This is a genomic window from Limnohabitans sp. B9-3, assembly GCF_002778325.1.
In the GTDB taxonomy this organism is placed as follows: domain Bacteria; phylum Pseudomonadota; class Gammaproteobacteria; order Burkholderiales; family Burkholderiaceae_C; genus Limnohabitans; species Limnohabitans kasalickyi.
The window spans coordinates 173,015-229,320 of the sequence record NZ_NESI01000006.1; the positions used below are offsets into that span (position 1 = coordinate 173,015).

Here is a 56,306-nt window from a genome sequence, read left to right on the forward strand (position 1 = left end):
ACATTCCCCATCTCCACAATCCGACCGGCATACATCACCGCAATGCGGTCGGCCACCTCGACGGCGGCACCAATGTCGTGGGTGACAAAAATCACCGACATACCGGTTTCTTTTTGCAGCTCACGCAAGAGCAACAAGATTTGAATCTGCACCGTGGCATCCAACGCCGTGGTGGGCTCGTCGGCCAACAAAAGCTGGGGCTTGCACACCAAGGCCAACGCAATCATGGCGCGTTGACGCATGCCGCCCGACAACTCGTGCGGATACGCATCAAAGCGTCGGCGGGCTTGCGGAATTTGCACGCGCTCCAGCATCTGCAGGGCTTGGTGGTGTGCGGTACGGTTGTCCACGCCATCGTGGGCACGAATGGTCTCCACCATTTGCTGACCGATGGTGTAGACCGGATCGAACGCCAAGCCGGGCTCTTGAAACACCATAGAGGCCACACCGCCACGGTAATGGTCTAAGGCTCGCCCCTGCAAAGACAGCACATCGTGCCCCGCCACCTGAATAGACCCACCCATGCGCGTGGTGCGCTCCGGGTGCAAACGCAGCAAGGTGCGCAAAGTCACACTTTTGCCCGAACCTGATTCACCCAACAACCCCAGCACCTCCCCTTGCGCCAAGTCAAAGCTGACTTGGTTCAGCGCTTTGGCTTTGCGGTTGCCGGTGAACTCAACCGTCAAATCTTGAATCGAAACAAGCGGCGTTGTCATGCGATGACCTCCTCACGCACAGCATGGACATAGCCCGATGTGGCGTCGTTGATATGGCAGGCCACGATGTGCTCGGCCTGCTCGCCCACAGGCATGAGGCGCGGCGTGCTGGCAGCACACACGTCTTGCGCCAAGCTGCAACGGTCGCGAAACCGGCAGCCGCTGGGCGGGTTGATCGGGTTGGGCGGGTCGCCTGTGAGCGGTGAATGCAAGGTGCGTTGGCTCGGGTCCATGGACGGCACTGCCGACAACAAAGCCCGCGTGTAAGGGTGTGCGGCTTGGATGTAGATGCGCTCCACAGGCCCGCGCTCCACCACTTGACCGAGGTACATCACCATCACCTCATCGCTGATGTAGTGCACCACATGCAAGTCGTGCGAGATAAACAAGTACGTCAACTGCCGCTCGGCCTTGAGTTCTTGCAACAGGTTCAGCACCTGCGCCTGCACCGATTTATCCAAGGCCGCCACGGCCTCGTCCAAGATCACCAAGCGCGGGTGAAAGGCCAAAGCCCGTGCAATGTTCACGCGTTGGCGTTGTCCACCCGACAACTCATACGGGTAACGCGACGCAAACTGATCGGGCTCTAAGCCCACACGTGCCAACAAAGCACGCGCCTCTTGCATGGCCGTGGTTTGATCCATGCCGTGCACTTGGGGGCCATAAGCGATGGTCTCGACAATGGTCAATCGTGGGTTGAGCGAGGCAAATGAGTCTTGAAACACCATTTGCAAATTGCGGCGAAATTCTTTCAATTCCAAGCCACCGTACTCAGCGACGCCTTCACCATCAAACACCAAGGTGCCACTGTCTGGCGGCATCAAGCCCGCGATCAGCCGGGCCGTGGTGGACTTGCCGCAGCCCGACTCACCCACAATGCCCAGCGTCTTGCCTTTGGCCACCGAGAAGCTGACGCCGTCGACCGCATGCACAAATTTGCGCTCACGCTCGAACAAGCCAGCACGCACGGGAAAGTGCTTTTTGAGGTCGTTCACCACCAACAAGGGTTGTGCTGGACCACCTCGGTCTTGCACCTCAAGCACGGAAGAAGCAGTGGTTGTCATCGGCGAATGTCCATGGCAGAGCGAACCCCATCAGCCAACAAGTTGAAGGCGATGGAGGTCATGAAAATAAAGGCACCGGGCAAAGCGGCAATCCACGGGTTGTTGTAAATCGCAGAGCGCAAGGTGTTGAGCATCAAGCCCCACTCGGGCTCGGGCGGTTTCACGCCAAGCCCTAAGAACGACAAACCCGACGCCAAGATCATGCTGACGCTCAGCAAGCCGGTGGCATACACAAACACAGGGCCAAGCACATTGCCCAACACATGCACGCGAATGATGGAGAACGAACTCGCACCACTCATGCGGGCCGCTTCGATGTAATCGAGCTTGCGCACTTGGGTGGTCACACTTTCAGCCACCCGCACCACCTGCGGCACAAATACCAAGGTCAAGGCCAGCAAGCTGTTGCTCATGCCGGGGCCCAGAGCACCTGAAATGGCGACCGCCAACAGCACCGAGGGAAAGGCGTAAAACACATCAAGCACACGCATGATGACCATGTTCACGCGGCCGCCCACATAGCCCGCAAACAGGCCAATGCTGGTGCCGATCAAAAACGCGGCGAACACGGGCACCACGCCCATCAGCAGCGACAAGCGACCGCCGTACATGAGGCGCGTCACCATGTCGCGCCCCAACTCATCGGTACCCAGCCAATGGCCAGGGCTGCCAATGGGCAACAAGCGTTTGAGCATGCTGGCTTTGAACGGGTCAGCCGGTGCCAACCACGGTGCAAACACCGCGGCACAAATGATGAGCAAGAGCACCACCGCACTCGCCATGGCCACAGGCTCTTGGCGCAACTGGCGCGCCACCACATGCCAATAGCTGCGGTTAGGAATAGAGGTTATTGAAGGAGTCATGTTGTTCTCTCAACCACGGCCCATGCGTGGGTCGATCAGCGGCTGCACGATGTCCACCAACAAATTCAACACCACAAAGAACATGCACAGCACCAGCAAGGTACCTTGCAGCAAAGGCATATCACGCTGAAAAATGGCGGTATTCAACAAGAAGCCGGTGCCCGGCCACGCAAACACCGTCTCCACCAAGATCGAGCCGCCCATGAGGTAGCCCACTTGCAAGCCCGCAACGGCCAACACCGTCGGTGCCGTGTTTTTAGCCACATGACGAAACACCGCCATGCCGCTCAAACCTCGGGCACGCAAAGCCACCACAAACTCTTGCTCCAACATGTCCGCCACCAAGGCGCGCACGGTGCGGGTGATGATGCCCATTGGAATCACCGACAAGGTGACCGCAGGCAACACCAAGTAACGCATGTGGTCCCAGTCCCACGACCAATCGGCGGAGCCCCCGGGGCCCGCACCCATCGCCGGAAACCAACCCAACCACGTTGAAAAAATGATCGTCAACACCAGGCCCAACCAATAGTGGGGAATGCTCACCCCCACCACAGACAAGGCCGTGGCAGCACGGTCGATGCCGCTGCCATGTTTGTATCCCGCCAGCGCTCCGAGCACACAGCCCACCAACACCCCTAGGCCAGAGGCAATGCCCGCCAGCAACAAGGTGTTGCCAACAGCGCCAAAGACTTCGGTCACCACCGAGCGCCCAGAGGCGATGGAGGTGCCCAGGTCGCCCTGCAGTGCGCGCCACAGCCAAAGGCCGTATTGCACAGGCACAGGACGGTCCAAGCCATAAGCGCTTTTGAGGGCTTCGATCACGTCGGCCGGAGCGTCAGCGGGGGCAATGGCGTTGAGCGGATCGCCCGGTGCCAAGTACACCAACATGAACGACACCACCGTGACGCTGAGTGCGATGGGTAAGGCGTACAAGAGACGCTTGAGGATATAGGTCAGCATTTATTTCATGCGAATGGTGGTGAGGTCTTGGAACCAGTGTTGTGCTTGGACAAACTCTTGCACCTTGGGCGACATGGCGTGTGGGTTCACGTCATGCACAACCCACAGCATCAAAGACTCGTCGACCATGGTTTCGTGAATTTCAGCGAGCAGCTTGTCTTGAATCTTGGTGTCGAAATTCTTGCGGATGGTGTCAATCGCACCGTCCACTTTGGGGTTGTTGTAACCACCCCAGTTCACACCGTTGGGCGCGATGTAACGGCTGTCCACAAAGCGCGTGATGGCATAGAACGGATCGGCGGTGACGTAGCCCAAGTTGATGGCGCTGATGCCCTTGCCAGCGTTCATCTCCGCCTTGGCACCGTTGCGCCAGTGCAGGTACAAGTTTTCCAGCTCAACCACTTCAAACTCCAGCTGAATACCCACCTCGGCCAAGCTTTGCTGGATGAACTCATTCATGGGCAAAGACAACATTTGCCCAGTCCCACCCTGCGCGATGATGACTTTGGCTTTGAGCGGTTTGGCAGGGCTATAGCCGGCTTGCGCCATCAAAGCTTTGGCCGTTTTGACGTCGTAACCAATCTTGAACGATGGCTTGCCAAACCACGGGCTGGTGCTGTCGAGTTGGCCTTTGGCGGGCGTAGCCAAACCATTGAGCAACTTCACAATCGCCTCACGGTCAATCGCCAAGTTGGCGGCTTTGCGCACGCGGATGTCGGTCCAGGGCGAGCCAGGTAAGGTGGAGAAGTGATACGGCCACACATGCGGCGTGACGTTCTGAACCAGCTTAAAACCCGAGCTCTTGAGTTGCGGCAGCACATCAGGCGGTGGCGTTTCAATGATGTCGACCTGGCCATTCAACAAGGCGTTGGCGCGGGTCATGGCGTCTGGGATGGGCATCAAGATGATGCGATCGGTCTTGGCCATGCGGGTTTTGTCCCAATAGGCCACGTTCTTGACCAACTCCGCGCGCTCGCGTGGCACCAACTTATCGAGCTTGAAGGGGCCTGTGCCGGAAGGTTGACTGGCCAACTTGCTCCAATCACGCCCCAGCTTTTCCCACTGCGCTGGGCTCGAAATCAAGAACCAAGGCAGTTGGTACGGAAAGAGCGCATCCACATCTTTGGTGGTGATCTCCACGGTGTACTCATCCACCACGCGGTACGACGCAATCGACGGAATACGGGGGCGTACTTGGGCACTTTGCTTGGCGTCAAATTGGGGCGACTTGTCGGCCAGGACTTTGTCTAAGTTCCACACCACGGCGTCAGCTTTGAGCTCGGAACCATCGTGGAACTTCACACCTTTACGGAGGGTGAACAGCCATTTCTTGTTGTCTTTGGCATCGACCTTCCAAGCACTGGCCAAGCCAGGCACCAACTTGCCAGGACGGGTGCCGATGTTGGCCTCCCACGCGACGAGTGGGTCATACAAGGTGTGGCCCGTGAATTGGTAAGCACCGGCACCACGATCTGGCTGCCCCGTGGTCAGCGGAATGTCGGCCATGGAGATGCCGTAACGCGCCACAGTCTCTGCATGCAAACCGGTGTGCAGAAGCAGGGCCATGGGTAAAGCGACCAGCCATCGAGGAAGTTGCTTGTGAACAGATTGCATGAAGGGCTCCAATGTGAAAAGAACACTTCATGGATTGCATGCAACGTGCCAACACGTGCATTTTTCTGATGTTTTTTGCAGAGCCTTGATTTCAAAACGTTTTTTTAAGATTGCACAGCAACACGCTTCAAAATTAGAAATAGTTGATTGAGGTGCAAGGACCACCTTGCATGCAAGCGCACCAAAAGAGCTCACCATTCGCGTGCATTGCACACAAGTTGTGTGCAATGCACAGCCCCCATCAGTCGGCCGTCAATCGCCGAGCTTGTTGTATTTGGTGCAAGGTGATGTTGCGCACCTGCGACTGACTGGTTTGAATGTGCGCGGTCAGCAAGGCTTTGACGGCATCGGCTTGCTGCGTCAGCACCGCCTGCAAAATTCGCGCATGTTCGACGTACGTAGCTTGGATGCGGTCTTGCAAGGTGAAGTCCAGACGGCGCACGCTGCGAATGCGCTCACTGATCTCACGGTGCACGCGCTGCATTTCTGGGTTGCCACAGGCTTGCACCAAAGCCATATGAAACGCCTCGTCCCATTGCGCCACGCACGCACGGTCGGTGCACCGCGCGTGCTCGTCCACCATCCAAATGCTGGCTTGTTCAGCCAACACCCTCAGATCGACAGCGTGTGCTTCGGGCTGGCACAAGCGTTGTACGGCCGTGGTTTCAATCACGATGCGTAAATCGTAGAGGTGGTCGAACTTTTCAAAGTCAAACGGCTTGACTTCCCAGCCACTGCGAAAGTGCACATCCACAAAGCCTTCTTGCTGCAGACGAAACAGCGCTTGCCGAACCGGCGTGCGCGACACCTGATGTCGATCACACACTTCCATCTCGGTGAAGCGGTCGCCCGGCAACCACCGAAATTCTGAAATGTCGCGCTTGAGTTGCGCGTACACCGCATCCGCGCGCGAAGGGTCACGCACCGGATGCTTGGCACTCATGCCAACAGGCTGACGTGTGCGGCCACCACGCGCCAACCTTCAGGCGTGCGCACCCATGTTTGGCTTTGGCGGCCGGTCCGTTCGCTGCCCACCCTCCGAAATTCGGTGTTGGCCGTGGCGAAGTCTTGGCCATAGGTGGTGATGACGGTGTTCATGCGCTCGCGCTGCAAACCTTGCGAGGGTCGGCTGGCGCGAAACTCTTTGATAGCGTCATAGCCAACCAAATTCTCGGTCGCACCGTAACGCAAGGTGTGCGGGCTGTTGTGAAACAGCTCATCCAACACCTCCACCTCGTTGTGCACCAAGGCATGTTCGTAGCGCTCAAAGGCCGCACTGACCTCAGCGACCACCTCGGGTAAGTTGATGTCCATTTAAAACCCCACTTTCTTCAAACCGGCCGCACCACTTTGCGACAACACGTGAGCCACACGAAATGCAGCCTCTTCACGCCAAGGCGCGGCAATCACTTGCACGCCAATGGGCATACCCTCGGTGCCGTTGGGCCACATCGGTGCCACCACCACTGGGCAGCCTGCGAATGAAATGGGTTGCGTGAGCAAACCCATCGCCGCACGACTGGGCAATTTTTGACCGTTCAGGTCCAGCCATTCGGTGCCAATCGTGGTTGCACTCACGGGTGTGGCGGGTGTCAACAACACATCCCAATCTTCAAACAAGGCATTCACTTTCTCGCGGTACACGCGTCGAAAGCGCTGCGCCTGCACATACCAAGCCGCGGGCTGTAATGCACCCGCAATGAAGCGATCGACCGACAAAGGCTCCATCGCATCCGCCTGTGTGCGCAAATGGTCCAGGTGCAACTGCCCGCCTTCGCTGGCCGTGATGATGAAGGCCGCCGCACGGGCCATGGCGGCTTCGGGCCAAGCCACTGTTTGCGTCACCCCCAGAGCATGGGCGGCGTCTTGCACCACCTGTCGTGCGGGTGCGGTCTCGAAGTCGTGAAAGTAGCCATCCAACACACCGATGCGCAAGCCATGCAGGCCTTGGTGCAAGGTCGAGGACACGGGCTCCACACGTTTGGCGTGGCAGCCTGGGTCAAGCGCATCCACCCCTTGCAAGGCGTCATAAGCCAAGCCCAAGCCTGGCAGCGAATCGGCAAACGGCCCGAGATGGTCAATGCTGTGCACGAACGGATAGGTGCCGCGCCGTGACAAGCGCCCAAACGTGGGCTTCAAGCCCCACACGCCACACAACGAGGCGGGCACGCGAATGGAGCCGTTGGTGTCGGAGCCCAACGACAACGGCACTTGCCGTGCTGCCACCGCCGCGCCCGATCCGCCCGAAGAGCCACCGGCAATGCGAGAGAGGTCGTGAGGGTTGTGACTCGGGCCGTAGTGCGTGTTCTCAGTGGTGAAGCCATAGGCGAACTCGTCCATGTTCAAGGCACCCACCAACACAGCACCCGCGGCTTGCATCTGCTGCACCAAGTAGGCGTCAGCTTCAGCAGGTGGGTTGGTTTGATTCACGGTCGACCCCGCCAAGGTGACCGTGCCTTGGATGTCGTACAGGTTCTTCACCGCATAAGGCACACCCGCCAAAGGCGGCAAGGTCTCACCCCGCGCACGGCGTTGGTCGATGGCTTTGGCATCTTGCGCTGCACGTTCAAAGCACGGCGTAGTGAAGGCATTGACCTGTGCATCGGTTCCTTCAATGCGCTGTATGTAAGCCGCCAACATCTCGCTGGCGGTGAACTGGCCCTTGGCAATGCCTTGGGCCACGGCCTCTGTGGAAAGTTGTTGTGTATCCATGGTCAGTGCGGCTTGGGGCAAAAGATTTCAGCGGGCTCATCGGCAGGCGTGAGGTGCGCACCTTCCAACATCTGAGCCATGGCTACAGTGCGGTGCAGATGGGCAGCCACACGCGCTGCACGCTCAGCCTCTAACGGAATGCCGAGGGCCTTGGCGTTGGTGAGCACAAAGGCCAAGGTGTCTTGCTCTGTCATTTGCGCACCTCACGTTGGAAGATTTCAAGGCTCAGTTTTTTGGCATCGATGAAGCTGGGTTGCGTCAGTGTTTCGATGGTGCGGGGACGCGCATCGTTGTAATCCAAAATTTCCGCCACTTGGGTGGGCCGCTTGGTGAGCAACAAAATCTGGTCTGCCAAATACACGGCCTCTTCCAAGTCATGCGACACCAGCAACATGGTGGTGCCGGTTTGCATGAAGACGTCTTGCAGTTTTTCACGGATGAACAAAGTCATCTCAAAGTCCAACGCAGAAAACGGCTCATCCAAAAACAGCACTTCGGGCTTGGGGGCCAAGGCCCGCATGATGGAGGCCGTTTGCTGCTGGCCGCCCGACAACTCATACGGGTAGCGGTTGAGGTCAAACTTCACATCGAACGAAGCCACCAACTCGTCCATGCGCTGCGCCACTTCGGCTTTGGACTTGCCTTCCAGCTTCAGCGGATAAGCGATGTTGTCGATGGTGCGCATCCACGGGAACATGGCTTCGCGGTAGTTTTGGAACACATAACCAATTTTGGTTTCGCTCAATGATTTGCCATCAAACAAAATCTCACCACTGTCGATCGGAATCAAGCCCGCGATCATGTTGATCAAGGTGCTCTTGCCGCAACCGTTGGGGCCAAATACCGAGACGATCTTGTTCTTGGGAATGTCCAAGTTGAAATTCTCATACAGCGGCCAACCCGCAAAGTACTTGGTCATGTTGCGGATGGTGATGTGGGTGCCCGCAGGACCCGGCACAAAAGGTGCGGGTAATGGATCGGGTGCCATCATGGGGTTGAGGACGACGCTCATAGTTATCTTCCACTCCAATGGACGATGCGTTTTTCAAGCACCAAAAACACAATATTCAGCACATAGCCCAAAGCGCCTGCCGCCAAGATGGAGGCATACATGTCACGCACATTCATCACCTGCTGCGAGTCGATGATGCGGTGGCCCAAGCCACGCTCAGAGCCAATGAACATCTCAGCAACGATGACAATCACCAAGGACATCGACACCGCGCTGCGCAAGCCCACAAACGTGGGTTGCAAGCTTTCCCAAATCAGCACATCTTTGAAGATTTGCCAACGCGTGGCCCCCATCACTTTCGCAGCCATGACGCGTTGCTTGCGCGCATTGATCACGCCATAGGCGCTGTTGAACAACACAATCAGCAGCGCACCGAATGCAGCAATGGCCACCTTGTTGATGTCAGACACACCAAAGATCATCAAGAACAAGGGGATCAACGCCGACGATGGTGTGGAGCGAAAGAAGTCAATCACAAACTCCACGCTGCGGTAAGCCCGCTCATTGCTGCCGAGCAACACCCCGACAGGCACCCCCACCACAGCGGCAATCAAAAAAGCCTCTAAGGTGCGGATCAAGGTGTAGGCGAAGTCGCCCGACAAGCTGCCACCCGCCATGCCCACGAACAGCGTGCTGAGCGTGGTCCATGGTGAGGGCAACAAGATGGGCGGTATCAGCTTGAAGCGCACCACCAGATCCCAAATGATGAACAACACCAAGGGGCCCAGCATCGGCATCAAGCGCCATGGGCTCCATCGGCTGACCGTTGGAACCACGTTTGGCACGGGCGACGCCAAGCCCTTTTGTGCGGCGTTCATGAAGACAGCAGTGGAGGCTTCGTGCATGGTTTAGCCTTTGTAGAGCATGGAGTCGACCAACAGACGCGAGGGGAAGATGCCCTTGTCTGAGAACAAGTCAAAGAACTTCTGGAAGTACGCAATGTCCTTGGCCGTGAACTCGTTGTACATGGTGTAAGCGGCCATGGGCACCTCGGCAGTCAACGCACCTTCGATGGCGGTGTAGCCCTTGAGGTATTGGCGAGACTCCGCACCATTGCTGCGCACATAGGCAATGCCTTTGGCATACGCGGTGACAAACTTCTTCGTTTCAACGGGGTACTTCTTCACAAACTCGGCGGTCAATGACGCAGAGCCACCAAACCAAGGCGCCATCGCATCGCCCAAGATGTATTTAGAAATCACGCCCGCCTCCAACACGCGAGTGGTGTTGTTCAAGCGACCAATCGTGCCCGTGGGCTCCAAGGTGTACACGGCATCAACTTGGCCTGCTGCCAACGCCGCAACGTGTTGGCTGATCGGCAACTCGATGACCGTGGCACCCGTAGCACCCGCACGCTCTAAAACAGTTCGGGCCAAGGTCAAATTTTGAATGCCGGGGCCGGACGCCACTTTTTTGCCTTTGAGCTCCGCCATCGTTTTGACAGGGCTGGCCAAGGGCACCAGGAACTCGTCCAACACATGTGTCGCGTTGCTGGGATTCGAGGCGAAGATTTTAAAGGTGCCGGGCGCGGCCAATTCACCAATGGCCAAGTTGGCCGATCCGGTGCCGTTGGCACTGCCATCACAACGCCCGGCCAACATGGCCTCCATGATCTGTGCGGCACCGGCGAACTTGATGCCCTCCACGTCCAGCCCGGCTTCTTTGAAATAGCCTTTTTCCAACGCGGCATAAAAGGGCAAGCCTGCTGCAATGGGCCAGTAGCCAATGCGAATCTTGGGGGCGCTTTGCGCACGCACGATCGCAGGGGCGCCGAACACGCCCAACGCAGCCGTGGCTGCACCGGCTTGCAACAGCTTGCGTCGAGAGGTGGTGACTTGGGTGTCTGTGGTGTTGAGGTTGGCAGTCATGAAAAGCTCCTAGACGTGGATGAAAAAAAGTGAATGAAAAATCAGGTGGAAGTTTTGGTAAGACTGGTGATGTAAGCGCGCCAACCGCCGAAATCTGTGATGTCTGTGGCGCCGATCAAGGCTTGAGGCTCACACAGAAAGCCCTGAACGGTGGTGCCATCCGCGAGTTGCAAAGTGCCAATGCCCAGCGGCGCTGGAATCAAGGCCACAAACGAGCCGTAATGGGCCACGGGCATTTCCCAAATTTCCAAAGCGATGGGTGCCCCCTGCCCTGCCTGAACACGCAACAAGCCAGGCTTAGGCGGATGTGCGTTGGGCAAGGCAAAGAAACGGTAGTCGGGTGCCGTGTGCGCGGGGCCTACCAATCGCGCACCGCGTTCGGTCAGCTGTGTATTCAAAGGCATGCCACTCAGGTGCGCCCCGACCACGGCCACGCGAACGGTGGCTGGCGTTTGCAACTCGGCCATGGCACGCGGCTCAGGCAATGGCACATCGGTGGCACCTTGCAGCAAGCCGGTCGCGTGGTGGTAGCGCTGGCCTAAGTCGGCCAATTGCCAATCACTGCCTGCACGGCCAATCAAGGTGATGCCAAACGGCAACCCATCAGGGCGAATTTGGCTGGGCACAGACAGCGCGGCGTAGTCAAACAAATTGACGAAGTTGGTGTATTGCCCCAAGTTGCGGTTACACACCACAGGGTCAGCCTGCATTTGGGCGATCGTGTAATGCGTGGGCGCAGTGGGCACGAGCAACACGTCCATGTGTTGCCACATGCGTTCGGCTTGTTTTTCAAGGCGCTTGAGTTCGATCTCTGCGTGGATGTAGTCTGCCGCGCTGTACTGACGACCTTTGGCGATGATGCTGCGCACGGGTTCGACGACTTCTGCTTCGTGCGCATCAAAGAACGTTTGAATCGCGGCGTAACGTTGACTCACCAACGCGCTCTCGTAGAGCATGTTGGCCGCTTGCGACAAAGGTGCGTAATCGATGGTGACGGCTTGGCCACCTAAACGCGTGAGGTTTTGAATGGCTTGCGCGAAGGCAGCTTCGGCCAAAGCATCACCAAAAAAGTTCAACGCATTGGGCACGCCAAATCGAAAGGCGGATGGGAATGGCTGGAACGCCATTGCGACGCGCTGCGAAAACGGGTCAGCCTCGTCATAGCCCATGCAGGCACCCAATACGTGTGCCGCGACAGATACCGTGCGCGCCAAGATCGACACACAGTCCACGTTTTGTGCCGCGGGCACCACACCTCGCGCAGACATCAAACCACGCGATGGCTTCAACCCCACGATGTTGTTCAGCCCTGCTGGCACGCGGCCAGAGCCTGCGGTGTCGGTGCCCAATGCAAAGTCCACCTGACCCGTAGCCACCACATAGGCGGAGCCGGAACTCGAACCACCCGACACATAAGCTGGATTGAACGCATTGGGCACAGCGCCATACGGCGAGCGCGTACCGTTGAGCCCGCAGGCGAATTGATCGAGGTTGGCTTTGCCTTCTAGAACTGCGCCAGCCTCTAGCAAGCGACGCACCACCTGTGCATCTTCAGGCGCTATATAAGCAAATGTGGGACATGCCGCCGTGGTGGTTAAGCCCAACACATCGATGTTGTCTTTGACGGCGAAGCGAAGGCCTTGTAGGGGCCCCCGGCTTGGCGAAGACATCTTGCCCTGTGCGCTCTCCGCGCGTGCCACGCGCGTGATCCATGCAGCATCGCCAACATGTACCAGCGCTTCATCTGCGCGACGTGTGATCCCTGTGAATTGCTGTGACACCATTTTTGTGCATCCCATCTTGTATTCAAGATCGAACGCAAAGGTTGTGCCAAGCGTGTTCTGGCGGGTCCTGCCTATCTAAGCACCAAGTCCGCGCTCATCCGCACCAATACAGGTTGACAAACGCCCCAAACACAAGCGACTAAGAAAAATTCGTACCCACATTGGGCAATAGAAATTTACAGTTCACGAAAAGATTTCAGGGGTTGCAGCGCCGGAAAACTGGCAGGCCGTTTGGTTTGGAATGCGGCAATCGCCTCACCCACATGTGCATTGCTCCAAATCGCGCCTTGTAACCAGCCCATTTGTTTGAGGGCATCGTCAACGCTGTGATCGCGCGCGTAGTTCAACGCTTGTTTGGTGCCCCAAATCGCCACGGGGGGCTTGGCCGCAATCTCTTTGGCGCATTGCATGGCAGCGGCTAAGGTTGCCGCAGCATCGGCAAACACCTCATTCACCAACCCATGCACTTTGGCTTGCTCGGCGCCCAGGCGTCGGCCGGTGTAAGCCAACTCTTTCACCAAGGCCATGGGCATCAACTTAGGCAAGCGCTGCAATGTACCCACATCGGCCACCAAGCCAATGTTGATTTCCTGAATGCAGAAAAACGTGTCGGCGCTCGCATAACGAATGCATGCGGCTGTGACCAAGTCCACCGCACCACCTATGCAGCCGCCGTGCAGTGCCACGACCACAGGAATTCGCAGGGTTTCTAAACGTGTGAACGTGGACTGCAAATCCATCAACTGGTCAAACACAGCGGCACGCCCTTCTGGCGTTTGGTCTTGCAGCGTCAACTCGCCGCCAAAGGCATCCAAGGCCATGCCAGCGCTGAAATGTTTACCGGTGCTGGAAATCACCAACACGCGCGCCTGCGCGTCGCGATGGAGTTGATCGAGCACCCCATCCAACTCACGCCAAAACGTGGGATGCATGGTGTTGAGCGTCTCGGGGCGATTGAGCACCAAGTGTGCGATGTGATCGTCGATGGACAAAGAGAAACAGGTCAAGTTTGTAGATGTCATGGGATAAATAAGTTCAGTTTGAAGGGGTCGTTTGCCTTAAGGTCGTTTGCCTTAAGCAACTCACAAATCTTGCAACGCAATGTTCAGCTGTTGCTGGAATAACTCAGCGTCCCCCAATGCATTGGCATTGAGTAAGGCCAACTTCACGAGGAAGAGTTCTTTTTTGTCTGACCCTACTTGGTCAATGGCCGTGGCCAGTGCGTCATAGACAGTTTCTAAATCCGTGACGCTCAAGGTTTGATTCGTTGTCATTCATGTTCTCCTTATTGCGGCAAGGCAGCTGTCAGAGCATCTTGCAAGCGCGTGGCATCCAAGGTGAGCCAGCGTGCGCAAACGTGTTGATCAGGCCGAAGCAGATAGCCTGCCCCGCTGGCTTGCACGCCATAGCGCTGACGAAAATGACCTTGGTCATCGGCCAAGGTCACATCGGCACCAGCCACATGAGGACAAGCGCCCACAGCAATCACACGGATCGGCACACCTTGGCCTCGCACAGTTGTTACGACATCAAGCAATGCACTGGGAACAGCCTCAGCCTCTGTGAAGTACAGTAAATCGAAACCACCGCCCAAATGGTCTAACAAAAAGTCATCGGGTGCCAAGCGAATGTTCTGTGGTGGTGCCCCGTGTTCAGGGCCTGCAGTGAACAAGGCGTTGTCGTCGCCTACGCTGTTGAGCATGGAATGCGTATAAGCGTGCGGGCGCGAGGTGCGCCAGTGATACAGCGGGCGCACAAACGCCTGCGTCAGCGACAGCGACAGCACCGCATCACGCAGCAACTGAAAGCCACCTTTCGGTGGTGCCATGAAGCGTGTGCTCTTACCCGACTCTTGAATGATTTCTCGCGCTGCACCCACGCGTTCAGCGCTGTGGTTGGCCAACAGCTTTTGACTGGTCAGGCCTTTGACGACAAACGCCAATTGCCATCCCAAAGACTGTGCGTCTTGAAACGCCGTATTCGCACCACGCACGCCAAAAATAGGCAGCAAATGCGCGGCATCGCCCGTAAAAATCACGCTGCCATGCACGAAGTCAGGCAAGGTCAAGGTGCGGGCAGAGTACACAGAGCTCCAATCCATCTCCCATGTCGCACCAGCATGGCCAATCATGGCTAACTGGGCATCAATGCGGGTCTTCAACGACTCCGGCTTTAAGGCCTCTTCGGGCGTCTCACCCTCGGGCAATTGGTAGTCCACACGCCAAATGCCATGCGGCTCGCGGTGCATCAGGATGGTGTTGCCGCGGTTCCAATCGGGGTCGAAATACGCCAAACGCTCGGTTGGCAAAGGTAAATCAATCTTGATGTCCGCAATCACAAAGAAGCCTTCGTAAGAAGCGCCTTCCATTTGTAGATTCATGGCACTGCGTATGCCAGAGCGTCCGCCGTCTGCAGCGATCAACCAATCGGTCTCAAGGGTGTACGGTCCTTCTGGCGTATCCAACTCAACTTTGGCAAACCCTTCCATTTGTTGAACGCGGGTCACCTGATTGCCCCAACGGAAATCAATCAAATCACTGGCGTTACAGGCATCAAGAAGATATTCCTCCATGAATTGCTGCTGGATGTTGAGCATCGGGAAAAAGCGATCGTCTGGGTCATGCGGGGCTTCTAAACGAAACACGCGTTGACCTCGGTAATACGAGTTGCCAAACCGCCAAGGCAAACCGTTGTCGGTCATCCGATCCGCCACGCCCACTTGCTGCAAAATTTCCATCGAGCGACGCGTGAACACAATCGCACGACTGCCTTGAGAGACTTGCAACTCAGAGGTCACGATCACGCTGGCGACGCCATGACGCGCCAGCTCCAGCGCCACCACCATGCCCGCAGGCCCAGACCCCACGATCACCACCTTTTGTCGCGCCTGTGCTCCGTGTTGTGAGGGCAACCAAGGCTGATGAACTTTGTAGTTGTAGTACAGCGAAGGTCGGGATTCTTGGGTGGGTGTGTGCATTGTCTCTGGAAAAATTAAGCGATCAAGATGACAGCCAGGGTCAAAACAAATGTCCCAAGACCCCACGCCCAAATGGGCACAGGTGAGCCAGAGGCAGCAGGGGTCGCAGTGCGTTCACTCTTCACAGAGGACGCACCTTCAACGATGGCTACAGGCTCAACGTCAAACGTGGCCTCAAAGCGTTTGAAAAAATCTTCAGCCAGAGACTTCGCCACACCGTCGATCAAACGCTGACCCAGTTGGGCCAATTTGCCGCCAATGCGTGACTGAACGGTGTAGCTCAATTCACAGCCTTGGGCATTCGGCGTCAAGCTGACATTCGACTCGCCTTTGCCAAACCCCGCCACACCGCCTTGTGCATCAAACACCAAGGCGTAGCCATTGGGTGGATCGATGTCTTGCAAAGTGACGGTGCCTGCAAACTTGGCCGACACGGGTCCGATTTTGATGGCCACGCCCACGGCATAGCGGTGCTCGCCGACCAACTCAAACTTGTCGCAGCCGGGAATGCAGCGCTTTAACACGTCAGGGTTGTTGAGCGCATCCCACGCCTTTTCTCGACTGACCGGCAATTGCCGAGTACCTTGCATTTCCATATCGATGGATCTCCTTAAATTGACACAGGGTCAAGTTTTTAAAAGTTGTTGAAGCCCGTGGGCGAATGATGACAGACGGTCCAAATTATGAATCGCGACTTGCGCGTCGCAACATTCGGACAAGACCTTGGGTCCACGCGCCAAAGGTGCGTAGCCGTCAAAGCGCAGCAAGGGATTGAGCCACAACACATGACGGGCGTGATGCTTGAGCCACTGCATTTCGTGCCGCAACGCATCAGGCTCACCGGTGTCCAAGCCGTCGGTGATGAGCAACACCACCGAACGCCTTGCGGTCAGGGTGCGTGCATAGCGCTGACGCAGCGTCGCCAGTGAGGCGCCCAAACGCGTGCCACCACCAAAGTCAGACACCGCAAGGTTGACCGATTGCAGCATGGCATCGGGATCGCGCAGCGCAAACGCAGAGCGCAGGTCCGTCAAGTCGGTACCGAACGTGAAGACGGTCCTCGAGCCTTGCGAGGTGCGCTGGTGCAAAAAGGCCAGCAACATGCGTGCATAGGGTGCCATGGAGCCGGAGACATCTAGCAGCACCAGCAAAGGCAAGGGCTGTTCTCGCCTCCGCTGACGCGGCACATGCACCACCTCACCGCCGTGACGCGCCGCACTGCGCATGAGCCTTGACCAATCCACACGCGAACCCCGTTCGCTGCGACACCAACGCCGGCTTTTAACCTTTGGCATCTCCAAGCGCATGGCTTTCACGTGGTGTTGCAGTTGCAAAAATTCGTCGGCACTCAAGCTCAAAAAATCCGCCTGTCGCAAGCGCTTAAAGTCACTGGCGTTGAGTGCGAGCATTGGCGCGCGCTCATCGTCGTGAGGCAGCAACGCTGTGTTGCGGCTCTGTTGGGCACGACGGTGCTTTGGCGCTGCGTTGTCATCGGCGAAGCTAGGCAGGCCCTCAGAAGGATTGACGTGCGTCCATCGCTGCCAATGTGCCTCAAGCACCTGAAGAAACACATCTCGGTCTTCTTGACGGCTCACAAACACAGCCTCTAAGGCATCACGCACATCCTCTAACCGATCCAGCGCCACAAGACCCAAAGCCTGAACCGCCATGGCCATGCGCCCCGCATCCACGACCAGGCCTGCACCACGTAAGCTGCGGCCCAACATCACCAGTTGTTCGGTCAGCATGCAGTCGGGGCTCAGGCCAGCAAAGCGTCGAGTGAGTTTTGCAAGTTCAACACATCGTCTTGTTGCTTGAACAACACACCCGCGGTGTCCATCACACACTCGGCATCTAGGTGCTGGGCCTGCAGCATCACCAAGGCCCGCGCCCACTCCACACTTTCAGCAATGCCGGGCAAACGCTCAAAATTCGAGGCAAATGCCGCACTCCGAACTTTGGCCACAAAGGCCGCCACTTGCGCGGCCAAGGCCTCAGTGGCCTGCGGCACTTGGGTACGCACAATGGCGAGCTCGCGGGCTTGGTCTGGGTAATCCATCCAGTGAAACAAGCAACGTCGTTTCACCGCGTCGTGCAAATCTCGGGTCCGGTTGCTGGTCAAAATGGTGATGGGCGGCACCGTCGCTTTGACCGTGCCCAACTCTGGAATGCTGATTTGGTACTCGCCCAAATACTCCAAAAGAAATGCTTCAAACGGTTCGTCCGCGCGGTCTACCTCATCGATCAGCAGCACCGCACCAGGCGCGGGCATGTCTAAGGCTTGCAACAAAGGGCGGCGAATCAAAAAGCGGTCTTGGTAGACCGCCTGCTCCAAGTTGCTCGTGGCATCGGGGCTCTGGATAGCTCGCAAATGCAGCAACTGAGCCGCGTGGTTCCACTCGTACAAAGCCTCACGTTGCTCCATGCCGTCATAGCACTGCAAGCGCAGCATCTGGCGCTGCATCACACGCGCCAAGGCTTTAGCCAACTCGGTCTTGCCCACACCGGGCGCACCCTCGAGCAGCAACGGCCGCTCCAAGCGAAGTGCCAAAAACACAGCGGTGGCCAATCGCCGCTCAGCCAAATACCCTTCTTGGGCCAGCGCGGCCATCAAGGCATCGATGGATGCCAGCGCCCCCGCTGGACTCATGCCAAGGCCTGCTGCACCGCGCGTTGGGTTTGCACTTTGATCAAATGGGCACGGTAATCGGCAGAGGCATGCAAGTCGGCATTGAGCTCGCTGGCATCAAACACCACATCGGCCACAGCTTCTGGCGTGAAGCTCTGGCTTAAAGCGGCTTCTAAACCTGAATGACGAAACACCCCATTGCCAGCGCCCGTCACGGCCACGCGCGCACCGGTCGCGGTTTGCGCCACAAACACCCCCACCAACGCGAAGCGCGAAGCAGGTTGTTTGAACTTGGTATAGGCAGAGCGCGAAGCGGCTGGAAAAGCAACCGCCGTGATGACCTCACCCGGCTCCAAAGCCGTGGCATACATGCCTTGAAAAAACTCATCGGCTGCGATCTGACGGCGGTCGGTGTGCACCGTCGCGCCCAAGGCGAGCAAGGCACTCGGGTAGCAAGCGGCAGGGTCGTTGTTGGCCACAGAACCACCCAAGGTGCCCATGGCACGCACTTGGCGATCGCCAATGCCAGCGGCTAAGGCCGCCAAGCCTGGCAAGGCAGCGCGCAAACCTGCGTGCTGGGCAACATCTTGATGGCGCGCGAACGCGCCCACCACCCAACTGTCGCCACTTTGGCGAATGCCTTGTAGCTCGCTCAGCGCAGACAAATCAACCAACTGCTCAGGACTCAACAACCGTTGCTTCATCGACGCCAAGATGGTTTGCCCGCCTGCAAGCGCTTGACCACCCGCCGCCAACAGCGACAAGGCTTGATCCAAAGACGTTGGGCGCTCGTACGTGAATGCATACATAACGCGTGCTCCTTAAGCCTTCATGTCTGCAGCGCCTTGCTGCACAGCCAACACAATGTTTTGATAACCGGTGCAACGGCACAGATTGCCCTCCAGCGCATGACGCACATCTTGCGCATCCACCGCTGAATTTTTTTGGCAAAAGCCCACCGCCGCCATCACCATGCCTGGCGTACAAAAACCGCACTGCAAGCCGTGGCAGGATTTGAACGCTTCTTGCATGGGGTGCAGCGTGCCATCGGCACTGGCCAAACCTTCAATGGTGGTGATTTCTGCACCCTGCGCTTGCGCGAGCAGCACGTTGCACGACTTGATGGCGTTGCCATTCATCAACACCGTGCAAGCACCGCACTGAGCCGTGTCGCAACCCACATGGGTGCCGGTGAGTTGCAAGTGTTCGCGCAAGGCCTGCACCAGCAAGGTGTTGGGTGCTGCATCTAGGGTGACGGCTTGGCCGTTCACGGTCAAAGTAACTGGCATCAAAGTGTCCATTTTTTTAGCCTTGTTGCATCAAGCGCCAAAGGCGATAAGGGGTCAGCGGCATTTGCAACTGAGAAGATAAATCAGCACGACCATGACGGGCCAAGGCATCGGCCACGGCATTGACCACGGCAGGCGTGGCACCAATGGTGCCAAGTTCGCCCACGCCTTTCACGCCCAACACGTTGTTTTTACAAGGAATGCTTTCGTCCGTGTGGGTGTCAAACAAGCCCGGCATGATGTCTGCGTGTGGCACGGCGTAGTCCATCAAACTGCCGGTCAAGAGCTGGCCCGTTTCAGGGTCATACACCACCTCCTCCAGCAAGGCTTGGCCAATGCCTTGCACGGCACCGCCATCGAGTTGGCCGCGCACAATGATCGGGTTGACCACACGCCCCACGTCGTTCATCGAGGTGTAAGAGACCACCTGCACTTCGCCGGTTTGCGGGTCTAACTCGACCTCACACACATGGCAACCATTGGGCCAGGTCGGGCCACTGGCAGAGGTGGTGGAGTTGAGTTCAATGCGTTGCTCAGGCTGACGCGCCGCCAATTCGGCCAAGCCAATTTTCAGGTCTGTGCCCACCACATGGAAAGCGCCTTGCTCGTAGCGCAAGTCTTGCGATGAGGCTTCCAAAGCCTCCGCCGCCAAGTCTTGGGCTTTGTCTAAGGTTTGCTTGGCGCCCACACTCACGGCCGAGCCGCCGGTGAACAACGAACGCGAGCCCGCGCTGCCAAACCCGTTGCCGCGATCGGTGTCACCCATGACGATGCGCACTTGAGACAACGGCACACCGAACACGTCCACCACCAATTGCGCCAATGACGTGGCAATGCCCTGCCCCATGGCGTTGACGGCGGTAAACACTTCGATCACACCATCGGGCAGCACCTGCACGTGCACGTTTTCTTCCAAGGCGTTGCCGCCCGTCCACTCTAAGAACGTGGCCACACCCAAACCGCGCCAGCGTCCGCGCTGCGCAGACTGCTGGGCGCGCTCTGCAAAGCTGTCCCACTTGGCTTGTGCCAAGCCTTGGTCCATGATGGACGCAAAGTTGCCCGTGTCATAGGTTTGACCCATGGGGTTTTTGTAAGGCATTTGCGAAGGCGCAATCATGTTGCGGCGGCGCAATTCAATGCGGTCGATGCCAGACTGCCGTGCAGCCTCGTCCATCAAACGCTCCATGTTGTAGATCGCTTCTGGACGACCTGCACCTCGGTAAGCGCCAGTCGACGAGGTGTTGGTCAACACGCCCACAAAGTGGAAATCGATCAGCTGTATGTCGTACACGCTGCTTTGCACCCATGGGCCAATCAAGAGTTGAATGGCCACACCCGTCATCGACGGGTAGGCACCCACGTTGGCAAGCGTGTCGATCCGCAAAGCCAAAATCTTGCCTTGTGCATCCAGCGCCATCCCCGCTTTGACGGACACGTCGCGGCCATGCGCACTGCTCAAAAAGTCTTCGCCGCGGTCGGCAATCCATTTGACGGGGCGCTGCAAGGTATGGGCGGCATAGGCCACCACCAAGTCTTCAGGGTAAGCGCCGGTTTTCATGCCAAACCCACCGCCCACATCACCCACCACCACGCGCACTTGCGAGGTGGGAAGCCCCAGCAAGTCACACACCAAAGTGCGCACGCCCGTTGGCATTTGCGTGCTCATGCGCACCACCAAACGACCTTGTTCTGGGGTTACCAACACGCTGCGCGGCTCAATCGTCAAGGCCACCAAGCGTTGGTTGGTGATGTCGAGTTGCACCACATGTGCCGCTTGAGCAAAGGCCTGGGCTGTGGCAGCCGCATCGCCATAACGTGTTTCGGCTACACGGTTGTCGGGCGCATCACACAGCAAAGGTGCATCTGCTTTCAGTGCGTCATCGAAGGTCACCGCACAAGGCAACTCTTCAAATTCCACCATCACGGCTTCAGCGGCAATGCGTGCCTGCTCTTCCGTATCTGCCACCACGGCGGCCACAGCCTCGCCCACGTAGCGCACGCGGTCAGCCGCCAAAATGCGTCGATCGGGCGATGCGGCGGGTGTGCCATCTGCACGGGTGAAATTCACGGGCCTGGGCATGGGTTTCATGCCTGCGTCTTTGAGTTGCGGGCCCGTCACCACCAAGTGCACGCCAGGCATGGCCTCGGCCGCAGAGGTGTCAATAGACACAATGCGTGCGTGCGCATAAGGCGAACGCACAAAGCACAAACGGGTTTGACCGTCTGGCGTGATGTCGTTGGCATAGACGCCAGCGCCCTTGAGCAACTGCGTGTCTTCCAAACGCTGAACAGCTTGTCCGCTGCCAAATTTTGAGGGGTTCACCAAGTTCAATCTCCGTAAAGTTCAAGCCACTGACACACGATCAGTTGGCTTTGATGTTTTTCTCTGTCGCCACTTGACGCCAAGCGTTGATCTCTTGCGTGATCATTTTGTCAAATTGCTCGGGGGTGTTGCTGACAGGCGTGATGGCCAGGCCCGTGATGCGTTTTTTAACATCAGGCAATTCCAACACACGCGCCACTTCCTCTTGAATTCTTTTGACAATCGCAGGCGGTGTGCCAGCGGGGGCAAGTAGACCACTCCAAAACGACACGTTGATGTCAACGCCCAGCTCTGTCATGGTGGGCACATTTGGCAAGTCTTTCAAACGCTCACCGGATGTAACGGCCATGGCCTTGACACGACCACCCTGTAAGGCGGTCAAAGCCGGGCCTGTATCAATCAAGGTCATCGTCACATCTTGGGTCATGACGGCCGTGATGGCGTCAGCGCTTCCTTTGTAGGGGATGTGCTGAAAACGTGTGCCGGTTTTCCCGTTGAACAATTCGGCAATCAACTGAAACGAGGCAGAAGGCGCGCTGTAGTTGACCTTGTCTGGGTTTTGTTTGGCAAAAGCGACCATCTCCGTCACCGACTTGGCGGGGTTGTTGGCCTGCGTGAGCATCACCAACGGGAACGTGCCGACCAAAGAAATGGGGGCGAAGTCTTGCGGCGTGTAGGGCAGCTTGGCGTAAAGCACATGGTTGAAAACGATGGGGCCACTGGCCCCCATCAACAAGGTGTAGCCATCGGGTTTGGCTTTGGCCACATAACTTGCGCCAACAATGGAGGCAACGCCCGGCCGGTTTTCGACAATCACGGACTGACCGAGGCTGAGCGTTAATTTTTCGGCCACGATGCGCGCCAGCACATCATTAGCGCCACCGGGTGAGTAACCCACCACGATGGTGATCGGGCGCGTTGGGAAATCAGCGGCAGCGCTAAAAAGTGGGGTCAGCAAAGCACCCATACAGACCAGCTTGGTCAAAAACGTACGCTTACGAGCAAACACAGACATGGTTAAAAGTTCCTTGAAAACTGGCATCACTGAAGACCGATTTGCACATTCAACACGGCGGCGCGGCCATCATGCAAGGCTTGCAAACAACGGGCGATCGCATCGGGGACATCTGCAGGGTCGCTCACACATTCACCGAAAGCACCAAAGGCTTGCGCCACTTGCTCAAAGTGGCGCTCAGGGCCTTGCAAACGGGCTTGAAATTCATTGGACTGCGCAGCTTCGCCGTCGGGGTACACACGCAGCACCGCTTCTTTGACCGCCTGCCATCCTCCGTTGTCCAACACCACGGTGAAGATGGGCAAGTTGTAACGCTGCGCCGTGGCATACACCGAGGTAGGCGTTGAGAAATGAAAGCCACCATCGCCAACGATGTTCACCACCCGAACGTCAGGCTTGGCGAGTTTCACCCCCAGCGCCATGCCGCCGCTGTAGCCCAAACCACCCCCGGCCCCCCCCAACAAGGTGAGCGGTTGGCTACGCGAAATTTGGTTCAGCACAGCAGGTGTGTTGCGAATGGCCTCGTTGATCACCACATCGTCGGGCGCCAACGCTTGCCCGAGCTGCGCACACAGGTAGGCAGGACTGATCGCACCTGGCTTGCCTGGCTGAATGCCTAATTTTTCGATGTTGGCTTGACGCTGTTCGTGCTCAATTTGTATCTGTGCCATGCGCACAGCGACACGCGTGTGAAATGCAGCATCGGCCAGGGCCTTCACGTCATCGATCACTTGTCGCAACACCGTGGCGCAATCGGCCTGCAAACGCACATCGGTGGCAAAGCCCCACATAGGGAAATCTTTTTTGATGGCATCCACATCCACTTGTGTCCAGTGTGTGTGCGGGTTATCTTGCAAGAATTTGGGCAACCATGGCACGTCTACATCGAGCAACCACCCCACGTCGGTACTCGCCATGGAAACACCGGGATCGAACCCCGCAAAGCAAGGCGAAGCACGCGAGATACACAAATAGCTGGGGCTGAATTCAAACACCCGAATGCCGCACAGCTCGGCCAGGGCTTCCAGCGCCTGAACCGCTTCTGGTTTGCGCCCCAAATACGACGTGACGACGATGGGCCGATCGGCGGCCATCAGTTGCTCGGCCAGGCGACGCGCTGTTGAGGGTTCAACGCCACCGGCTAACACTGGGCCATATCGCTCGGCACTGAAGGCTTTCGCTTGGTCGTCGCCCCACGACTCGGCCAACACCTCACGGGGCAAGGTCAGATACACCGGGCCCGGCGGGTCACTTTGCATCACGGAATGACCACGGCGCAACACCTCTTGGGTGATCACGCCACTGGGCAAGTTGTATTCCCATTTCACATACGGGCGCACCAAGCTGGCGATGTCAAACGGGTCTTGCACAAAGTGCACATAGTTGTCTCGCGAGCCTGGCAACTCACCGCGCAAGGTGTAGGGGGCCTTACCGGCAATGAGCATCACAGGCAATCGTGCTCGGAACATGTTGTGCATGCCCATGGCCGCGTTGGCGGTGCCAGCGTCCACATGCACCATCACCGCCTGCCCTTTGCCTGTCACCGCGGCATAGCCTGCGGCCATGTGCATGGCCACGTTTTCATGCGGACACAGCACCACATTGGGATGCGCCAAGCCCTCGCGGTCCCAACGGGCCAGCTCTTCAATCAAAGAGACATGGTCTGTGCCCAAGTTGGAAAACACATGGTCCACCCCCAAATCTGTCAGCCCCTTCCAAAAATAATGGGAGGTGGTGGCGTGGGTGTCAGAGTGCATATGAAACGGGCTCGGTGTATTTTCGTTAGCATGCTAGCAATCATTCTTCCCGCTTCTCGCTAGGGGATTCCCTAGAAAATACCAGCGCTTACTCGGGCTGAATGCCTGAGCGTTTGATGACTTGCCCCCACGTATTCATTTCTTGCGTCACCCAGCGCTCTAACTCTTGCTGTGTGCTCGGCAATGGCTCAATGTTGAGATCTTTCAAGCGCTGCTTGACATCCGCTGACGCCAAGCTTTGAACCAAGGCTTTCTGCAATTCCCCCGTCACATCCCCAGGCGTGCCGGCGGGTGCAAACAAACCCCACCAAGAACCCACCTTCATCTCAGGCAACGAGGCACCCGCTTCCGCAAAGGTCGGGACGTTGGGCAAACTCGCGGCACGTTTATCCCCTGTGATCGCCAAGGCCCGCAACTTGCCCGATTCGACCAATGCCTTGGCACCACTCAATCCCGTCACCATGATGTGGATGTGGCCTGCCACCAAATCGTTGATGGCGGGGTTGGCGCCTTTGTAGGGAACATGGACCAGGTCAAGCCCAAACTTCGACTTGAACAGCTCCATCGCCAAGTGGGTGGTATTACCGGCACCCGCAGATCCAAACGTCAACTTACCCGGATCAGCCTTGGCGAGCGCCATGAGCTCTTGCAAATTCTTAGCAGGGAAATTTTGATTGACCAGCATCACCAAAGGTGCCGAAGCGATCAAGCCAATAGGTGCAAAATCTTTTTGCGCGTCATAAGCCAAGTTTTTATAAAGAAACGGATTCACAGACAAATTGATGTCGCCTAACAGCAGGGTGTAGCCGTCAGCCGGCGCTTTGGCCACCGCCGTGAAACCGACGGTCGCCCCAGAGCCTGGCCGGTTTTCAATCACCACAGTTTGTTTCAGCAACTCGCCCATCTTTTGGCCAACGATTCGCCCCAAAACATCGGTGGGTCCACCGGCCGCATAGGGGATGATCAGTTTGACAGGACGCTCTGGATAGACGGGACTAGCCGCATGCGCCAAGGCCAGCCCAAAACCCAACACCACCGCCAAGCAGCGCTGGCCCCAAATCAACAGATTGAACATGCCCATCTCCTAGGAATCACGCAGACAAATTCTGCGTGATTGAATCTAGCGGAACCTACCCCGAACCTGGGTCAACTACACGACAGCGTATCGAGAGAACAGGCAGTAAGGTGTGGCGTATATGTGAATGGGCTTTGAAAGGACACCATGAAATTGGTTCGCTTTAACGACGGACGCATTGGCGTCACGGATGGACAGCGCGTGGTCGACGTCACCACACTGGCAGGCGTGGATGCAGCTGCATGGCCACCTGTGGGCATGAATCAGGTCATCCAAAACTTTGCAACACTCGCCCCTGCTTTTGCACAAGCCTTAGCCACGCAAGCTGGCATGCCCATCGCAGACGTTCATTTGCAAACGCCCATCCCGTGGCCCAACAAACTGCTGGCCTACCCGGTCAACTACCACGACCACGCGACCGAAATGGCGACACGCGGGCTGGCCAATGTCCAAGGGTTTTTCTTAAAAGCCAACTCCTCGTTGTCGGGCGCGTCTGAGCCGATTGAACTCCCTGCCCTACCTGGCCGCGAGATTCACCACGAGTGTGAAATCGCCCTCATCATTGGCAAAATAGGTCGCCAAATTCCGGTCGAGAAAGCGCTGGACCATTTGTTTGGGTACGCCTGCTTGCTAGACATGACCATTCGCGGCAAAGAAGAGCGCGTGATGCGCAAGTCTTACGACACCTTCACCCCCGTGGGCCCCTGGATCGTCACCGCTGACGAAGTGCCCGACCCTTGCAACATCGACATGAAGCTGTGGGTCAATGGCGAATTGAAACAACAAGCCAACACACGCGACTTGATTGTGGACATCGCACACATGATTTCAATCGCCTCTTCCGCCGCCACCCTGTACCCGGGCGACATCATTGCCTCTGGCACACCTGCGGGCGTGGGCCCTGTTCATGCAGGCGACCGCGTCAGCATTGAAGTCGCGCACATCGGACGCATGGAAATCCCCGTCGTTCAAGGCACACGCGGCGCCAACATCGTGTTTGAAAAACCCTATGAATTTGTTCGGGCCAGTTGAATCATGCGCACCACCTTGCAAAGCGTTCAATCCGCCCAAAGCCTCGACGACCTTTACCCTTTACTGGCCGCTAACCATTTAACGGCAGGCTGGCATAAAAAGCGGGCTTCTCTTTGGAAAACGCCCAACACGGCGTTCCTGCCACGCCATTGGTCTTATGAACTCGGACGATTGGCTTTGGATCAAGCGGGTCGTTGGATTGGCACCGAATTGGCCGAGCGGCGCAACCTACTGCTGTTCAACCCCGTCGGAGACAACGACTACGACACCGTGCGCACGATGGTTGCTGCCTACCAAATGATCAAGCCTGGCGAATACGCGCGCCCCCACCGACATACACCCAACGCCTTGCGCTTTGTGCTGGATGCCAAGCCCGGCGTCTTCAGTGTGGTCGATGGCGTGCAATTGCCCATGTTGCCCGGCGACGTCTTGCTCACGCCGAGTGGTTGCTGGCACAGCCATTTCAATGACAGCGACAGCAATGCGTATTGGATTGATATCTTGGATGTGCCATTGGTGCATTTGCTAGAGCCCATGTTCTTTGAAGAATTTGGCCAAGCGCACCAGCCCGTCGAGCAGCAGCCCCTGAGTCACCCCTTCTGGTTTCAAAGCGCGCAGGTGCAGTCTGAACTTAACCAGGCACCACAAACAGGAGGCGTCAGACGTGTGCCCCTCCACACCGCGGACCACTTTTTGACGCAAGCGTTGAACTTCATCCAGCTGCAACCCCAAGCCAGTACCCAAAAACACCGCAGCACTGCCAGCCGTATTTTTTCTGTGGCCCAAGGCTCAGGGCACGCCACCGTCGGCGAGCTGCAAGTGACGTGGCAGCCCGGCGATGTGCTGGCTGTTCCTTCGTGGACCGAATTTGAAATCAGGGCACATGAGACGTCCCTGCTCTTTGAAGTCAACGACGAACCAACACTCAAAAAACTTGGTTTTTACAAAGAATCTGCATGACACACCCGAGAATCTTGATTGCCGGAGGCGGCATTGGCGGCCTCGCCACGGCACTCACCTTGCTACAAAACAACATCGATGTTGAGGTTTACGAACAGGCCAGCGAATTGCGGGAAGTCGGTGCGGGCATCCAAATCAGCCCCAACGGCAACCGGGTGCTAGACCACATGGGCGTGTTCGAAGCCTTAAAGGCCCTCTCCAGCCCCACCCAGGGCAAAGAAATTCGGCTCTGGAACACAGGTCAAACTTGGCCCTTGTTTGACCTTGGGAAGGCAGCCATTGACAAATATGGTTTCCCCTACATGACGGTCTTTCGCCCGCACCTGCTTCAGGTCTTAGCAGACGCGGTGCAGGCCCTCAAACCCGATGCGATTCATTTGAATGCGCGCTGCAACGGCTTTGAGCAATCCGAGGCGGGTGTCACCCTGCACTTTGACGGTGCAGCCTCGGTCAGCGGCGATGCCTTGATTGGTGCCGATGGCTTGCACTCCAAAATACGCGCCGCCTTGTTTGGCGCAGCGCCCCCAGACTTCACGGGCATGGTGTCTTGGCGCGCTTTGATTCCCATGGAGGTGTTGCCCGAGCACTTGGCACGGCCTGTGGCCACCAACTGGGTGGGCCCCGGCGGACATGTGGTGCATTACCCACTGCATGCCGGCAAGGTCATGAACTTTGTGGGCACGTTGGAAGGCAACACCTGGTCTGGCCCGCCTTGGGTTAGCCCTGCGACTGTGGACGCTGCCTTGACCGCCTTTGAAGGTTGGCACGAGGACGTCCAAACCATGATTCGCCATGCCCCCTCGTTTTTGAAATGGGCTTTGTGTGGCCGTCCCTTTTTAGACCACTGGTCGCAAGGACGAGTCACTTTGATGGGCGACGCTTGTCACCCCACCCTGCCCTTTTTGGCGCAAGGCGCCGTCTTTACCTTGGAAGATGCGGTCGTCTTACAGCGCTGCATCCGTCAAGATGCCCAGGATCTGCCAACGGCCCTGAAACGCTACGAAGCAGCACGCCAAGAACGTGCTTACCGCATGGTGCGTGGCGCCAGCGACAACACCTCGCGTTTTCACAACCCCATCTTGGCGAATGCCGAACAGGGTGTGGCCTTCATTGAACGCGAGTGGCAACAAACCGCCATCGGGAGCCGCTACGACTGGATCTTCAATTACAACGCCATCACTGCCGAGATTTAGGAGTTTTCATGACCACAACGCCACGCACCATGCGCGCTATCTTGGCACGCACCCCGGTGATGCCGATCTTGACTCTCCATGACGCCAGCACGGCGGGGGATTTGGCACAAGCCTTGGTCAAAGGCGGCATCCATGTGTTTGAGGTGGTGATGCGAACACCACAAGCGGTTGCTGCGGTGCAAGCCATGCGCGAAGCCACGCCCGAGGCAGACATCGGCATGGGCACCTTGATGACGCCTGAAGACGTGGTGCGCGCCCAACAAGCCGGTGCCCAATTTGGGGTGTCGCCGGGCCTCACACCCGAACTCGCGCAAGCCATTCAAGCGCATCACATGCCCTTTTTACCGGGTGTGGCCACAGCCAGCGAGGTCATGCAGGCGCGCGCGTTTGGCCTGAAAGAACTCAAATACTTCCCAGCACAAGGCCCTGTGGGGGCCGCTTGGCTCAAAGACATGAGTCAAGTATTTCCAGACGTGCTGTTTTGCCCCACTGGCGGCATACGTCCAGCCCATATTCCCGATTATTTGGCCTTGCCCAACTGTTGCACCGTAGGCGGATCGTGGGTGGTGCCCACTGATTTGTTGAACGACCGCGACTGGGCGGGCATCACGGCTTTGGCGCAACAAGCCAGTCGTTTTCAAACACCTTAAGGATCACGCACGATGAAGCACCCCAAACGCATGGTTGCTCTGGGTGCCATCTGCACCACGGCGATTTTTCAAGTCCCCGAAATCCCACCTCCACCTGCCAAAGTTTTAGCCACCCAGCGTTGCACGGTGGTGGATGGCATGGCCATCTCTGCCGCCTGCGCGTTTCAAAAACTAGGCGGTCAAGCGCAGGTGTGGGCTCGTGTGGGGGATGACGCGGACGCTCAGGCAATGCGACTCGCGCTCGCCTCCGAAGGTATAGACCCCAAGGGCCTGTTCACCGTCAAAGGCACACAGTCCTCCCACGCCAGCGTGATCGTGGATGCAAAGGGTCAGCGATTGGTGGTGCCATTTCATGACCCACAGGTGGACACGTCGCCAAGTTGGCTGCCACTGCAAGACTTGTCAAACGTCGATCTGTTGCACTGCGATGTTCGATGGCCCGAGGGTGCTGAAACTGCCCTAAGGGCCGCACGCGAACAAGGCGTGTCCACCATGGTGGATGGCGATGTCGCGCCGCGACCTGTGCTCCAGCGCTTGATGCCGCTGGCAGATTACGCGGTGTTCTCAGACGCGGGTCTGTTGGCCTACACCGGTCTTCACAACGTCCAAGAAGCTTTACTGACCGTGGCAGCCCAGCACAGTCAACACGTGGGTGCCAGCTGCGGCGAAGACGGGTATTACTGGGTAGAAAACGGTCACATCGCGCATGTGTCTGCGCTGCAAGTTGACGTGGTGGACACCTTGTCAGCGGGTGATGTGTTTCATGGCGCATTCGCTCTAGCAGTTTTAGAAGGCCAAGGCATCGCGGCCGCAGCTCGCTTTGCCTGCGTCGCAGCCTCCTTGAAGTGCACCCGCTTTGGCGGAAGGCTGGGCTGCCCCAGCCGCGCTGAGGTATTGGCAGCCTTGGATCAGCGTTCGTAATTTTTCAACTGTCAATAGTGGCCTCGGGTAATCCCGATTCGCAGCTGTCGCACGCATTACCGATGTTTAAGCAGGCAGAGGATTTAAATGCAAACAGGTGCTGTGCCAGCTGCGCAGCGACCTTTCACCACTTGAACAATCTAAGGAGACACGCATGATGATTCGCCGAACCCTGATGAAGTCATTGGCCTGCGCTGCAGCCGCCCTGTCCTTGTGCGGCACAGCCATCGCACAAAGCTATCCAAGCCGACCTTTGACCCTGATCGTGCCTTGGGGTGCGGGGGGTGGCACGGATGCTACGGCGCGCATCGTGGCTGCCTTGCTCGAAAAAGAAATGGGTCAACCGGTGAACGTGGTCAACCGCACCGGTGGCAATGGTGTGGTGGGTCACTCGGCCATCGCCACAGCGCCCGCAGATGGCTACACCATCGGCATGATCACCGTCGAAATTTCCATGATGCATTGGGCGGGTTTGACACAGCTGTCGCCCACAGATTACACCCCCTTGGCCTTGATGAACATCGATCCCGCAGGTGTCACGGTGCGCGCGGATTCGCCCTACAAGAACCTGAACGATTTGGTCACTGCCATCAAAGCCAACCCCGGTAAATTCAAAGCATCGGGCACGGGTCAAGGCGGCATTTGGCACTTGGCCTTGGCGGGCATGCTCAACGACATGAAGATCCCCACCACAGCCGTGCCTTGGGTTCCTTCGAACGGCGCAGCGCCAGCCATGAACGATTTGGCTGCTGGTGGTATTGAGTTTGTGACCTGCTCACTGCCTGAAGCACGTGCGCTGATCGATGCAGGCAAAGCGCGACCTTTGGCCTTGATGGCCGCTCAGCCATCCGCCCTGTATCCCAACGTGCCAATTCTGAAATCTGCCGCAGGCAGTAACTGGGCCATTGGTGCATGGCGCGGGCTGGCTGCGCCCAAAGGCATCCCTGCAGACATCCAAGCCAAACTCGGTGCCGCCCTTAAAAAGATTTATGACGGCCAAGAATTCCAAGGCTTCATGCAACAACGCGGCTTTGGCACGATTTACGCTGACAGCAAAGGCTTTGAGCAATTCATGGCCAAAGGTGATGCTGACATGGGCGTTGTGATGAAGTCGTTGGGCTTGGCGAAGTAACTCACTTATGAAACTCAACGACACGATCATGGGGGTAGCGCTGTTGGCACTGGCGCTGGCCATCTTGCAAACGGTTCAACAGTACCCCGTCATTCCAGGACAAAACATTGGCCCTGGGGCCTTTCCTGGGTTGCTGGCGACGCTGCTTGCGGTCTGTGCGGTGCTCTTGATCATCAAGGGCTTGAAAGCCAAACAGCACCAGGCGTGGATTGAGGTGGGAGGCTGGGTGAAATCATGGTTTCATTTGCGAAACTTTGTGATCACCATTGGCTGCCTGCTTTTCTACATCTACTTTTCGGACCGCTTGGGATTTTTGATCTGTGCAACCGCCATCGTGTCGTTGATGTTTTGGGCGTTAGAAGTTCGCGCCAAATTGATCTTGCCCATCGCAGCCACGGTGGCCTTGATCATTCACACCATCTTTTACAAAGGACTTCGTGTTCCTTTGCCATGGGGCCTCTTAACCCCTTTCCAATGGTAATCAAGGACACCCCATGACGACTGCTGTTTTGCTTCAAGCCTTTTGGCTGGTGTTTGACCCCTACGTGTTGCTGGTGATTTTGTGCTCGGCCATGTTTGGCCTTTTTGTCGGGTGTATTCCGGGCTTGAGCGCCACCATGGCCACAGCCTTGTTGGTGCCCATCACCTTTTTCATGCCACCCGTTCCCGCCATCGCGGCCATCGTGACCGCCACCGCCATGGCCATTTTTTCGGGGGATATTCCGGGTGCCTTGCTCCGCATACCTGGCACGCCAGCATCAGCCGCCTACACAGATGAAGCGTATCAAATGACCCTCAAAGGTCAAGCTGAGGTTGCTTTGGGCGCGGGCTTGGTGTTCTCGGCCATTGGTGGTTTGTTTGGCACTTTGGTTATGGTGATGTTCTCGCCGGGTTTGGCGGAAATTGCCTTGAAGTTCTCCTCCTTCGAGTACTTTTGGCTGGTGGTTTTGGGCCTCGCCGGTGCTGTCTTTATTGGCAACACCAGCGTCTTGAAGGCCTGCGTGTCTTTGCTACTGGGCTTGCTGATTGCTTGTATTGGTTTAGAGAACCCTGCGGCTCTGCCTCGCTTCACATTTGGCATGAACGAGCTCATGAGCGGGGTTGAACTCATTCCCATGATGGTGGGCATGTTTGCCGTCTCGGAGCTGCTGCGCTACATCACCAACACCGATCCAACACCGGTCATCGCGACTGAAAAGATTGGCAATATTTTTGCGGGCATGTGGGGCTTGTTGAAGAAATACCGCTGGCCCTTGGTACGTGGCAGTGCGTTGGGCACAGTCATCGGTATTCAACCCGGTTCTGGGGCCGACATGGCGTCTTGGCTCAGTTATGCCATGAGCAAAAAATTCTCCAAAGAGCCTGAAAAATTTGGCACAGGTCACATTGAAGGCATTGTGGAGTCTGGTGCCGCCAACAACTCATCGCTGGCAGGCGCTTGGATTCCCGCCATCGTATTTGGCATTCCTGGTGACTCCATCACAGCGATTGCGATTGGCGTTTTGTATTTGAAAAATATGAACCCAGGCCCAATGATTTTTGTGAACAACCCCGAAAACATTTACGCCATTTTCTTGGTCTTCATTTTGGCCAACATCATCATGGTGCCCCTGGGTTGGCTGACGGTTCGAATCGCCACCAAGATCTTGAAAGTACCGCGCAACATCTTGATGCCCATCATTTTGTTATTCTGTATCGTGGGTTCTTTCTCCATCAACAACTCGGTCTGGGGCGTCACTTTGATTTTGTTCTTTGGCTTGGTGTCTTTCTTTCTGGAGGAAAACGGTTTCCCTGTTGCACCGGCAATTTTGGGCGTCGTATTGGGCACGATGATGGAAGAAAACTTTGTCACCTCCATGATCAAGTCCGATGGTGACCCGTTGGTGTTCTTCACACGCCCCATCGCCATGTGGTTGGCAGCGAGCACCTTCATCATTTTGTTGTGGCCCGTAGGCACGTGGTTGTTCCAAAAATTGCGAACACCCAAACTGGCATGACCACGCAAAACCCGCTGCTTAACGCCCCGATCTTTGCCACCATTTGGAGACTCAGCCTCCCTAACATGATCGCTATGGTGGGGACGGCCTTGGTCACCATCGCCGAAACTGCCTACATCGGGCAACTGGGCACCTTTCCCTTGGCAGGGATTGCCTTGGTGTTTCCCATGATCATGCTGCAACAGATGTTGTCTGCAGGGTCAATGGGCGGTGGCATTTCGTCAGCCATCAGCCGCGCCATTGGCGCTGGCGATGACCACAAAGCCAACGCCTTGGTGTGGCACGCCACGCTTATCAGCTTGGCGCTGGGCCTGTTTTTCAGTGCTTTGTTTTTGATCTGGGGTCGTGACATTTTTGCGCTGGTGGGTGGCACCGACCAAGCCCTCGATCAGGCGGTGATTTATGCCAATGTGGCCTTCACGGGGGCACTCAGCATTTGGCTCACCAACGCCTTTGCCTCTGCCATTCGTGGCTCAGGCAATATGAAAACGCCTTCGGTCACCTTGATGTGGGTAGCCGCTGGGCAAGTCATTTTGGGCGGTGCCTTGGGATTGGGATGGGGTCCCATTCCTAGGCTGGGCATTGGCGGGGTTGCGGCGGGTCAAGTGATCGCGTTCAGCTTGGGGGCGTTGTCTTTGTACCGCTATCTGCGCTCAGACCAAAGTCGGGTGCGCTTGCAATTCTCAAGTGAGCTGAATGGGCTCTTTTTCAAGGACATCCTCAAAGTCGGGGCAGTGGCCAGCATCTCGTCCTTGCAAACCGTGCTGACCATTTTGATTCTCACCAAAATCGTTTCTGGCTTTGGCGCAGAGGCATTGGCAGGTTACGGCATTGGCACGCGCTTGGAGTTTTTGTTGATCCCCATCACGTTTGCCATTGGCGTGGCGTGTGTGCCCATGGTGGGCATGGCCTTAGGCGCGGGGCAAGTCACACGCGCACGGCAGGTGGCGTGGACGGGCTCAGGGCTTTCAGCCGTGATCGTGGGGGTCATCGGTGCCATCGTGGCTGTCTTTCCAAACGCTTGGTCGAGCCTCTTCACCACCAACGTCGCTGTTTTAGCCAATGCCAACAGCTATTTCTCTTGGGCTGGCCCGTGCTACGGTTTTTTTGGCTTTGGCTTGTGCCTTTACTTCGCTTCGCAAGGCGCGGGCAAGCTCATGGGACCTGTGCTGGCAGGCACGCTGCGATTGGTGATGGTCACCGCGGGCGGGCTCATGCTGGTGACGCAAGGTGCACCGGTGGAAGACATGTTTGCCCTCATTGGCTTGGCCATGCTGGCCTACGGCATAGCGACGGGCTTAGGCGTCTACCTGGTGTCTTGGAAAGAAAACTAAATTGACAGTCATTCACGCCAAAGCGTCGAACTGGTGACAGCTCAGCGCCCCACGTCCATCCATACTTCACACATCATGAAACTTTACTTCTCCCCCACCTCCCCTTACGTCCGCAAATGCATGGTCACCGCGTTTGAGCTCAACTTGGCCGACCAAATTGCGTTCTTGCCCGCCAGTGCGCACCCCATCAACCGCGATGCCACCATCGTCGCCAACAACCCGCTGGGCAAAGTGCCCACCCTGCTGACTGACGACGGCCAAGCGCTGTACGACAGCCGGGTGATTTGCGAATACCTCAACGCCATCGGCCATGGCAGCTTGTTGCCCGCCAACGGCCCCGAACGTTGGGAAGCGCAAACCCTGCAGGCTTTGGGTGATGGGATCTTGGATGCCGCTTTGTTGGCCCGCTACGAAACCGCGGTCCGGCCCGAAGCCCTGCGCTGGCCCGAGTGGGTGGCAGGCAAGCTGGACGCCATTCGCACCTCGCTGGCTTACTTAGAGCAGCACCCCGAAGTGTTTGAGCGCCCCTTTCATTTGGGCTTGCTGACCATTGGCTGCGCACTTTGGTATTTGGATTTGCGCTACCCAGACTTGGCGTGGCGTGAGAACTACCCCACCGTGGCCAAGTGCGCTCAATCGCTGATGACGCGACCCTCAATGACCCAAACCTGGGCGATGCCATGAAGGCCGTCTGGTACAGCCAAAACGGCGAAGCGCGTGACGTTTTGGTCTTCGGCGAACTGCCCACGCCCGAGCCAAAAGCAGGGGAAGTTCGGGTCAAGCTGCACACCTCAGGCGTCAATCCGTCCGATGTGAAATCTCGTAAAGCGCGGCCAGTGCAAGACCCTGAAATCATTCCGAACAGCGATGGTGCAGGCGTGATTGATGCCATAGGCGACGGCGTGTCGTCAGCCCGCCTAGGCGAGCGCGTTTGGGTGTGGAATGGCCAATGGCAACGCCCTTGGGGCACGACCTGTGAGTTCATCACCCTGCCGGAAGCGCAAGCTGTGCGTCTGCCCGATCACATCGACGACGCAGCAGGTGCTTGCATGGGCATTCCCGGACTGACCGCGATGCAGGCCGTCTTGTTAGCGGGCGATCTGGCGGGTGACTTGACCGGTAAAACCGTGTTGGTCACTGGGGCCTCCTCGGCCGTGGGGCACTACATCGCGCAAATGGCCACGCTCGCCGGTGCACATGTCATCGGCACCGTGGGCTCGCAAGCCAAAGCCCTGCACGCCAAAGAAGCTGGCGTGCGTGACATTATTTTTTACAAAACCGAGTCGGTGCCTCAGCGTATTCAAGCCATCACCCAAGGCCGAGGTGTGGACTGCATCATCGATATGGACTTCTCCACCACCACCGACTACATCGCGCAAGGCGTCTTGAAAGCGCACGGTACGGTGGTGTGCTACGGCTCCAACAACGCTGGTGTTGTTCCTGTCACCTTCCGGCCTTTGCTGTGGGGCTCGATCAACCTGAAATTCTTCTTGGTCTACGACTTGCTGCCGAAAGACCGCGAACGCTGCGTTGCACGTTTGACGGAGTTGCTGGAGCGCCAACAACTGCGCCACTCCATTGGCCAGCGCTTCAGCTTGGCCCAAACAGTGCAAGCGCATGAGTGCGTTGAAGCCGGACAAACCATTGGTCAAGTCGTCATTGATCTTTCTTAAACGAGGCCTCGCATGGACCTGCAACTTGCCCACAAACACATCCTCATCACCGGCGGCAGCAAAGGCATTGGCCTGGCCTGCGCGGACGTTTTTTTGCAAGAAGGCGCGCGCGTCACCTTGGTCTCGCGTGACTTGACCAATTTGCAAAATGGCAAAGCCTACTTGATAGCCCGCCATGCGTCAGCGCATGTGCACACCATCGCTGCTGATTTGCGTTTGGCCGAGTCGGGCACTTGGGTGCTTGATGAAGCTGAAGCGACGCTGGGCCCCGTCGATGTGTTGGTCAATTCAGCGGGTGCGGCCAAGCGAACCCCCGCTGCCGAGCTCACGCCGCAAGACTGGCACGACGCCATGCAAGCCAAGTATTTTTCATACATCCACATGATCAACCCAACCATCCAGCGCATGGGTGAGCGCGGCGAAGGTGCGGTGGTCAACGTGATTGGTGCGGGTGGCAAAGTGCCCAGCGCCATCCACATGCCAGGCGGTGCGGCCAATGCCGCGTTGATGCTGGCCACTGCGGGCATGGCCAACGCCTATGCAGGCAAGAATATCCGTGTGAACGCCGTCAACCCCGGCTTGACGGTCACCGATCGGCTCAAAGAGGGCTTCGCGGCAGACGCACGCGCCAACGGCATCTCCGAAGACCAAGCCCTAGAACGCGCCAGCGCACGCATTCCCCTTGGGCGCATGGCTGACCCCGTCGAAATTGCCAACGCCGTGGTCTTCTTGGCCTCGCCACGGGCCAGTTACATCACGGGCATCAGCTTGACCATGGATGGGGGCATGAACCCCATGGTGGTTTAAACGGAGCTGTTGTGCTCCTGCCACCACACCAGATGTTCCGACGAGTCTGCCGGACCGAGACCCATCTGCTCAGCGCATGAAAAAACGTCCAAGGCTTGGGACGTCAAGGGCAACGACACCCCTAATTTCTGGGCATGCGCCAGCATCGAGCGAATGTCTTTGACCACCGTGTCAATGGGCACATTGACGGTGCCTGAGCGACCATCGATCATGGTTTGCGCGATCAAGGGGCCACGGTTTTTCAGCACGTTCGGGCCACCCGAGGAGTCTGAAAAAATATCGATCACGCGCTTCGGCTCTAAACCCAGCGGCTGAATCAAGGACAAAGCCTCGGCCAGGGTTTGCCAGTACACCATCAGCGGCAAATTGATGGCCAGCTTCATCATCGACCCCGACCCATGCGCGCCCACATGCTCCACGCGGCGGCACATTTGGTCTAGCAAGGGTTTGATCTTTTGCACCTCGGCGGCATCGCCGCCCACAAAGGCCATCAGCTTGCCCTCTTTGGCGGGACCAATGCTGCCCCCGACCGGCGACTCGATGTAGATGCCCCCAACGGCCTCCACTCGCTTGGCCATTTCTTGCTGCTTCAAGGGCGACACGGTGCTCATCTCTAAGAACACCTTGCCCTGCGTGGCGCCGGACAACAAACCATGGGCAGACAAATACACCTCGTCCAAGGCCTGTTCGTCGGTCAGCAAACCAATGACCACCTCCGAGCACGCCACCAAGGCTTGCGGCGTAACAGCCCAGCTTGCACCTAATTTGCGCGCGCCCTCTGCACGGGCTTCGGTGCGGTTCCACACCGCCACCTCATGACCTAGCGACAACAAGCGCCCCGCAATCGCGGTGCCCATCTTTCCCGTTCCAGCGATACCAATTTTCATACAGGCTTTCAATCTAATTTCATGTCGCGAATGATGCCGCGAAATTGGTCCATCTGACGGCGCAGCATCGCATCTTGCTCAGCGGGTGTTGAGCCCACGGGCTCTGCTGCCATGTCGGCCAAACGCTTCACCACATCGGGGTGCCGCACAGCAGCCACCACTTCTTTGTGCAAACGCTCAATGATGTCTTTGGGTGTTTTTGCGGGGGCAAACACACCATTCCAACCTTCGAGCTCCAAGTTTGGATAACCCAGTTCTCGCACTGTGGGGACATCCGGCAAGCCGGCCACACGCTTGGAGGCGGTGGTGGCAATGGCACGCAAGGTGCCAGATTTGATCTCGGCCAGTGACGACGACAACTGGTCGCCCCCCACTTGAATGCGACCCGACAACAACTCTTGCTTCAGCGGCGCGGCGCCTTTGAAGGGCACATGCTCCATCTCCACCTTGGCTTCTTTCTTGAAGGCTTCGCCCAACACATGCACGGCAGAGCCAGGGCCTGTAGAGCCATAGTTGTATTGCAGGCTCTTGTTGGTGCGCAGCAAATTGGCCAATTCACGCAAATCTTTGACGGGCACGCTGGGATTAGCTGTCAGCATGAAGGGCACATACACCGCAATGGACACACCTGCAAAGTCGGTGTCCACGTTGAAAGGCGAGCGATTGGCCAAAGTCTGCGCCACAGTGGCGAGGGGAAAGGTGAGGTTGTGCATCATGATGGTGTAACCATCGGGCGCGGCCTTGGCCACCAAGTCAGCACCAATGGCGCCCCCTGCCCCACCCCGGTTATCCACCACCACGGGCTGGCCCATGGACTCGGTCATACGCTGCGCCACGATGCGCGCCACGATGTCCGTGGTGCCGCCCGCAGGAAACGGCACGATCATTTTGATGGGCTTGGATGGGTAACTTTGTGCCAACGCGTGAGGCACGGCAGCCAACGCAAAAAAGCCACCGAGAAGCGCGGCGAGCCATTGACGGCGAGGGGTCAGATGTTTTGTCATGTGTGTCTCCTGATTTTTTATAAAGTCGAACGTAGAACTTTCAAGGCTGTGGGCCCCAAGGCGCGTTCAACATAAGTTTGTTTTCTTGGGACAGCATCAGCGGCCGGATTTGCTTGGCAAAGGCCATGAACTCGGGGTCGTTGTACACCCCTGCCCAAAACGCGCGACGGTCAGCATCGTCGTCAAACTTCCAGATGTGAATCAACTGATTGATCGCGCCAATGTCACCCGTGAAATAACCCACCAACTTCTTGGGGTGCTTTTCTAAAACGGGCCATCCTTGGGTTTTGTACAACTCAACCAACTCCGACAATTTGCCCACAATGGCGGTGTAGGTTCGTAATTCATAGATAGCCATGCTGTCACTCCTTGTGTTGAACAAAATCAATGTAAATAAGGATCGCATGGCATGGCACATTGCGATGTCGCGCGTCGGACATAATTCAATGCAAAGGAACACACCCATGGGCGCTCAATGGAAAGCCAAACACAAAGACTTGGCTGCAAATGCAAAAGGCCGAGTCTTCGGCAAACTGTCTAAGGACATCATGATTGCGGCGCGCAGTGGTGCCGACCCCGCCGCCAACGCGCGACTGCGCTTGGTGATGGAACAAGCGCGCAAAGTCTCCATGCCCAAAGACACGCTGGACCGCGCCATCAAAAAAGGCGCGGGTCTGACCGGCGAAACCGTGAACTTTGAGCACGTCATTTACGAAGGCTTTGCCCCGCATCGCGTGGCCGTGATGGTCGAGTGCTTGACCGACAACGTGAACCGTACCGCTCCCGAAATGCGCGTTCTGTTTCGCAAAGGCCAGCTGGGCACCTCGGGCTCGGTGTCTTGGGACTTTGACCACCTTGGCATGATTGAGGCGGAACCTGCCAATGCAGATTCAGATGCCGAGCTGGCCGCCATCGAAGCCGGTGCACAAGATTTTGAAGCGGGCGAAGAAGAAGGCACTACGCTGTTTTTGACCGACCCCGCCGACCTCGATGTGGTCAGCAAAGCGTTGCCCGAACACGGCTTCACCGTGTTGTCTGCCAAGCTGGGCTACAAGCCCAAAAACCCCATCGATCCAGCCACCTTGAGCGCTACTGATCTAGAAGAGGTTGAAACCTTTTTGGCTGCCATCGATGCCAACGACGACGTGCAGCATGTCTACGTCGGCTTAGCGGGCTAAGTCATGACTCAAATTCCAGCTTGCCCCCAATGTGCCCAAGAAAACACCTACGAAGACGGCACCAACTTCGTCTGCGCGGACTGCGGTCACGAATGGCCCCAAGCGGCAACCGCTGCTGAAGAAGACGACGAGGCGGTGGTCAAAGACGCCAACGGCACTGTGCTGCAAACAGGTGACGCCGTGGTGTTGATCAAAGATCTCAAGGTCAAAGGCTCATCCACCACGCTCAAAATGGGCACGAAGGTCAAAAGCATCCGCTTGGTCGGCGGCGACCATGAAGTGGACTGCAAGATGGACGCAGGCAACTTCGTGCTGAAAGCCTGCTTTTTGCGCAAGGCCTAACACCCCTTTTTTAACCCGCTTTAAATCGTCACCCCGCCATCCACCACGATGCTTTGGCCGGTGACGAAAGAGCCCGCTCTAGAGGCTAAAAACACAGCAGTGCCCGCAATCTCATCAGGCTCGCCAATCCGGCGCAATGGTGTGGTGCGCGTACGTTCGGTGAGCATGGCCTCGTCTTCCCACAGCGCACGCGCAAAGTCGGTTTTGATCAAGCCTGGGGCAATGCAGTTCACGCGCACGTTATGCGGCCCATATTCCACCGCCAAGTTGCGCGCCAGCTGCATGTCGGCGGCTTTGCTGATGCAATACGCGCCAATCACGGGCGAGCCACGCAAGCCACCAATCGATGACACGATGATGATGGAACCCGATTTTTGAGCCGTCATCTGCGGTGCCACCATAGTGATGAGCCAATGGTTGGCCACGATGTTGTTGTCTAAGATTTTGCGGAACTGCGCGTCAGCAATACCAGCTTGCGGCCCGTAATACGGGTTGCTCGCAGCGTTGCACACCAGCACGTCAATGCGTCCAAACTGGCGGTTGGTCTCGGCCACCAAATGCTCTAAATCTTCTTTGGACGAGATGTTGGCAGCCACGGCCATCGCACGACCCGCGCCATGTTTGGCGTTGATGGCGGCCACCACCTCGGCGCAAGCATCGACCTTGCGTGACGAAATGACCACACGCGCGCCATGCTCCGCCATGCGCTCGGCAATGGCGCGACCAATGCCGCGTGACGATCCCGTGATGATGGCGACTTGGCCTTCTAAATTGAACAAATTCATGGCTTGAACCCTTACTCGGCTTTCACGCCAGCGGCGTTGATCACCTTGGCCCATTTGACAATTTCTTCGTCCAAGAACTTACCCGCTTGCTCAGGGCTGCTGCCCACGGACTCAATGCCTAAAGCCTCAAATTTGGCACGCAACTCTGGCGAGTTGATGGCCTTGGCGGTTTCGGCAGACATGCGGTTCACGATGTCTTTAGGCGTGGCGCTGGGCGCTAAGAAAAGCACCCAGGTCGAGCCCTCGATGGCAGGACCGCCAGCTTCAGCAATGGTGGGCACCTCGGCCGCACCCGGCACGCGTTTGTTAGAAAACACGGCCAAGGGTTTGATCTTGCCGCTGCGCACATGCGGCATCATGGCGCTGGCTGTGTCGGTCAAGACTTGCAAATTACCACCCATCAAATCAGCCAATGCAGGTGCGGTGCCTTTGTAGGGCACATGCACCATGTCGGCACCCGAGACTTGCTTCAACAACTCTTGCGTCAAATGCGCGGCAGCACCCACGCCAGACGAACCAAACGCCACCTTGCCGGGGTTGGCCTTCGAGTAGGCAATGAGCTCTTTCACGTCCTTAACAGGCAAGCTGTTGGTCACCGTCATCACCAGCGGGGCAATACCAACCAGCGAAACGGGGGCAAAGCTTTTCACCACGTCATAGGGCAAACGGCCTGCGTACAAGGTGGCGTTGGCGGCATGGGCGCCAATCACCGTTACAAACGTGTGGCCATCAGGCGCTGAACGTGCGGCGAGGTCAGCGCCCAGAATCGAATTGGCACCCGGTTTGTTCTCGATCACGATGGTCCAGCCCGTTTGCTCTTGCACCTTTTGCACCACCATGCGGGTGGCGTTGTCGGTGATGCCGCCGGGTGTGTACGGAATGATCCACTTGATGGGCTTGCTCGGCCACGCGGGGGCTTGCGCTTGCGCCCACGCAGGCATTGTCAACAGCAAGGCCAGTGCGGCACGTTTGGCGAAATTCACAGTTTGCATGATGTCTCCTCTTGAAGTGAAAGGCCTCGCTGGGCCACTGGATTGATTATGGGGAGCGCACTTTGGCTTCGTGCGTCTGCTAGGCGACAGTCACACACTAGGACAAACCTCAGGGAGGTAGCGTGTGGCGCGCGATTACAGTGCATCGCACCATGACACCACCGCGCATTGCCCTCATCCACGCCACGGCCTTGGCCATGACGCCCATCACCGAAGCCTTCGCCCGACACTGGCCCAGCGCCCGTTGCCAACACCTGCTAGACGACACGCTGTCACGCGACCGCGCCAGCGCAGGCGAGCTCACCGAGGCCATGGTGCAGCGCTTTGTCGATTTGGCGCTGTACACACAACGCGCTGGCGCTCAAGGCATTTTGTTCACCTGCTCCGCCTTTGGGCCCGCCATTGAACGGGCCGCGCAAGCGACCGGCTTGCCCACCCTCAAACCCAATGAAGCCATGTTCGAAGACGCACTCGCGATGGCGCAACCGGGCCGCGTGCTGCGCATTGGCTTGTTGGCCACCTTCGCCGCCTCCATAGCCGCCATGTCAGAAGAACTGCTTGCGCTGGCTCAATCACGCGGCATCACCATTGAGCTGGCCACCGGTTTTGTGCCCGAAGCCATGCAAGATTTGGCAGAAGGCCGCGCTGACATGCACCACCAAAAAATTGCAGCGGCTGCGCCCCAGTTGCCGCCCTGCGATGTGGTGATGCTGGCTCAGTTCTCGATGGCCGCCGCCCAACCCCTCGCCCAACAGCACAGCACTGCACCTGTGTTGTCCAGCCCCGATTGCGCCGTCTTGGCCCTCATGAAACGCATGCATCATGTCTGACACCCGCGTCACCTTTGACCAACTGAACCACTTCATCCGCCAGACCATGCTGGCCTTGGGACTGCCCCCCGAGGACGCCGCCACCGTCGCCCGACTGATGGCCCAAGCCGACTTGCAAGGCTCGGATGGGCACGGCGTCATTCGCATTCCGCAATACGCTCGCCGCATCTTGGCGGGCGGTGTGAACACCACGCCCACCATCCGCGTCAAAGAAGAACGCCTCGCCACCGCCTTGCTCGACGGCGACAACGGCATGGGCCACTTGGTGATGCAACGCGCCGCCGACATGGCCATCGAGAAAGCGCGTCGCTGTGGCATGGCTTGGGTGGGCAGCCAATTTAGCAACCACGCAGGACCGGCGTCTTTGTACGCACGCATGCCCTTGGCGCACGACATGATTGGCCTGTACTTTGCCGTGGGTAACGCCAACCACTTGCCGCCTTGGGGCGGTCTAGACATGCTGCTGTCGACCAACCCAATTGCCGTGGCCATTCCGACCCAAGACGAAACGCCCATCGTGCTCGACATGGCCACCACCGTGGCCGCTTATGGCAAGGTCAAAGCCAAAGCACAGCGCGGCGAAATGATGCCCGAGGGCTGGATGATCGACCGCCAAGGCCAGCCCCTGCTCGACCCCAAGCGCAGCGAAGAAGGCTTCTTGATGCCCATCGGCGGCTACAAGGGCTATGGCCTGTCGCTGATCGTGGGCTTGCTGGCCGGCACGCTCAACGGTGCGGCCATGGGCAAAGCCGTGATCGACTTCAACAAAGACGACACCAGCGTAACCAACACCGGCCAAGCCATCGCCGTCATCGACCCCTCAGCGTTTGGCGACATCGGCGAATTCAAAGCGCGTGTGGACACCTTGGTGCGCGAGTTACGCGCCAGCGACCGTATGCCCGGTGTGGACCGCATTTGGCTGCCCGGCGAGCAAAGCGAAGCCAAACGCCAAGACTACACGGCGCACGGCATTCCCATCGCCTCCGCCTTGACGCAGCAACTCAACCAAGTGGCTGACCGCTTGACCGTTCCGCGATTGAGCGACACACCCACTTCATTTTTATAACGCGCTAGTAACGCAGGAGTTTGACCATGCAAAGACGACAAGCCTTACAACACGGCGTGATAGGTTTAGCCACACTGGCCAGTTTGGGCACTGCCCCTGCTTGGGCACAACAGGCCTACCCCAACAAGCCCATCAAACTCATCGTGCCCTTGGCTGCAGGCAGCGCCGTCGACAACGCCGCACGCATCGTGATGCAAAAAATGGCCGTCAGCATGGGCCAAGGCATTGCCATCGAAAACCAAGCTGGAGCGGCGGGTTTGATTGGGGCCGACCGCGTGGCCAAATCTGCGCCGGACGGCTACACGCTGGGCGGCTTCAACGACAGCATCATGACCATGCTGCCCAATCTGCAAAGCAAGATGCCTTGGGACATCCTGCGCGACTTTGAGCCCATCTCCTTGGTCGCCACCGTCGAATGGGGCTTGGTCGTGCCAGTTGACTCGCCCATCAAAACAGCGGCCGATTTGATCGCCGCAGCGCGCCAAGCGCCGGGCAAGGTCAACTACGGCTCGGGCGGCAACGGCAGCCCACAACACATGGCGATGGCTTTGTTTGCCTCGCAAGCGGGCGTGCAACTCACCCATGTGCCCTACAAAGGCGCCACCCAAGCGGCAGTGGGTGTGGCAGGCAAAGAAGTCGATGTGGCGTTTCAAGGCATTGCCACCGTCAGTTCGTTGGTGAAAGCAGGCAAGTTGCGTTTGATTGCGGTGACGACGCCCAAGCGCTTGGCGCAGTTTCCCGATGTGCCCACCGTGGGCGAGTCGGGCTTGAGCGGTTTTGAATTTAACTCGTGGTTCGCCTTGATGGCACCCGCCCACACACCCAAACCCATCGTCAAGCAACTGCACCAAGAGGTGAGCAAAGCACTGGGCGATGCCGCCGTGCGCGAGCAACTCATGGGCCTAGGCCTCACCCCACGCGGCACCAGCCCTGAAGACTTAGCAACGGCACTGCGCGCGCAACTGGCACGCTACGAAGCCTTGATCAAGCAGGCCAACATCAGCGCGGATTGAGCCTAAAGCACCTTGCTGCGGCTGGACTTGATCTCGGACACCTTCTTCTTGCCCTCTAAGCGCCGCTTCTTGGAGGCGTAAGTGGGCTTGGTGGCTCGGCGGGTTTTGGGCGCGTGCTCGACGCTTTGCACCAACTCCAGCAAACGCGCAAAAGCCTCGATGCGGTTCATGTCTTGGCTGCGATGCTCTTGCGACTTGATGACCACCACCCCATCACGCGTGATGCGGTTGTCCCGCAAACACAGCAAGCGCTCTTTCACATCGTCAGGCAGTGAAGAGGCCCAAATATCGAAGCGCAGGTGAATGGCGCTGGACACCTTGTTCACGTTTTGCCCGCCCGCGCCTTGGGCACGGACTGCGGTGACTTCGATTTCGGATTCTTGGATTTCCAGCACGGCTTAAATATGCCAACCCGGCACAAAACTCATACCCCACAAAATGAGGCTGATGGTGAAAAACGACGCGACGGTGGTGACCAATAAGGCCGAGGCGCAAAACCCCGCCAGCCCGTGGCGTTGCGCCAGCAGCGGGTAAATGCCCAGCATCGGCATACCGGCCAACAAAATAGCCGACACCTGCAGCGACGACTCCATGGGCCCCACCACCCACAGCATCAAACCGACCATCAAGGGGTGAAGCACCAGTTTGCCCAAGGCAATCCAACGCACTTGGCGCAACAAGCCTTCCATGCGCATGCCCACCAGAGTGCCGCCGTTCACAAACAAGGCCAAGGCCGCACAAGCAGCGGCAAACATATTGGTGGTTTTGGCGAACACGGGGGACAACTCAAGGTCGAACAGTGAAAAGCAAAAGCCCAGCACGATGCCCCACATCATGGGTAGCTTGCACATGCGCCACAAACTCTCTTTGACGGTGTGTTGCCATGAGGCATGCTCGGACTCGCCACTGTCGGCAATGGCCAGGGCCAAAGGAATGATCAGTAGGTTTTCAATCAACACCGTCAACGCCAAAGCCACACCCGCAGCCGGCCCCAACACTTGCAACAAGATGGGGTAGCCCACGTAGCCACTGTTGGACGAGCTGAAACCCATGGCCACCAAGCCGCTTTCGGTCAACCCTTTGTGGCGCAACCTGCGCCACAACACCAAACCACACGCAAAGGTCAACAACGATCCCACACCATAGGCCACCAAATACCGAGGATGCAACACATCTGAAAAATTGCGGTTGGCCAAGGCGTTGAACAACATGGCGGGCAGGCCAAAGTTCAACACAAAACGCCCCATCACCTGCCCATCTGCCTTGCTGAACATGCCGCGGTGTGTCGCGACAAAGCCCATGCCAATCGACAGATAAATCGGGCCGGTGATGGTGAGGATGTTGAGCATTTAAACCGCTGTTTTGTCCAAGCCCAGCAAACGCACCGCGTTGTCTTTCAAGATGCCAGGCATCACCTCGGGTTTGAAACCGGCGACTTCAAAGTCTTTCATCCAGCGCTCGGGCGTGATCAGGGGGTAATCACTGCCAAACAACACGCGGTCTTTGAGCAGCGTGTTGGCGTATTGCACCAACTGTTTCGGAAAGTACTTGGGGCTCCAGCCCGACAGGTCAATCCACACGTTGGGCTTGTGCGTGGCCACACTCAAGGCCTCGTCTTGCCAAGGAAAGCTGGGGTGGGCCATGACGATTTGCATGTCGGGCCAGTCAATCGCCACGTCGTCCAAATGCATGGGGTTGCTGTAGGCCAAACGCAAGCCGCCACCGCAGCGCATGCCGCTGCCAATGCCGCTGTGGCCGGTGTGAAAAATGGCGGGTAATTTGTAATGGTTGATCACTTCGTAGATGGGCCAGGCCATCTTGTCGTAAGGGTGGTAGCCCTGTACGGTGGGGTGAAATTTGAACCCTTTGATGCCGTCTTCTGTGATCAAACGCTCGGCTTCGCGCGCACCCATCTTGCCCTTGTGCGGGTCGATGCTGCCAAAGGCAATCATCATGTCGCTGTTCTTTTTGGCAGCGTCGGCGATCTCTTCGTTGGGGATGCGACGGCGTCCCAGTTGCGATTCACTGTCGACGGTGAACATGACCAAACCGATTTTCTTTTCGCGGTAATACGCCACCGTTTCGTCGATGGTGGGGCGCAGGCTGGAGCCAAAGAACTTGTCAGCGGCGCGGTCGTACTCTTCGCCGTAGCTGTCAAACGGGTTGCGGCAACTCACCTCGGCGTGGGTGTGAATGTCGATGGCAATGAGGTTTTTGTAATCCATGGGCTTGTCTCCTTGGGGGTGGATGCTAAGGGTGGGTTGAGGGACGAAGGTTCAAACAGTCTGGACTAGGGTAAGTCCGGATTATTTAGTTATCTTCCATAACCATAATTCAACCACAAAACAAAAGCAAGCTGACACAAACCCGAACGCGACACACAGGCCCCACCATGAACTCCAACCCAGACATCCACTTTGAAATGCAAGATACCGTTGCCGTGGTGCGCTTGACACGCCCCACCAAGCGCAACGCGTTGAACGACAAGTTGATCGCCTCGCTGCGTCACATCTTCGAGAACCTGCCCGCGACGGCCAAAGCTGCCGTGATTGCCGGTGACGGAGACCACTTCTGCGCAGGCCTCGACCTCAGCGACTTGCAAGAGCGCGACGCCGGCCAAGGCATGCACCACTCGCGTTCGTGGCACCACGCCTTAGAGCGTGTGCAATACGGCCCCGTGCCTGTAGTGGCGGCCTTGCACGGCGCGGTGGTGGGTGGCGGTTTGGAGTTGGCCAGCGCCTGCCACATTCGTGTGGCGGACGAGAGCACGTTTTACGCGCTGCCTGAGGGCACACGCGGTATTTTTGTGGGCGGCGGCGGCTCGGTGCGCATCCCCCGCTTGATCGGCGTGGCCCGCATGACCGACATGATGTTGACCGGCCGTGTCTACAACGCCGCAGACGGCGAGCGCGTGGGTTTGGCCCAATACTTGGAGCCCAAAGGCACGGCGTTCGCCAAAGCCATGGAGCTGGCCAAGCGCATTGGCGAAAACGCCCCGCTCACGAACTATGCCCTGATGAACGTGCTGCCACGCATTGCCGAGCAGCCTGCGGACCAAGGCTTCATCACCGAATCCATGATTTCGGCCATCGCCCAATCGGCGCCCGAAGCCAAACAACGCGTGCGTGACTTCTTGGAGGGTCGTGCAGCCAAGGTGCAGCAAGCATGAGCGCCCCCAAATTCCGCGACATGACCTTTGGGGTCACCCGCGTCACGATGCGGGAGGGCGAACAAGGCATCCGTTACATGGCGGCTGACCAAGAGATCGCGCCTTACGCACACCGTTTGACCGACCGTTTGGTGCATTGGAGCCAAGAGGCCCCCACCCGCACTTTGTTTGCACGCCGTCAAAAACAAGCCGATGGCAGCACCGGTGACTGGCGTCACGTCAGCTACGCCGAGGCACTACAGGCCGCACGTCGTATTGGCCAAGGCTTGCTCAACCGTGGTTTGAACGCCGAGCGCCCCGTGGTCATCCTGTCTGAAAACAGCTTGGAACACGCGCTGTTGGCGCTGGGCTGTATTTACGCGGGCGTGCCTTTCTGCCCCGCATCGCCGGCCTATTCGACCATCAGCCAAGACTACGACAAGCTGCGCCACATCTTGACCACGCTCACACCGGGCTTGGTGTTCGCCTCAGACGCCGCGCGGTATGGCAAAGCCATTCAAGCGACGGTCGGTTCAGACGTGGAAGTGGTGTTGCACGAAGGCCAGCTTGACGGCCGCGCCGTGACGATGTTTGACGACTTAGCCGCCACCGAAGCCACACCCGCCGTGGACGCGGCCATGGAAGCCACAGGCCCCGACACCATCGCCAAGTTTTTGTTCACCTCGGGCTCCACCAAAATGCCCAAGGCCGTCATCAACACGCAACGCATGTGGTGCGCCAACCAGCAACAAATGGCGCAATCCATGCCCGTGCTGGCCGACGCCCCGCCCGTGCTGGTGGACTGGCTGCCTTGGAACCACACCTTTGGTGGCAACCACAACTTTGGCTTGACCATTTACAACGGCGGCACGCTCTACATCGACGACGGCAAACCCACGCCCGCCATGATGGCCGAGACCTTGCGTAACTTGCGCGAAATCTCGCCCACCGTGTACTTCAACGTGCCCACGGGCTTTGAAGCCATTGCCCACGCCATGAAGACCGACGACGCCTTGCGCGCCAGCTTGCTCAAACGCGTGCGCATGTTCTTCTACGCCGGTGCGGCTTTGGCGCAACCCATTTGGGACAGCCTGTTCGAGAGCCAAGAACGCGAAGTCGGCGAACGCATCGTGATGAGCACGGGCCTTGGCATGACCGAGTCGGGCCCCTTTGCCATCTTCGTCACCAGCCCCAACGTGAAAGCGGGCGACTTGGGCGTGCCTACCCCTGGCATGGAGCTCAAACTTGTGCCCAACAGCGACAAGGTGGAGGTGCGCTACAAAGGCCCCAACATCACCCCCGGCTACTGGCGCGCCCCCGAAGAAACCCAAGAAGCGTTTGACGAAGAAGGCTTCTTCTGCACCGGCGACGCCGTGAAATGGATTGACGAAACCGATGTGCACCAAGGCCTGAAGTTTGACGGCCGCATTGCCGAAGACTTCAAACTCGCCACCGGCACGTTTGTGAGCGTGGGTCCCTTGCGCGGCAAGATCATTGCGGCAGGTGCGCCCTATATCCAAGACGCGGTCATCACCGGCTTGAACCGCAAAGAAGTGGGCGCGATGATTTTCCCCACCGCTGCCGTGCGTGGCTTGAGCGGCTTAGGCCCCGAGGCCTCGCTGGCCGAGGTGTTGGCCAGCGCCCCCGTGGTGGCGCATTTTCAAGCCGTGCTCAACCATTTGAGCGAGACGGCCACGGGCAGCGCCTCGCGCATTGCGCGCGCCGTGTTGCTGAGCGAGCCGCCATCGATTGACAAAGGCGAAGTCACCGACAAAGGCTCCATCAACCAACGCGCCGTGCTCAAACACCGCGATGCGCTGGTGCAAGCCCTGCACGACGGCGTTGCGCCCCACACCTTGCTGCCTCATTGAACTCGCCGCTTTGAACTCACCACTTTTAGGACACCCCCATGCAAATTCAAGGACAAACCGCCCTCGTCACCGGCGCTGCTTCAGGCCTCGGTGAAGCCACCGCACGCGAACTGGCACGTTTAGGTGCCAAAGTGGCCGTGCTCGACGTGAACGCTGCCTTGGCCCAAACCGTGGCCGACAGCCTCAACGCGCAACATGGCGCGGGCACAGCCGTGGCCTGCGCGTGCGACATCACCAACACCGACAGCGTGCAAGCCGCCTTAGATGCAGCCCAAGCCGCCTTGGGCCCCGCTCGCATTTTGATGAACATTGCCGGCATCGGCACCGCCAAGCGCGTGGTCGGCAAAGACGGCAATGCCGCTCCCTTGGAAGACTTCGCCCGCGTGGTCAACGTCAACTTGATTGGGTCCTACAACATCAGCCGCTTGTTTGCCGCCGAATGCGCCAAACTCGCCCCCGGTGAAGACGGCGCGCGCGGCGTGATGATGTTCACCGCCTCGGTCGCCGCCTTTGATGGCCAAGTGGGGCAACAGGCTTACAGCGCCTCCAAAGGCGGCTTGGTCGGCATGACGCTGCCCATGGCGCGTGACTTGGCACAACACGGCATTCGCGTGTGCACCGTGGCACCCGGCTTGTTTGCCACGCCCTTGATGCGAACCCTGCCTGAGCCCGTGCAGCAGTCTTTGGCCGCATCCATTCCATTCCCATCGCGTTTGGGCAAGCCCGAAGAGTTTGCCGAACTGGCCTGCCACATCGTCACCAACAACCACCTGAACGGCGAAGTCATTCGCTTGGATGGTGCGTTGCGCATGGCCCCACGCTAAAGCGAACACGACATCACATGACACCGATCTCAGTGCCTCGCGCCAGCCACATCACCTTGGCCTGCACCTTGAGTGCCACGCTGATCGCGGGCTGTAGTGGCCTGCCTTGGCAAGCCGCTAGCCCCATGCAACAGCTCACGCCCGCGGTCGGCGCCAGCTTGCAAAACTGCGACGCTTTGCCGCAGCAATTCAACTTCGCGCGCACTCAGATCGACAGCAGCGCTCGCGTGGCAGCCGGTGTGATGAAGCAAGGCAACCAACCCCTGCCCGAACACTGCCGCGTAGCTGGCCAAATGAACAAGCGCAAAGGCAGCGATGGCCGCGACTACGCCATTGGCTTTGAAATGCGTTTGCCTCAACAGTGGAATGGTCGTTTTTATTACCAAGGCAACGGCGGGCTCGACGGCTCGGTGCAACCCGCTTTGGGTGCATTGGGCGGCGGGCCCATCACGGGCGCGCTGATGCAAGGATTTGCCGTGATCAGCTCGGACGCTGGTCACACGGGCCCCCAAACACCCTACTTTGGCATGGAACCCCAAGCTCGACTCGACTACGGCTACCAAGCCGTCGCCAGCCTCACGCCCATGGCCAAAGCGTTGATTCAAACCGCCTATGGCAAAGCGCCCGACCGTTCCTACATCGGCGGTTGCTCCAACGGTGGACGCCACACTTTGGTGGCAGCCTCTCGTTTGGGCGACCAGTACGACGGCTACTTGGCCGGTGCCCCTGGTTACCGCTTGCCCAATGCCGCCTTGGCCCAACTCTGGGGCGCACAGCAATGGCAAACCCTGGCCACGCCAGGCGCCACCGTCAAACACCCCATGAACCCGAATGGCAGCTTGGTCGATTTAGAGAGCGCCTTCACGGCGACCGAACGTCAAATGGTGGGCCGCCGCATCTTGGACGTGTGTGATGCCCTCGACGGCGCGCATGACGGTTTGGTGCAAAACACCCAAGCCTGCCAAAGCAGCTTTGATTTGCAACGTGACGTCAAAACCTGCACCGCCACTCGCGACGGCAGTTGCTTGACGGCCGAACAAAAACAAGTGGTGGCCCGTGTGTTTGCGGGCGGCACCACCGCTGACGGTCAGCCCATTTACGCCAGCTTCCCCTACGACACAGGCGTCGCAGGTGGGAATTGGGCGATGTGGAAATTTGTCAATGCGTTGGCGCTCGACCCGCTGGCCGTGGGCGCAGTTTTCAGCAGCCCGCCTGATCGCGTGGACCCGTTGAAGATCGACATCAACGCACGCCCAGCGCTGTTCAACGCGACCAACGCCACCTACACCGAATCGGGTATGAGTTTGATGACGCCCCCCGGTCACAACAACCCCTCTAACCTCACGCCGCTGCGTGAGCGCGGCGCGAAGATGATGATCTACCACGGCGTGAGCGACCCGATTTTCTCGGCCGACGACTCGCGTCAGTGGTGGTTGCGCGTCAACCAGACACAAGACGGCAAAGCGGCTGACTTTGCACGCTACTTCCCCGTGCCAGGCATGCTCCACTGCAGCGGTGGTGCAGCCACTGACCAATTTGATTTGCTGACGCCCTTGGTCCAATGGGTGGAACAAGGTATTGCGCCACAAGCCACCATCGCCCAAGTCCGCAACGAAGCGGCCGGCAACTCCGAACTGCCCAAGTCATGGGCCGCCAAGCGCTCACGCCCGTTGTGCGCTTACCCCACCACCGCGCGCTACAAAGGCTCGGGCTCTCTCGAAGAAGCCTCGAACTTTGCGTGCCACTGATTTTTTCAACCGTTTCATTCCACGATTTTTAACAGGAGACAAACCATGAGCAATCGCCGTCAATTCATCCAAACCGCCCTCGCCCCTGTGGCACTGGGTGCCCTCGCACCGTTCAGCGCCTTTGCGCAAAGCGGTGCCTTGCCGCTTGAACTGGTCAAAATCGTCAACGGCTTCCCCGCCGGTGGCAGCGCCGACGTGACCAGCCGCCGAATTGGCGACAAACTGGGCAACAGCAGCTACACCAAGAACGGTGCCGTGGTTGAAAACAAAACCGGTGCTGCCGGCCGCATCGCCGTGGAAACGGTGAAAGCCGCCCCTGCCGACGGCTCCGTGCTGTTGTTGACGCCCTACTCCATGATGGCGATTTACCCGCACATCTACAGCAAGCTGAGCTACGACCCCTTCAAAGACCTCGTGCCTGTGGCCATGGGCTCCATGTTGTCACACGGTTTGGCCGTGGGCCCCATGGTGCCCGCCAGCGTGAAAAACGTGAAAGACTACTTGGCTTGGGCCAAAGCCAACCCCAACGACGCCAGCTACGGCTCACCCGCTGCCGGTTCGACCCCTCACTTCTTGGGTGCGTTGCTCGGCTTGAACAACAACGTCGACCTCAAACACATCCCTTACCGTGGCTCGGTGCCCGGCATTGCCGACGTGATTGGCGGTCAATTGGCCTCCATGATCACGCCCCACGGCGACTTCATCGCCAACCACAAAGCGGGCAAGCTGCGCATCATCGCCACGTCGGGCCGCACACGCTCACCGTTTGTGCCTGAAGTGGCGACCTTCGCAGAACAAGGCTTCACGGACTTGGTCGTCGAAGAATGGTTCGGCTTCTACGCTCCCGCCAAAACTCCCGCCAACGTGATCGCAGCGGCCAACGCTGCCATCAACGTGGCCCTGAAGGACAAAGTGGTCATCGACAGCTTGGCCTTGTCTGGCATGGTGCCCGTAGGCGGCTCGGCCGAAGACATGGCGCGCGACATGAAGAAGCAGTACGACGTGTGGGGCCCCATCGTCAAACGCATCGGCTTCACGGCTGAATCCTGATCGACCCTGCGGAGCTGAGCACATGACTTACCAACCCCGTCTTGAAGACATCCAATTCATCTTGGAGAAGGTGCTTCATGTGCCGCAACGCATCGCAGAAATGCCTGCGTTCGCCGAGGTCGATGCCGACCTTATGAACCAGGTGCTGGAAGAAGCCGGCAAATTTGTGGGCGAGCAAATCGCCCCCCTCAACCGCGTCGGCGATGAAGTCGGCGCACATATTCAAGACGGGGTGGTCACCATGCCACCCGGTTTCAAAGCGGCGTACCAAGCGTTTTGGCAGTCCGGCTGGGCCTCGCTGAGCACCGCCACCGAAGACGGCGGCCAAGCCTTGCCTGCCGTGCTGGAAAGCGTGTTGTACGAATGGCTGTCCGCCGCCAACCAAGGTTGGAGCATGGCCCCTGGCTTGCTGCACGGTGCCTATGAATGCATCAAGCACCATGCCAGCGCTGAGCTTAAAGCGCAATATTTGACGAAGGTGGGCACCGGCGAATGGCTGGCCACCATGTGTTTGACCGAGCCCCACGCGGGCAGCGATTTAGGCCTGGCCAACACGCGCGCCACGCCACAAGCAGACGGCAGCTTTGCCATCCGCGGCACCAAAATTTTCATCTCGGGCGGCGAGCACGACTTGACCGACAACATCGTGCATTTGGTGTTGGCCCGCCTGCCCGACGCACCCGCTGGCCCCAAAGGCTTGTCGCTGTTTTTGGTGCCCAAGTTTTACGCCGACGGCACGCGCAGTGCGGTGCATTGCGAGCGCATCGAAGAAAAGATGGGCATCCATGGCAGCCCCACTTGCGTGATGCGCTTTGACGAAGCCCAAGGCTGGCTGATCGGCGAGGTCGGGCGCGGCCTCAACGCCATGTTCGTGATGATGAATGCGGCCCGCTTGCACGTTGCCCTGCAAGGCGTGGGTTTGCTCGACGCCGCGTGGCAAAAAGCCGACGCCTACGCCCACGAGCGCCGCCAGATGCGTGCGCCCAAACCAGCGGGTGTCAAAGGCACAGCTGCGGCTGACTTGATCATCGAACACCCCGCCATGCGCCGCATTTTGGATACACAACGCGCCTGGGTCGATGGCTCGCGCGTGCTGGCCTACAAAACAGGCTTGGCGTTGGACCAAGCCAAACATCACCCGGACGCCGCGCAGCGTGAATCAGCACAGCGCTGGTGCGCCTTGATCACACCCATCTTGAAATCGGCCTGTACAGACCAAGGCTTTCATGGCGCGAGCGACTGCTTGCAAGTCTTTGGCGGCCACGGCTATGTCAGCGAATGGGGCATTGAGCAAAACGTGCGCGACGCCCGCATCGCCATGATTTACGAGGGCACCAACGAAATTCAAGCCATTGACTTGCTGATGCGTAAAGTCTTGAGCGACGGCGGCAGCGCCCTGAACGCGTTGCTGGACGAATTGGCCCAGCCCCTGTCGGCTGCCCAACCGCACGAAGCCCAAGTGCTCGATTTGTTTGCGCAGTTGCGGGCCATCACCGCAGAGGCGGTGAAGGTCAACGGCCAGTCAGAAGGTGCCATCGCTTTAAGTTGGATCGCGGGCGACTACCTGCGTTTGGCTGCGTTGGCGTTGCTAGCTTGGAGTTGGACCCAAATTGACCAAGCCGCCACCGCACACGCCTCAGACGCTGCACGGTGGCAAGCCCCTTCCACCGCGTTGCGCGCGTGGGTGCTGCCCGAGTTCGGCATGCGCGCGGCCATGATTCGCGGACAATTCACCGCGACATGAACGACGACATCGACACCCGCTATCTCGAAACGCTGCTGGGCTACAACACCCGACGAGCCTCTCTGACCATCATCAGCCGCTTCATGGAGCGCATGGCGGTGTTCGAGTTGCGACCCGTTGATTTTTCGGTGCTGTCGCTGATTGGGCACAACCCCGGCATCACGTCTCGCCAACTGTGCAGCGTGCTCAATATCTTGCCGCCCAACTTGGTGGGGTTTCTCAAAGCCTTTGAAAAACGTCAGCTGATTGAGCGCAAACCCCACCCGACCGATGGCCGTGCGGTGGGTTTGTTCTTGACGGAATCTGGCAGTGCACTGATGCGTGAAGCCGAAGCCACAGCCGAAGTGTCTGATTTGAGTACCGCCACGAACCTGACCGCGACTGAGCGTAAGACCCTCACCCGCTTGCTCCAAAAGATTTACTTGCCCAACTGAGCCAGCGGGGCTCGTTACACTCTAAAGCTT

Annotated in this window: 57 protein-coding genes (1 of these 57 cut by a window edge); 24 read left to right on the plus strand and 33 right to left on the minus strand. The window is 58.1% G+C overall.

Going from position 1 to position 56,306, the window contains the following annotated elements; translation table 11 throughout:
* The 25 genes from B9Z42_RS11005 to B9Z42_RS11125 form a co-directional block, all read right to left on the minus strand.
* Positions 1-716 carry the 5' portion of an ABC transporter ATP-binding protein gene (locus B9Z42_RS11005; RefSeq protein WP_100133440.1) on the minus strand. 262 nt of this gene lie to the left of the window's left edge, so only the first 716 of its 978 coding nucleotides appear in the window; the start codon lies at positions 714-716; the stop codon falls past the left edge of the window.
* Positions 713-1,780, minus strand: a complete 1,068-nt coding sequence (locus B9Z42_RS11010; RefSeq protein WP_100133441.1) for an ABC transporter ATP-binding protein — start codon at positions 1,778-1,780, stop codon at positions 713-715. The genes B9Z42_RS11005 and B9Z42_RS11010 overlap by 4 nt, the downstream gene beginning before the upstream one ends.
* Positions 1,777-2,643 (minus strand): ABC transporter permease, encoded by an 867-nt coding sequence (locus B9Z42_RS11015; protein ID WP_100133442.1) that lies wholly within the window; start codon positions 2,641-2,643, stop codon positions 1,777-1,779. The genes B9Z42_RS11010 and B9Z42_RS11015 overlap by 4 nt, the downstream gene beginning before the upstream one ends.
* A 9-nt stretch (positions 2,644-2,652) precedes the next feature.
* Positions 2,653-3,606, minus strand: a complete 954-nt coding sequence (locus tag B9Z42_RS11020; RefSeq protein ID WP_100133443.1) for an ABC transporter permease — start codon at positions 3,604-3,606, stop codon at positions 2,653-2,655.
* Positions 3,607-5,220, minus strand: a complete 1,614-nt coding sequence (locus B9Z42_RS11025; RefSeq protein WP_100133444.1) for an ABC transporter substrate-binding protein — start codon at positions 5,218-5,220, stop codon at positions 3,607-3,609.
* 241 nt (positions 5,221-5,461) lie between these two features.
* Complete coding sequence (locus B9Z42_RS11030; RefSeq protein WP_100133445.1) at positions 5,462-6,163, minus strand: GntR family transcriptional regulator; 702 nt, start codon at positions 6,161-6,163, stop codon at positions 5,462-5,464.
* Positions 6,160-6,534 carry an oxalurate catabolism protein HpxZ gene (gene hpxZ, locus B9Z42_RS11035; protein ID WP_100133446.1) on the minus strand — a complete coding sequence of 125 codons (375 nt, stop codon included), beginning with the start codon at positions 6,532-6,534 and terminating at the stop codon, positions 6,160-6,162. Before hpxZ ends, B9Z42_RS11030 begins: the two co-directional genes overlap by 4 nt.
* Positions 6,535-7,932 (minus strand): AtzE family amidohydrolase, encoded by a 1,398-nt coding sequence (locus tag B9Z42_RS11040; RefSeq protein WP_100133447.1) that lies wholly within the window; start codon positions 7,930-7,932, stop codon positions 6,535-6,537. It lies immediately after the preceding gene.
* Positions 7,933-7,934: 2 nt separating this feature from the next.
* Positions 7,935-8,126: an AtzG-like protein gene (locus B9Z42_RS11045; protein WP_100133448.1), complete on the minus strand. Its 192-nt coding sequence runs from the start codon at positions 8,124-8,126 to the stop codon at positions 7,935-7,937.
* Positions 8,123-8,944 carry an ABC transporter ATP-binding protein gene (locus tag B9Z42_RS11050; RefSeq protein WP_100133449.1) on the minus strand — a complete coding sequence of 274 codons (822 nt, stop codon included), beginning with the start codon at positions 8,942-8,944 and terminating at the stop codon, positions 8,123-8,125. The genes B9Z42_RS11045 and B9Z42_RS11050 overlap by 4 nt, the downstream gene beginning before the upstream one ends.
* A gap of 2 nt (positions 8,945-8,946) precedes the next feature.
* Positions 8,947-9,681, minus strand: a complete 735-nt coding sequence (locus B9Z42_RS11055; protein WP_369806871.1) for an ABC transporter permease — start codon at positions 9,679-9,681, stop codon at positions 8,947-8,949.
* A 111-nt stretch (positions 9,682-9,792) separates the two neighbouring features.
* Positions 9,793-10,812 (minus strand): ABC transporter substrate-binding protein, encoded by a 1,020-nt coding sequence (locus B9Z42_RS11060; protein ID WP_100133450.1) that lies wholly within the window; start codon positions 10,810-10,812, stop codon positions 9,793-9,795.
* A gap of 41 nt (positions 10,813-10,853) precedes the next feature.
* Positions 10,854-12,611, minus strand: coding sequence for an allophanate hydrolase (gene atzF / locus B9Z42_RS11065; RefSeq protein WP_255408002.1), 1,758 nt, complete (start codon positions 12,609-12,611; stop codon positions 10,854-10,856).
* 161 nt (positions 12,612-12,772) lie between these two features.
* A complete protein-coding gene (locus B9Z42_RS11070) occupies positions 12,773-13,618 on the minus strand; it encodes an enoyl-CoA hydratase-related protein (protein WP_100133452.1) in 846 nt (281 codons plus the stop codon).
* Positions 13,619-13,678: 60 nt separating this feature from the next.
* The gene (locus B9Z42_RS11075; RefSeq protein ID WP_100133453.1) at positions 13,679-13,870 is read right to left on the minus strand and encodes a DUF2783 domain-containing protein; all 192 of its coding nucleotides are present in this window, start codon (positions 13,868-13,870) and stop codon (positions 13,679-13,681) included.
* A gap of 11 nt (positions 13,871-13,881) precedes the next feature.
* Positions 13,882-15,573 (minus strand): FAD-dependent monooxygenase, encoded by a 1,692-nt coding sequence (locus B9Z42_RS11080; RefSeq protein ID WP_100133454.1) that lies wholly within the window; start codon positions 15,571-15,573, stop codon positions 13,882-13,884.
* 14 nt (positions 15,574-15,587) lie between these two features.
* On the minus strand, positions 15,588-16,169 hold the full coding sequence (locus tag B9Z42_RS11085) for a CoxG family protein (protein WP_100133455.1): 582 nt from the start codon (positions 16,167-16,169) through the stop codon (positions 15,588-15,590).
* Between the two features lie 30 nt (positions 16,170-16,199).
* A complete protein-coding gene (locus tag B9Z42_RS11090) occupies positions 16,200-17,321 on the minus strand; it encodes a VWA domain-containing protein (protein ID WP_100133456.1) in 1,122 nt (373 codons plus the stop codon).
* An 11-nt stretch (positions 17,322-17,332) separates the two neighbouring features.
* Entirely contained in the window at positions 17,333-18,223 is an 891-nt protein-coding gene (locus B9Z42_RS11095) for a MoxR family ATPase (protein WP_100133457.1), read from the minus strand.
* Positions 18,220-19,011, minus strand: a complete 792-nt coding sequence (locus B9Z42_RS11100) for a xanthine dehydrogenase family protein subunit M (RefSeq protein WP_100133458.1) — start codon at positions 19,009-19,011, stop codon at positions 18,220-18,222. The genes B9Z42_RS11095 and B9Z42_RS11100 overlap by 4 nt, the downstream gene beginning before the upstream one ends.
* Before the next feature lie 12 nt (positions 19,012-19,023).
* Complete coding sequence (locus tag B9Z42_RS11105; RefSeq protein WP_100133512.1) at positions 19,024-19,491, minus strand: (2Fe-2S)-binding protein; 468 nt, start codon at positions 19,489-19,491, stop codon at positions 19,024-19,026.
* A gap of 16 nt (positions 19,492-19,507) precedes the next feature.
* On the minus strand, positions 19,508-21,814 hold the full coding sequence (locus B9Z42_RS11110) for a xanthine dehydrogenase family protein molybdopterin-binding subunit (RefSeq protein ID WP_233203615.1): 2,307 nt from the start codon (positions 21,812-21,814) through the stop codon (positions 19,508-19,510).
* Positions 21,815-21,854: 40 nt separating this feature from the next.
* Entirely contained in the window at positions 21,855-22,829 is a 975-nt protein-coding gene (locus tag B9Z42_RS11115; protein ID WP_158235944.1) for a tripartite tricarboxylate transporter substrate binding protein, read from the minus strand.
* Between the two features lie 26 nt (positions 22,830-22,855).
* Positions 22,856-24,586 (minus strand): thiamine pyrophosphate-requiring protein, encoded by a 1,731-nt coding sequence (locus B9Z42_RS11120; protein ID WP_100133461.1) that lies wholly within the window; start codon positions 24,584-24,586, stop codon positions 22,856-22,858.
* An 88-nt stretch (positions 24,587-24,674) separates the two neighbouring features.
* The gene (locus tag B9Z42_RS11125) at positions 24,675-25,661 is read right to left on the minus strand and encodes a tripartite tricarboxylate transporter substrate binding protein (RefSeq protein WP_158235945.1); all 987 of its coding nucleotides are present in this window, start codon (positions 25,659-25,661) and stop codon (positions 24,675-24,677) included.
* A 147-nt stretch (positions 25,662-25,808) separates the two neighbouring features.
* Between B9Z42_RS11125 and B9Z42_RS11130 the strand changes: the two genes are divergently transcribed.
* The 12 genes from B9Z42_RS11130 (at position 25,809) to B9Z42_RS11185 (ending at position 37,360) form a co-directional block, all read left to right on the plus strand.
* Positions 25,809-26,693, plus strand: coding sequence for a fumarylacetoacetate hydrolase family protein (locus B9Z42_RS11130; protein WP_100133463.1), 885 nt, complete (start codon positions 25,809-25,811; stop codon positions 26,691-26,693).
* 3 nt (positions 26,694-26,696) lie between these two features.
* Complete coding sequence (locus tag B9Z42_RS11135; protein WP_100133464.1) at positions 26,697-27,653, plus strand: cupin domain-containing protein; 957 nt, start codon at positions 26,697-26,699, stop codon at positions 27,651-27,653.
* Entirely contained in the window at positions 27,650-28,846 is a 1,197-nt protein-coding gene (locus tag B9Z42_RS11140; protein ID WP_100133465.1) for an FAD-dependent monooxygenase, read from the plus strand. The genes B9Z42_RS11135 and B9Z42_RS11140 overlap by 4 nt, the downstream gene beginning before the upstream one ends.
* Before the next feature lie 8 nt (positions 28,847-28,854).
* On the plus strand, positions 28,855-29,496 hold the full coding sequence (locus B9Z42_RS11145) for a bifunctional 4-hydroxy-2-oxoglutarate aldolase/2-dehydro-3-deoxy-phosphogluconate aldolase (RefSeq protein ID WP_233203616.1): 642 nt from the start codon (positions 28,855-28,857) through the stop codon (positions 29,494-29,496).
* Between the two features lie 12 nt (positions 29,497-29,508).
* Entirely contained in the window at positions 29,509-30,417 is a 909-nt protein-coding gene (locus B9Z42_RS11150; RefSeq protein ID WP_100133466.1) for a PfkB family carbohydrate kinase, read from the plus strand.
* Between the two features lie 154 nt (positions 30,418-30,571).
* A complete protein-coding gene (locus tag B9Z42_RS11155) occupies positions 30,572-31,549 on the plus strand; it encodes a tripartite tricarboxylate transporter substrate binding protein (protein ID WP_233203617.1) in 978 nt (325 codons plus the stop codon).
* A gap of 7 nt (positions 31,550-31,556) precedes the next feature.
* Positions 31,557-32,030, plus strand: a complete 474-nt coding sequence (locus B9Z42_RS11160; protein ID WP_100133467.1) for a tripartite tricarboxylate transporter TctB family protein — start codon at positions 31,557-31,559, stop codon at positions 32,028-32,030.
* Between the two features lie 13 nt (positions 32,031-32,043).
* The gene (locus tag B9Z42_RS11165; RefSeq protein WP_100133468.1) at positions 32,044-33,546 is read left to right on the plus strand and encodes a tripartite tricarboxylate transporter permease; all 1,503 of its coding nucleotides are present in this window, start codon (positions 32,044-32,046) and stop codon (positions 33,544-33,546) included.
* Entirely contained in the window at positions 33,543-34,880 is a 1,338-nt protein-coding gene (locus B9Z42_RS11170; protein WP_100133469.1) for an MATE family efflux transporter, read from the plus strand. The genes B9Z42_RS11165 and B9Z42_RS11170 overlap by 4 nt, the downstream gene beginning before the upstream one ends.
* 75 nt (positions 34,881-34,955) lie before the next feature.
* Positions 34,956-35,564 carry a glutathione S-transferase gene (locus B9Z42_RS11175; protein ID WP_100133470.1) on the plus strand — a complete coding sequence of 203 codons (609 nt, stop codon included), beginning with the start codon at positions 34,956-34,958 and terminating at the stop codon, positions 35,562-35,564.
* Positions 35,561-36,553 carry an NADPH:quinone reductase gene (locus tag B9Z42_RS11180; protein ID WP_100133471.1) on the plus strand — a complete coding sequence of 331 codons (993 nt, stop codon included), beginning with the start codon at positions 35,561-35,563 and terminating at the stop codon, positions 36,551-36,553. Before B9Z42_RS11175 ends, B9Z42_RS11180 begins: the two co-directional genes overlap by 4 nt.
* A gap of 12 nt (positions 36,554-36,565) precedes the next feature.
* On the plus strand, positions 36,566-37,360 hold the full coding sequence (locus B9Z42_RS11185) for an SDR family oxidoreductase (RefSeq protein WP_100133472.1): 795 nt from the start codon (positions 36,566-36,568) through the stop codon (positions 37,358-37,360).
* On the opposite strand, the gene B9Z42_RS11190 is transcribed toward B9Z42_RS11185, so the two are convergent.
* Genes B9Z42_RS11190 through B9Z42_RS11200 form a run of 3 tightly spaced genes read right to left on the minus strand, consistent with a single transcriptional unit; the run spans position 37,357 to position 39,609 of the window.
* Positions 37,357-38,247 (minus strand): NAD(P)-dependent oxidoreductase, encoded by an 891-nt coding sequence (locus tag B9Z42_RS11190; protein ID WP_100133473.1) that lies wholly within the window; start codon positions 38,245-38,247, stop codon positions 37,357-37,359. The genes B9Z42_RS11185 and B9Z42_RS11190 overlap by 4 nt on opposite strands.
* A gap of 8 nt (positions 38,248-38,255) precedes the next feature.
* Complete coding sequence (locus tag B9Z42_RS11195) at positions 38,256-39,251, minus strand: tripartite tricarboxylate transporter substrate binding protein (protein ID WP_100133474.1); 996 nt, start codon at positions 39,249-39,251, stop codon at positions 38,256-38,258.
* A 40-nt stretch (positions 39,252-39,291) separates the two neighbouring features.
* Positions 39,292-39,609: an NIPSNAP family protein gene (locus B9Z42_RS11200; protein WP_100133475.1), complete on the minus strand. Its 318-nt coding sequence runs from the start codon at positions 39,607-39,609 to the stop codon at positions 39,292-39,294.
* Positions 39,610-39,715: 106 nt separating this feature from the next.
* Here B9Z42_RS11200 and B9Z42_RS11205 point away from each other — a divergent pair, with 106 nt between their 5' ends.
* Together B9Z42_RS11205 and B9Z42_RS11210 are read left to right on the plus strand one after the other, a co-directional pair.
* Positions 39,716-40,429: a YebC/PmpR family DNA-binding transcriptional regulator gene (locus B9Z42_RS11205; RefSeq protein WP_100133476.1), complete on the plus strand. Its 714-nt coding sequence runs from the start codon at positions 39,716-39,718 to the stop codon at positions 40,427-40,429.
* A gap of 3 nt (positions 40,430-40,432) precedes the next feature.
* Positions 40,433-40,771 carry a zinc ribbon domain-containing protein YjdM gene (locus B9Z42_RS11210; protein ID WP_100133477.1) on the plus strand — a complete coding sequence of 113 codons (339 nt, stop codon included), beginning with the start codon at positions 40,433-40,435 and terminating at the stop codon, positions 40,769-40,771.
* A 20-nt stretch (positions 40,772-40,791) separates the two neighbouring features.
* Here the strand turns inward: B9Z42_RS11210 and B9Z42_RS11215 are convergent, their stop codons facing one another.
* The gene (locus B9Z42_RS11215) at positions 40,792-41,556 is read right to left on the minus strand and encodes an SDR family oxidoreductase (protein ID WP_100133478.1); all 765 of its coding nucleotides are present in this window, start codon (positions 41,554-41,556) and stop codon (positions 40,792-40,794) included.
* 11 nt (positions 41,557-41,567) lie between these two features.
* Positions 41,568-42,548, minus strand: coding sequence for a tripartite tricarboxylate transporter substrate binding protein (locus B9Z42_RS11220; RefSeq protein WP_100133479.1), 981 nt, complete (start codon positions 42,546-42,548; stop codon positions 41,568-41,570).
* A gap of 152 nt (positions 42,549-42,700) precedes the next feature.
* On the opposite strand from B9Z42_RS11220, the gene B9Z42_RS11225 reads away from it, so the two are divergent.
* The 3 genes from B9Z42_RS11225 to B9Z42_RS11235 are packed head-to-tail and all read left to right on the plus strand — an operon-like array spanning position 42,701 to position 45,457.
* Complete coding sequence (locus B9Z42_RS11225) at positions 42,701-43,378, plus strand: aspartate/glutamate racemase family protein (protein ID WP_100133480.1); 678 nt, start codon at positions 42,701-42,703, stop codon at positions 43,376-43,378.
* Positions 43,371-44,444 carry an Ldh family oxidoreductase gene (locus tag B9Z42_RS11230; RefSeq protein WP_100133481.1) on the plus strand — a complete coding sequence of 358 codons (1,074 nt, stop codon included), beginning with the start codon at positions 43,371-43,373 and terminating at the stop codon, positions 44,442-44,444. The genes B9Z42_RS11225 and B9Z42_RS11230 overlap by 8 nt, the downstream gene beginning before the upstream one ends.
* Positions 44,445-44,470: 26 nt before the next feature.
* A complete protein-coding gene (locus tag B9Z42_RS11235; RefSeq protein ID WP_100133482.1) occupies positions 44,471-45,457 on the plus strand; it encodes a tripartite tricarboxylate transporter substrate binding protein in 987 nt (328 codons plus the stop codon).
* A 2-nt stretch (positions 45,458-45,459) separates the two neighbouring features.
* Here B9Z42_RS11235 and arfB read toward each other — a convergent pair whose 3' ends face one another.
* Genes arfB through B9Z42_RS11250 form a run of 3 tightly spaced genes read right to left on the minus strand, consistent with a single transcriptional unit; the run spans position 45,460 to position 47,682 of the window.
* Positions 45,460-45,852: an alternative ribosome rescue aminoacyl-tRNA hydrolase ArfB gene (gene arfB, locus B9Z42_RS11240; protein WP_100133483.1), complete on the minus strand. Its 393-nt coding sequence runs from the start codon at positions 45,850-45,852 to the stop codon at positions 45,460-45,462.
* A 3-nt stretch (positions 45,853-45,855) separates the two neighbouring features.
* Positions 45,856-46,806: an AEC family transporter gene (locus B9Z42_RS11245; protein ID WP_100133484.1), complete on the minus strand. Its 951-nt coding sequence runs from the start codon at positions 46,804-46,806 to the stop codon at positions 45,856-45,858.
* Positions 46,807-47,682 (minus strand): amidohydrolase family protein, encoded by an 876-nt coding sequence (locus B9Z42_RS11250; protein ID WP_100133485.1) that lies wholly within the window; start codon positions 47,680-47,682, stop codon positions 46,807-46,809.
* Between the two features lie 167 nt (positions 47,683-47,849).
* Here B9Z42_RS11250 and B9Z42_RS11255 point away from each other — a divergent pair, with 167 nt between their 5' ends.
* The 7 genes from B9Z42_RS11255 to B9Z42_RS11285 are packed head-to-tail and all read left to right on the plus strand — an operon-like array spanning position 47,850 to position 56,276.
* On the plus strand, positions 47,850-48,626 hold the full coding sequence (locus B9Z42_RS11255) for a crotonase/enoyl-CoA hydratase family protein (protein WP_100133486.1): 777 nt from the start codon (positions 47,850-47,852) through the stop codon (positions 48,624-48,626).
* Entirely contained in the window at positions 48,623-50,476 is a 1,854-nt protein-coding gene (locus B9Z42_RS11260; protein ID WP_100133487.1) for a feruloyl-CoA synthase, read from the plus strand. Before B9Z42_RS11255 ends, B9Z42_RS11260 begins: the two co-directional genes overlap by 4 nt.
* Before the next feature lie 38 nt (positions 50,477-50,514).
* Complete coding sequence (locus B9Z42_RS11265; RefSeq protein ID WP_100133488.1) at positions 50,515-51,300, plus strand: SDR family NAD(P)-dependent oxidoreductase; 786 nt, start codon at positions 50,515-50,517, stop codon at positions 51,298-51,300.
* Between the two features lie 17 nt (positions 51,301-51,317).
* A complete protein-coding gene (locus B9Z42_RS11270; RefSeq protein WP_100133489.1) occupies positions 51,318-53,048 on the plus strand; it encodes a tannase/feruloyl esterase family alpha/beta hydrolase in 1,731 nt (576 codons plus the stop codon).
* A gap of 45 nt (positions 53,049-53,093) precedes the next feature.
* Positions 53,094-54,098 carry a Bug family tripartite tricarboxylate transporter substrate binding protein gene (locus tag B9Z42_RS11275; RefSeq protein WP_100133490.1) on the plus strand — a complete coding sequence of 335 codons (1,005 nt, stop codon included), beginning with the start codon at positions 53,094-53,096 and terminating at the stop codon, positions 54,096-54,098.
* Positions 54,099-54,120: 22 nt separating this feature from the next.
* The gene (locus B9Z42_RS11280) at positions 54,121-55,842 is read left to right on the plus strand and encodes an acyl-CoA dehydrogenase family protein (RefSeq protein WP_100133491.1); all 1,722 of its coding nucleotides are present in this window, start codon (positions 54,121-54,123) and stop codon (positions 55,840-55,842) included.
* Entirely contained in the window at positions 55,839-56,276 is a 438-nt protein-coding gene (locus tag B9Z42_RS11285) for a MarR family winged helix-turn-helix transcriptional regulator (protein WP_100133492.1), read from the plus strand. The genes B9Z42_RS11280 and B9Z42_RS11285 overlap by 4 nt, the downstream gene beginning before the upstream one ends.
* Positions 56,277-56,306: the final 30 nt, after the last annotated feature.

Bases quoted from the DNA above. Each gene is read 5' to 3' on its own strand.
- B9Z42_RS11285 (WP_100133492.1), top strand. From the start codon at position 55,839: ATGAACGACGACATCGACACCCGCTATCTCGAAACGCTGCTGGGCTAC.
- B9Z42_RS11185 (WP_100133472.1), top strand. From the start codon at position 36,566: ATGGACCTGCAACTTGCCCACAAACACATCCTCATCACCGGCGGCAGC.
- atzF (WP_255408002.1), bottom strand. From the start codon at position 12,611: ATGGGATGCACAAAAATGGTGTCACAGCAATTCACAGGGATCACACGT.
- B9Z42_RS11075 (WP_100133453.1), bottom strand. From the start codon at position 13,870: ATGACAACGAATCAAACCTTGAGCGTCACGGATTTAGAAACTGTCTAT.
- B9Z42_RS11230 (WP_100133481.1), top strand. From the start codon at position 43,371: ATGTCTGACACCCGCGTCACCTTTGACCAACTGAACCACTTCATCCGC.
- B9Z42_RS11155 (WP_233203617.1), top strand. From the start codon at position 30,572: ATGATGATTCGCCGAACCCTGATGAAGTCATTGGCCTGCGCTGCAGCC.
- B9Z42_RS11140 (WP_100133465.1), top strand. From the start codon at position 27,650: ATGACACACCCGAGAATCTTGATTGCCGGAGGCGGCATTGGCGGCCTC.
- B9Z42_RS11270 (WP_100133489.1), top strand. From the start codon at position 51,318: ATGACACCGATCTCAGTGCCTCGCGCCAGCCACATCACCTTGGCCTGC.
- B9Z42_RS11210 (WP_100133477.1), top strand. From the start codon at position 40,433: ATGACTCAAATTCCAGCTTGCCCCCAATGTGCCCAAGAAAACACCTAC.
- B9Z42_RS11215 (WP_100133478.1), bottom strand. From the start codon at position 41,556: ATGAATTTGTTCAATTTAGAAGGCCAAGTCGCCATCATCACGGGATCG.
- B9Z42_RS11080 (WP_100133454.1), bottom strand. From the start codon at position 15,573: ATGCACACACCCACCCAAGAATCCCGACCTTCGCTGTACTACAACTAC.
- B9Z42_RS11090 (WP_100133456.1), bottom strand. From the start codon at position 17,321: ATGCTGACCGAACAACTGGTGATGTTGGGCCGCAGCTTACGTGGTGCA.
- B9Z42_RS11040 (WP_100133447.1), bottom strand. From the start codon at position 7,932: ATGGATACACAACAACTTTCCACAGAGGCCGTGGCCCAAGGCATTGCC.
- B9Z42_RS11225 (WP_100133480.1), top strand. From the start codon at position 42,701: ATGACACCACCGCGCATTGCCCTCATCCACGCCACGGCCTTGGCCATG.
- B9Z42_RS11020 (WP_100133443.1), bottom strand. From the start codon at position 3,606: ATGCTGACCTATATCCTCAAGCGTCTCTTGTACGCCTTACCCATCGCA.
- B9Z42_RS11060 (WP_100133450.1), bottom strand. From the start codon at position 10,812: ATGACTGCCAACCTCAACACCACAGACACCCAAGTCACCACCTCTCGA.
- B9Z42_RS11180 (WP_100133471.1), top strand. From the start codon at position 35,561: ATGAAGGCCGTCTGGTACAGCCAAAACGGCGAAGCGCGTGACGTTTTG.
- B9Z42_RS11135 (WP_100133464.1), top strand. From the start codon at position 26,697: ATGCGCACCACCTTGCAAAGCGTTCAATCCGCCCAAAGCCTCGACGAC.
- hpxZ (WP_100133446.1), bottom strand. From the start codon at position 6,534: ATGGACATCAACTTACCCGAGGTGGTCGCTGAGGTCAGTGCGGCCTTT.
- B9Z42_RS11250 (WP_100133485.1), bottom strand. From the start codon at position 47,682: ATGGATTACAAAAACCTCATTGCCATCGACATTCACACCCACGCCGAG.
- B9Z42_RS11280 (WP_100133491.1), top strand. From the start codon at position 54,121: ATGACTTACCAACCCCGTCTTGAAGACATCCAATTCATCTTGGAGAAG.
- B9Z42_RS11255 (WP_100133486.1), top strand. From the start codon at position 47,850: ATGAACTCCAACCCAGACATCCACTTTGAAATGCAAGATACCGTTGCC.
- B9Z42_RS11145 (WP_233203616.1), top strand. From the start codon at position 28,855: ATGACCACAACGCCACGCACCATGCGCGCTATCTTGGCACGCACCCCG.
- B9Z42_RS11115 (WP_158235944.1), bottom strand. From the start codon at position 22,829: ATGTCTGTGTTTGCTCGTAAGCGTACGTTTTTGACCAAGCTGGTCTGT.
- B9Z42_RS11260 (WP_100133487.1), top strand. From the start codon at position 48,623: ATGAGCGCCCCCAAATTCCGCGACATGACCTTTGGGGTCACCCGCGTC.
- B9Z42_RS11120 (WP_100133461.1), bottom strand. From the start codon at position 24,586: ATGCACTCTGACACCCACGCCACCACCTCCCATTATTTTTGGAAGGGG.
- B9Z42_RS11105 (WP_100133512.1), bottom strand. From the start codon at position 19,491: ATGCCAGTTACTTTGACCGTGAACGGCCAAGCCGTCACCCTAGATGCA.
- B9Z42_RS11205 (WP_100133476.1), top strand. From the start codon at position 39,716: ATGGGCGCTCAATGGAAAGCCAAACACAAAGACTTGGCTGCAAATGCA.
- B9Z42_RS11025 (WP_100133444.1), bottom strand. From the start codon at position 5,220: ATGCAATCTGTTCACAAGCAACTTCCTCGATGGCTGGTCGCTTTACCC.
- B9Z42_RS11170 (WP_100133469.1), top strand. From the start codon at position 33,543: ATGACCACGCAAAACCCGCTGCTTAACGCCCCGATCTTTGCCACCATT.
- B9Z42_RS11190 (WP_100133473.1), bottom strand. From the start codon at position 38,247: ATGAAAATTGGTATCGCTGGAACGGGAAAGATGGGCACCGCGATTGCG.
- B9Z42_RS11050 (WP_100133449.1), bottom strand. From the start codon at position 8,944: ATGAGCGTCGTCCTCAACCCCATGATGGCACCCGATCCATTACCCGCA.
- B9Z42_RS11220 (WP_100133479.1), bottom strand. From the start codon at position 42,548: ATGCAAACTGTGAATTTCGCCAAACGTGCCGCACTGGCCTTGCTGTTG.
- B9Z42_RS11160 (WP_100133467.1), top strand. From the start codon at position 31,557: ATGAAACTCAACGACACGATCATGGGGGTAGCGCTGTTGGCACTGGCG.
- B9Z42_RS11095 (WP_100133457.1), bottom strand. From the start codon at position 18,223: ATGAGTCCAGCGGGGGCGCTGGCATCCATCGATGCCTTGATGGCCGCG.
- B9Z42_RS11100 (WP_100133458.1), bottom strand. From the start codon at position 19,011: ATGTATGCATTCACGTACGAGCGCCCAACGTCTTTGGATCAAGCCTTG.
- B9Z42_RS11125 (WP_158235945.1), bottom strand. From the start codon at position 25,661: ATGTTCAATCTGTTGATTTGGGGCCAGCGCTGCTTGGCGGTGGTGTTG.
- B9Z42_RS11200 (WP_100133475.1), bottom strand. From the start codon at position 39,609: ATGGCTATCTATGAATTACGAACCTACACCGCCATTGTGGGCAAATTG.
- B9Z42_RS11150 (WP_100133466.1), top strand. From the start codon at position 29,509: ATGAAGCACCCCAAACGCATGGTTGCTCTGGGTGCCATCTGCACCACG.
- B9Z42_RS11055 (WP_369806871.1), bottom strand. From the start codon at position 9,681: ATGCCGATGCTGGGCCCCTTGGTGTTGTTCATCATTTGGGATCTGGTG.
- B9Z42_RS11265 (WP_100133488.1), top strand. From the start codon at position 50,515: ATGCAAATTCAAGGACAAACCGCCCTCGTCACCGGCGCTGCTTCAGGC.
- B9Z42_RS11165 (WP_100133468.1), top strand. From the start codon at position 32,044: ATGACGACTGCTGTTTTGCTTCAAGCCTTTTGGCTGGTGTTTGACCCC.
- B9Z42_RS11130 (WP_100133463.1), top strand. From the start codon at position 25,809: ATGAAATTGGTTCGCTTTAACGACGGACGCATTGGCGTCACGGATGGA.
- B9Z42_RS11275 (WP_100133490.1), top strand. From the start codon at position 53,094: ATGAGCAATCGCCGTCAATTCATCCAAACCGCCCTCGCCCCTGTGGCA.
- B9Z42_RS11070 (WP_100133452.1), bottom strand. From the start codon at position 13,618: ATGACATCTACAAACTTGACCTGTTTCTCTTTGTCCATCGACGATCAC.
- B9Z42_RS11010 (WP_100133441.1), bottom strand. From the start codon at position 1,780: ATGACAACCACTGCTTCTTCCGTGCTTGAGGTGCAAGACCGAGGTGGT.
- B9Z42_RS11045 (WP_100133448.1), bottom strand. From the start codon at position 8,126: ATGACAGAGCAAGACACCTTGGCCTTTGTGCTCACCAACGCCAAGGCC.
- B9Z42_RS11245 (WP_100133484.1), bottom strand. From the start codon at position 46,806: ATGCTCAACATCCTCACCATCACCGGCCCGATTTATCTGTCGATTGGC.
- B9Z42_RS11030 (WP_100133445.1), bottom strand. From the start codon at position 6,163: ATGAGTGCCAAGCATCCGGTGCGTGACCCTTCGCGCGCGGATGCGGTG.
- B9Z42_RS11195 (WP_100133474.1), bottom strand. From the start codon at position 39,251: ATGACAAAACATCTGACCCCTCGCCGTCAATGGCTCGCCGCGCTTCTC.
- B9Z42_RS11235 (WP_100133482.1), top strand. From the start codon at position 44,471: ATGCAAAGACGACAAGCCTTACAACACGGCGTGATAGGTTTAGCCACA.
- B9Z42_RS11175 (WP_100133470.1), top strand. From the start codon at position 34,956: ATGAAACTTTACTTCTCCCCCACCTCCCCTTACGTCCGCAAATGCATG.
- B9Z42_RS11085 (WP_100133455.1), bottom strand. From the start codon at position 16,169: ATGGAAATGCAAGGTACTCGGCAATTGCCGGTCAGTCGAGAAAAGGCG.
- B9Z42_RS11015 (WP_100133442.1), bottom strand. From the start codon at position 2,643: ATGACTCCTTCAATAACCTCTATTCCTAACCGCAGCTATTGGCATGTG.